41 protein-coding genes, 2 tRNA genes and 2 pseudogenes are annotated in these 49,617 nt (G+C 58.0%); 16 read left to right on the top strand and 29 right to left on the bottom strand.

The window, feature by feature from the left end:
* Positions 1-173: 173 nt before the first annotated feature.
* From ACQRAJ_RS06590 to ACQRAJ_RS06685, 20 genes are all read right to left on the bottom strand, one after another.
* Positions 174-923, bottom strand: a complete 750-nt coding sequence (locus tag ACQRAJ_RS06590; RefSeq protein ID WP_195838550.1) for a transposase — start codon at positions 921-923, stop codon at positions 174-176.
* 230 nt (positions 924-1,153) lie between these two features.
* The gene (rsfS, locus tag ACQRAJ_RS06595) at positions 1,154-1,609 is read right to left on the bottom strand and encodes a ribosome silencing factor (protein ID WP_427726898.1); all 456 of its coding nucleotides are present in this window, start codon (positions 1,607-1,609) and stop codon (positions 1,154-1,156) included.
* Positions 1,610-1,636: 27 nt separating this feature from the next.
* Positions 1,637-2,170 carry a bis(5'-nucleosyl)-tetraphosphatase (symmetrical) YqeK gene (gene yqeK, locus ACQRAJ_RS06600; RefSeq protein ID WP_427718844.1) on the bottom strand — a complete coding sequence of 178 codons (534 nt, stop codon included), beginning with the start codon at positions 2,168-2,170 and terminating at the stop codon, positions 1,637-1,639.
* Between the two features lie 87 nt (positions 2,171-2,257).
* Entirely contained in the window at positions 2,258-2,935 is a 678-nt protein-coding gene (gene nadD, locus ACQRAJ_RS06605) for a nicotinate-nucleotide adenylyltransferase (RefSeq protein ID WP_427718693.1), read from the bottom strand.
* A gap of 3 nt (positions 2,936-2,938) precedes the next feature.
* The gene (gene obgE / locus ACQRAJ_RS06610; protein WP_427748092.1) at positions 2,939-4,405 is read right to left on the bottom strand and encodes a GTPase ObgE; all 1,467 of its coding nucleotides are present in this window, start codon (positions 4,403-4,405) and stop codon (positions 2,939-2,941) included.
* A gap of 85 nt (positions 4,406-4,490) precedes the next feature.
* A complete protein-coding gene (gene rpmA / locus ACQRAJ_RS06615) occupies positions 4,491-4,748 on the bottom strand; it encodes a 50S ribosomal protein L27 (RefSeq protein WP_154516202.1) in 258 nt (85 codons plus the stop codon).
* A gap of 33 nt (positions 4,749-4,781) precedes the next feature.
* Positions 4,782-5,156 carry a 50S ribosomal protein L21 gene (gene rplU, locus ACQRAJ_RS06620; RefSeq protein ID WP_035138585.1) on the bottom strand — a complete coding sequence of 125 codons (375 nt, stop codon included), beginning with the start codon at positions 5,154-5,156 and terminating at the stop codon, positions 4,782-4,784.
* A gap of 67 nt (positions 5,157-5,223) precedes the next feature.
* Positions 5,224-6,036: a TIGR03936 family radical SAM-associated protein gene (locus ACQRAJ_RS06625; RefSeq protein ID WP_427748093.1), complete on the bottom strand. Its 813-nt coding sequence runs from the start codon at positions 6,034-6,036 to the stop codon at positions 5,224-5,226.
* Positions 6,033-7,910, bottom strand: coding sequence for a TIGR03960 family B12-binding radical SAM protein (locus ACQRAJ_RS06630; RefSeq protein ID WP_427748094.1), 1,878 nt, complete (start codon positions 7,908-7,910; stop codon positions 6,033-6,035). Before ACQRAJ_RS06630 ends, ACQRAJ_RS06625 begins: the two co-directional genes overlap by 4 nt.
* A gap of 9 nt (positions 7,911-7,919) precedes the next feature.
* Positions 7,920-8,849: a YcjF family protein gene (locus ACQRAJ_RS06635; RefSeq protein WP_154516193.1), complete on the bottom strand. Its 930-nt coding sequence runs from the start codon at positions 8,847-8,849 to the stop codon at positions 7,920-7,922.
* A gap of 18 nt (positions 8,850-8,867) precedes the next feature.
* Positions 8,868-10,094 (bottom strand): FtsW/RodA/SpoVE family cell cycle protein, encoded by a 1,227-nt coding sequence (locus ACQRAJ_RS06640; RefSeq protein WP_154516190.1) that lies wholly within the window; start codon positions 10,092-10,094, stop codon positions 8,868-8,870.
* A 9-nt stretch (positions 10,095-10,103) separates the two neighbouring features.
* On the bottom strand, positions 10,104-12,173 hold the full coding sequence (gene mrdA / locus ACQRAJ_RS06645; protein WP_427748096.1) for a penicillin-binding protein 2: 2,070 nt from the start codon (positions 12,171-12,173) through the stop codon (positions 10,104-10,106).
* Between the two features lie 13 nt (positions 12,174-12,186).
* Positions 12,187-12,753, bottom strand: a complete 567-nt coding sequence (locus tag ACQRAJ_RS06650; protein WP_427748098.1) for a hypothetical protein — start codon at positions 12,751-12,753, stop codon at positions 12,187-12,189.
* Between the two features lie 12 nt (positions 12,754-12,765).
* A complete protein-coding gene (gene mreC / locus ACQRAJ_RS06655; protein WP_427748100.1) occupies positions 12,766-13,707 on the bottom strand; it encodes a rod shape-determining protein MreC in 942 nt (313 codons plus the stop codon).
* Positions 13,708-13,785: 78 nt separating this feature from the next.
* Positions 13,786-14,817 carry a rod shape-determining protein gene (locus tag ACQRAJ_RS06660; RefSeq protein ID WP_006236061.1) on the bottom strand — a complete coding sequence of 344 codons (1,032 nt, stop codon included), beginning with the start codon at positions 14,815-14,817 and terminating at the stop codon, positions 13,786-13,788.
* Positions 14,818-14,944: 127 nt separating this feature from the next.
* Positions 14,945-16,249, bottom strand: a complete 1,305-nt coding sequence (locus ACQRAJ_RS06665) for a tetratricopeptide repeat protein (protein ID WP_427726917.1) — start codon at positions 16,247-16,249, stop codon at positions 14,945-14,947.
* Between the two features lie 12 nt (positions 16,250-16,261).
* Positions 16,262-16,804, bottom strand: a complete 543-nt coding sequence (locus ACQRAJ_RS06670; RefSeq protein ID WP_154516178.1) for a peptidylprolyl isomerase — start codon at positions 16,802-16,804, stop codon at positions 16,262-16,264.
* A gap of 105 nt (positions 16,805-16,909) precedes the next feature.
* Entirely contained in the window at positions 16,910-18,064 is a 1,155-nt protein-coding gene (locus ACQRAJ_RS06675; protein WP_154516175.1) for a zinc ribbon domain-containing protein, read from the bottom strand.
* A 215-nt stretch (positions 18,065-18,279) separates the two neighbouring features.
* The gene (locus ACQRAJ_RS06680; RefSeq protein ID WP_427748102.1) at positions 18,280-20,997 is read right to left on the bottom strand and encodes an HAD-IC family P-type ATPase; all 2,718 of its coding nucleotides are present in this window, start codon (positions 20,995-20,997) and stop codon (positions 18,280-18,282) included.
* A 75-nt stretch (positions 20,998-21,072) separates the two neighbouring features.
* Positions 21,073-21,149, bottom strand: a tRNA-Arg gene (locus ACQRAJ_RS06685).
* Positions 21,150-21,352: 203 nt separating this feature from the next.
* Here ACQRAJ_RS06685 and aroF point away from each other — a divergent pair.
* The 12 genes from aroF to ACQRAJ_RS06745 all read left to right on the top strand — a co-directional run bounded on the left by aroF (position 21,353) and on the right by ACQRAJ_RS06745 (position 34,810).
* The gene (gene aroF / locus ACQRAJ_RS06690; protein ID WP_427748103.1) at positions 21,353-22,375 is read left to right on the top strand and encodes a 3-deoxy-7-phosphoheptulonate synthase; all 1,023 of its coding nucleotides are present in this window, start codon (positions 21,353-21,355) and stop codon (positions 22,373-22,375) included.
* 3 nt (positions 22,376-22,378) lie between these two features.
* Entirely contained in the window at positions 22,379-23,293 is a 915-nt protein-coding gene (locus ACQRAJ_RS06695; protein ID WP_427748105.1) for a prephenate dehydrogenase, read from the top strand.
* A 36-nt stretch (positions 23,294-23,329) separates the two neighbouring features.
* A complete protein-coding gene (gene aroB, locus ACQRAJ_RS06700) occupies positions 23,330-24,436 on the top strand; it encodes a 3-dehydroquinate synthase (RefSeq protein WP_427748106.1) in 1,107 nt (368 codons plus the stop codon).
* Complete coding sequence (gene aroA / locus ACQRAJ_RS06705; RefSeq protein ID WP_427748108.1) at positions 24,430-25,749, top strand: 3-phosphoshikimate 1-carboxyvinyltransferase; 1,320 nt, start codon at positions 24,430-24,432, stop codon at positions 25,747-25,749. The genes aroB and aroA overlap by 7 nt, the downstream gene beginning before the upstream one ends.
* Position 25,750: 1 nt before the next feature.
* The gene (gene aroC, locus ACQRAJ_RS06710; protein WP_427748109.1) at positions 25,751-26,848 is read left to right on the top strand and encodes a chorismate synthase; all 1,098 of its coding nucleotides are present in this window, start codon (positions 25,751-25,753) and stop codon (positions 26,846-26,848) included.
* 169 nt (positions 26,849-27,017) lie between these two features.
* Complete coding sequence (pheA, locus tag ACQRAJ_RS06715) at positions 27,018-28,163, top strand: prephenate dehydratase (protein WP_427748110.1); 1,146 nt, start codon at positions 27,018-27,020, stop codon at positions 28,161-28,163.
* Complete coding sequence (locus tag ACQRAJ_RS06720; RefSeq protein ID WP_427748111.1) at positions 28,164-29,402, top strand: shikimate kinase; 1,239 nt, start codon at positions 28,164-28,166, stop codon at positions 29,400-29,402.
* A gap of 100 nt (positions 29,403-29,502) precedes the next feature.
* Positions 29,503-29,940 (top strand): type II 3-dehydroquinate dehydratase, encoded by a 438-nt coding sequence (gene aroQ / locus ACQRAJ_RS06725; RefSeq protein WP_022094776.1) that lies wholly within the window; start codon positions 29,503-29,505, stop codon positions 29,938-29,940.
* Between the two features lie 129 nt (positions 29,941-30,069).
* A complete protein-coding gene (locus ACQRAJ_RS06730) occupies positions 30,070-30,519 on the top strand; it encodes a DUF4869 domain-containing protein (RefSeq protein ID WP_427748113.1) in 450 nt (149 codons plus the stop codon).
* 119 nt (positions 30,520-30,638) lie between these two features.
* Positions 30,639-31,520 carry a hypothetical protein gene (locus tag ACQRAJ_RS06735; protein WP_427748114.1) on the top strand — a complete coding sequence of 294 codons (882 nt, stop codon included), beginning with the start codon at positions 30,639-30,641 and terminating at the stop codon, positions 31,518-31,520.
* Positions 31,521-31,673: 153 nt separating this feature from the next.
* A complete protein-coding gene (gene glf, locus ACQRAJ_RS06740; RefSeq protein ID WP_427748116.1) occupies positions 31,674-32,798 on the top strand; it encodes a UDP-galactopyranose mutase in 1,125 nt (374 codons plus the stop codon).
* 236 nt (positions 32,799-33,034) lie between these two features.
* Positions 33,035-34,810 carry a phosphotransferase gene (locus ACQRAJ_RS06745; RefSeq protein ID WP_427748118.1) on the top strand — a complete coding sequence of 592 codons (1,776 nt, stop codon included), beginning with the start codon at positions 33,035-33,037 and terminating at the stop codon, positions 34,808-34,810.
* A gap of 264 nt (positions 34,811-35,074) precedes the next feature.
* On the opposite strand, the gene ACQRAJ_RS06750 is transcribed toward ACQRAJ_RS06745, so the two are convergent.
* The 3 genes from ACQRAJ_RS06750 to ACQRAJ_RS06760 all read right to left on the bottom strand — a co-directional run bounded on the left by ACQRAJ_RS06750 (position 35,075) and on the right by ACQRAJ_RS06760 (position 36,830).
* A tRNA-Arg gene (locus ACQRAJ_RS06750) sits at positions 35,075-35,151 on the bottom strand.
* 53 nt (positions 35,152-35,204) lie between these two features.
* Complete coding sequence (locus ACQRAJ_RS06755) at positions 35,205-35,972, bottom strand: ABC transporter ATP-binding protein (protein WP_117776189.1); 768 nt, start codon at positions 35,970-35,972, stop codon at positions 35,205-35,207.
* Positions 35,973-35,984: 12 nt separating this feature from the next.
* Positions 35,985-36,830 (bottom strand): ABC transporter permease, encoded by an 846-nt coding sequence (locus tag ACQRAJ_RS06760; protein WP_427748120.1) that lies wholly within the window; start codon positions 36,828-36,830, stop codon positions 35,985-35,987.
* A 161-nt stretch (positions 36,831-36,991) separates the two neighbouring features.
* On the opposite strand from ACQRAJ_RS06760, the gene ACQRAJ_RS06765 reads away from it, so the two are divergent.
* Positions 36,992-37,927 carry a glycosyltransferase family 2 protein gene (locus ACQRAJ_RS06765; protein ID WP_427748122.1) on the top strand — a complete coding sequence of 312 codons (936 nt, stop codon included), beginning with the start codon at positions 36,992-36,994 and terminating at the stop codon, positions 37,925-37,927.
* Positions 37,928-38,100: 173 nt separating this feature from the next.
* The gene (locus tag ACQRAJ_RS06770) at positions 38,101-39,177 is read left to right on the top strand and encodes a LicD family protein (protein ID WP_427748124.1); all 1,077 of its coding nucleotides are present in this window, start codon (positions 38,101-38,103) and stop codon (positions 39,175-39,177) included.
* 157 nt (positions 39,178-39,334) lie between these two features.
* Here the strand turns inward: ACQRAJ_RS06770 and ACQRAJ_RS06775 are convergent, their stop codons facing one another.
* From ACQRAJ_RS06775 to rfbA, 6 genes are all read right to left on the bottom strand, one after another.
* Positions 39,335-41,227 (bottom strand): DUF4422 domain-containing protein, encoded by a 1,893-nt coding sequence (locus ACQRAJ_RS06775; protein WP_427748126.1) that lies wholly within the window; start codon positions 41,225-41,227, stop codon positions 39,335-39,337.
* Positions 41,228-41,238: 11 nt separating this feature from the next.
* A complete protein-coding gene (locus ACQRAJ_RS06780; RefSeq protein WP_427748127.1) occupies positions 41,239-42,249 on the bottom strand; it encodes a hypothetical protein in 1,011 nt (336 codons plus the stop codon).
* Positions 42,250-42,344: 95 nt separating this feature from the next.
* The gene (locus tag ACQRAJ_RS06785) at positions 42,345-44,312 is read right to left on the bottom strand and encodes a DUF6541 family protein (RefSeq protein WP_427748129.1); all 1,968 of its coding nucleotides are present in this window, start codon (positions 44,310-44,312) and stop codon (positions 42,345-42,347) included.
* A gap of 190 nt (positions 44,313-44,502) precedes the next feature.
* Positions 44,503-45,960, bottom strand: coding sequence for a sugar nucleotide-binding protein (locus ACQRAJ_RS06790; protein ID WP_427748130.1), 1,458 nt, complete (start codon positions 45,958-45,960; stop codon positions 44,503-44,505).
* Positions 45,961-45,973: 13 nt separating this feature from the next.
* Positions 45,974-46,993, bottom strand: coding sequence for a dTDP-glucose 4,6-dehydratase (gene rfbB, locus ACQRAJ_RS06795; protein WP_427748131.1), 1,020 nt, complete (start codon positions 46,991-46,993; stop codon positions 45,974-45,976).
* A gap of 12 nt (positions 46,994-47,005) precedes the next feature.
* Complete coding sequence (gene rfbA / locus ACQRAJ_RS06800) at positions 47,006-47,905, bottom strand: glucose-1-phosphate thymidylyltransferase RfbA (protein ID WP_427748132.1); 900 nt, start codon at positions 47,903-47,905, stop codon at positions 47,006-47,008.
* Positions 47,906-48,443: 538 nt separating this feature from the next.
* Here rfbA and ACQRAJ_RS06805 point away from each other — a divergent pair.
* Positions 48,444-48,905 (top strand): annotated as a pseudogene (locus tag ACQRAJ_RS06805) (transposase); the annotation flags it as partial.
* A 156-nt stretch (positions 48,906-49,061) separates the two neighbouring features.
* Positions 49,062-49,617 (top strand): annotated as a pseudogene (locus ACQRAJ_RS06810) (hypothetical protein); the annotation flags it as partial.

The raw sequence follows: 49,617 nt of genomic DNA on the forward strand, positions 1-49,617 counted from the left end.
GGGCAGCTAATTTGGGACGGGGCTTTTTTAGCTACCCTTCAGCTGGCAGCGAATCACCCGGGGCCGGAATAAAACTCAACCGATTTGTAGGGTTAGCTAAAATAGCCCCGTCCCAAATTAGCTACCCAATCCATACCTGACGCGGTCGCAACACAGACCTCGTCCAAAATGAGCTATTTTTTGACTTTGACCTTTTGTATGGTGCAGTGTCCAATGCCCGTAAGACGGACGATCTGTTTAATCGAAAAGCCCTCGCTCTTCAAAGTACGAATGCAGGCATCGCGCGCCCCCTTTGGCAAAGCCTTAAGGTGATGAGGCTCGTACGGCTTAAGAAGCGCCTGCGCAAACTCCAGCGCATCTGTGTCGCTCACATGAGCGCCGTCACGGAAGCAATAGCGATTGGGCTCACCCGAGGTGCTGAAGGCAAAAAATCTCTGAGAGTCACCAAGCAACCCGAGAACGCAATCCGTTTTGCAGATACCCGGATATCCCATATACTCGCGAAAGCTGCTCCATCGATACAGCGAAGCGGTCCCAATCCTCGCCTTCGCGGGATTGTCGTGAATGTATCTCACGCAGTTGAGCAGCTGATCATCATCGAGGATCGGCACACTCTTAAATCGATCCTGGAAAACAGGCCCCTTCCTGCCTGTCTTTGAGTTGAAATACATGGCATACGCCGTCGTAATCGAATGCATGCAATCGCTCAGATGAACATGCTCGTCGTCAAGCAGAAGATGAATATGGTTATCCATAAGGCACCACGCGATGACATCCACTTTAAACTTCTGGCATTTCGAAGCAATCAGCCGAATCAGATAGAGCCGATCTTCGTCATCCTCAAATATGAGTTGGTCGGCACATCCCTTTTGGACGACATGGTAAAAACCATATACAGAGATTTCTCGCGCAGTCCGAGTCATACGCATCCCCTCCTCTACAGATGACAATTAAGTTACCCGAGCCAGAGTAGAAAAAAACGTACTGGGAGCTATAAATCGCGATGTTCGGCGAACGGTAGGTAGTAGCTAAAAAAGCCCCGTCCCAAATTAGCTACTTTTGGGCAAAAAGAAAGCCGGGCGGCCGCGGAAAAACGCGACTGCCCGGCGAAATACTTGAGGGTAGCTAAAAAAGCCCCGTCCCAAATGAGCTACTAGAGGAGGTCCAGGGAGAGCTGGGGAGCGTCGCCCCAGAGCTTTTCGAGGCGGTAGAACTCACGCGCCTCGGGAGTGAAGACGTGGACGACAACCGAACCGTAATCCATGAGCATCCAGGTCTTCTGCTCGCGGCCCTCAATGGAAAACGGGTGCTCGCCGCAAGCCTCGGCGACCTTCTCCTCAATCTCGTCGACGATGGAATCAACCTGGCGGTTGTTGGTGCCGGTAGCAAGGACAAAGTAGTCGCACACATCGGAAAGCTCAGTCAGATCGAGCACCTGAACGTCCTCGCCTTTCTTGTCGTAGGCGGCCTGCGCGGCAGCGCGGGCGACATCCTCGGCGGCGACACCGCTGGCGGAGAGCGTCGCGGCAGTGCGGTCGGACGTGGCCACGAAACTCTTGTGCTCCGCACCTTCAAGAATCTGCTCGTCGGTCATGGTCTCATCGGCCATGGAATACCTCTTTCTAGACAGCCCAAGCTAGCGCAGCTGGGCGTAATGGTTGTAAATCGTAATAGCCGTGGGATAAAGATAGCGCCCGGACTGGATCACATAGACCAGACCCTGCGCAAAACAGGAGAAGAACAACTCGTCGAGCGAGGACTTCCCCACCATCTTGCGCAGCGCATGGGCATAATCGCCGTGGCGGTTGGGTTCGATGGCATCGGCCACAAAGACCACCATATCGAGTGGCGTCATGTCGCAAGCGCCCACGGTGTGACGGTCGACAGCCTGAAAGACCGCCGGCGACAGCTCGGGAAAAAGCTGCGGAAGCTCATAGGCGGCAACCGGGCCATGCAAAAGCGGCGTCGCGGCAGACGGAGAGCCGGCAATCTTAATGCCATAATGCAGAGCGCGCGTGACCAGCTCGTCGTCGGAGAGCACTTTGTCCCAGTCATGGATCAGGCCGGCGGCAGCGGCATCAAAGCGGTCGACACCGTATACCTCGGCTAGGTGCAGCGCCGTCTCGGCAACCCCGAGCGAATGCACGTAGCGCTTACGCTTATCCTTCATGCGCACATCGAGCAACTCGTGGATACGCGTCAAGAGCGCGCGCTCGTCGCCCTCAAACTGATCTTCTACCGACAACGTTTCCCCCCGTCAATCAAAATCGTCTTGCCCAAGATCGGCATACAGGCCGCGTTTACGGATATAGCCGAGCACGGACTCGCTCGTAAGATAGCGCACGCTCATGCCGCGGGCAACCCGCTTGCGAATGTTGGTCGAGCTAATCGCCAGCGCCGGAATCTGAATATAGCGCACATCGAAGGGCAGCCCCGATTCCTTAATCCTCGACCGGGCCGTATCGATGTCAAAGCCGGGGCGTGTCGCAGCGATAAAGGTTGCCAGTTCGGCAATCTCGTGAGCATTGTGCCAGGTCACAATATCAATAATCGCATCGGCACCCGTAATAAAGTAAAGCTTCACCTGTGGAGGGTAAAACTCGCGAAGGGCACGCAGCGTATCGGCTGTATAGGTGACACCGGCACGATCGATCTCGAAGCGGCTTGCCAAAAAGGCCGGGTTCGCGGCAGTCGCGAGGACCGTCATGGCATAACGGTCCTCAGCAGGCGTCACCGGTTTGTCGAGCTTAAAGGCAGGAGAGCCGGCCGGCATAAAAAGCACAGCGTCCAAGTCGAGCGACTCGCGAGCCTGCTCGGCAGTCACCAAGTGCCCGTAATGAATCGGGTCAAAGGTGCCGCCCATAATGCCAAGCCGAAACTCGTGCCCATCCTTGATAGGCAGCTCAGGCAATCCGATTCCACCGCGCAGCGACATGGCTTACTCGCCCTCCGGGGTCTCAATAATGTCGACTTCGGTAGCGCCTTCGGAGCCCTCGGCGACATGAGCCACGTCCGCACCCTCGGCCGCTACGTCAATAACCTCAACGCCAGCATCCTCGAGCTCCTCCTCGAACTCCGAGAAGTCCTCGGCGCCCTCAAAGTCAAAGGCGCGCTGGCAAATGCGAACCTCGTCGCCCGCACGGCAGCCGGCCTTCTCGAGCGCGTCGTCAACACCCATGCGGGCAAACTTATGCTGCAGGTAGATGACAGCTTCCTCGTTTTCCCAGTCGGTTTGGATAACCATGCGCTCGATCGCGCGACCAACCACGCGGAAAGCACCCGGCTCTTCCTCAACAATGCGGAAGCGCTTCTCGCGCTGCAGGCGGCGACGCTCCCACTCCTCATCGCGCAAATCGACCGGCTCATCGGAAACCGCAAGCTCCGCGCGGAGCTTAGCCACCTGCTCGCCCACGGCAAGCATCAGCGTGTTGAGGCCGGCACCCGTAACGGCTGAAACGGCAAAAAACATGTGGCCGTCGTCGAGCGCCGCGCGCTTAAGGTCGGCAATCTTGTCGGCCGTGCCCGGCGCATCGCACTTGTTGGCGACGACGATCTGCGGGCGCTCCGAGAGCTCGGCACCATACTGCTCGAGCTCACGGTTAATGATGCGATAGTCCTCAACCGGATCGCGATCCTCAAAACCGCCCGTCATATCGACAACGTGCATAATCAAAGCAGTGCGCTCAATATGGCGCAGGAACTGGTGACCCAAGCCCTTGCCTTCACTCGCACCCTCGATGAGACCGGGGACGTCGGCAACGACGTAAGAATATTCACCGGCACGCACCATGCCCAGATTGGGCACGAGCGTGGTAAACGGGTAGTCGGCGATCTTGGGACGGGCGGCGCTCATACGCGCGATGAGCGAGGACTTGCCCACCGAGGGAAAGCCCACGAGCGCGGCATCGGCCATAAGTTTCATCTCGAGCTCGATCCAGTGCTCCTCGGCAGGCTCACCCAGCTGGGCAAACGCGGGCGCGCGGCGCACCGACGTCACAAAGTGGGTATTGCCCAGACCGCCGGCCCCACCGGGCGCCACGACAACGCGCTCGCCATCGTGCACCAGGTCGGCAATCTCGAACATCGGGGTCTGCGTCTCGGGATCGAGCTCGCGGACCACGGTGCCCATGGGAACTTTCAAAATCAGGTCCTCGCCGCTCTTGCCATTGCGACGGGCGCCCTGGCCGTGCGTGCCGCGCTCGGCACGGAAGTGATGCTTAAAGCGGTAATCGATCAGCGAAGACAGCTGAGCATCGGCCTGGATGACGACATTGCCGCCACGGCCGCCGTCGCCGCCATCGGGGCCGCCCTTGGGAACAAATGCCTCGCGCCTAAACGACATGCATCCGGCTCCGCCGTCGCCGCCGCAAACGTTAATGCGGCTGATATCGGTGAACTGTGACAACAGAATCGCCTCCAACAAAAAAGAGGGAGACCCTTGAATCCTAAAACTCAAGTGCCTCCCACATATGTGCTCTATGAAGGGTGAATTACGCGTTCGCGAGCGGGCGTACGCTGACCCTGTGCTTGATACCCTTGTGGAACTCAACGGTACCGTCGACCAGCGCGAACAGCGTGTCGTCCTTGCCACGGCCAACGTTCGCACCCGGGTGGATGTGCGTGCCATGCTGACGGACGAGAATCGTGCCCGTGGTTACCGTCTGGCCGGCGAAGCGCTTCGTGCCAAGGCGCTGACCGCGGGAGTCACGGCCATTACGGGAGGAACCGAGTCCTTTTTTGTGTGCCATTGTGTATACCTACTCTTTCGTTACGAGTGTAATCTACTCGGCGACGGGAGCCTCGGCAACAGCCTCAGCCTCTGCCTTGACAGCCTTCTTGGCGCGGGAGGTAGCCTGAACCTTCACGATCTTCAGCTTGGTGAGCTGCTGACGGTGACCCTTCAGACGACGATAGCGCTTACGCTTGTGGAACTTGAAGACCAGCTGCTTCTCGCCCTTGAACTGCTCAACGATCTGAGCGGTAACCTTGGCCTTGGCCAGCTTGTCGGGATCGGTGACGATCTTCTTACCATCGTTGAGGAAGATGACCGGCAGGGTGACCTTGTCGCCCTCATTGCCCTCGATCTTCTCGACGGTGATGACATCGTCGGTGGCGACCTTGTACTGCTTGCCGCCCGTGTTAACGATTGCGTACATGTTTACTTGCCCTTCATGCATCAGTTAGTGCAACAGCCGAATATAGTAGCAGGCGATAATACCCCCGTCAACGAGTATGTGGAGCAAATCCACAAGTTCGCACAGGTATGGGGCTGACGAGTCGGCCCTCGTCGTCTTCGCATGCTTGATTCTGACGCTCGACATCGTAGGAGCAGATGGTCACGAGGTCTTGCATACCGGTGGAAACAATAGGTGCATCGACGCCCGGGGTCAAGCCCTGCAACAAAACATCAGCAGCAGAAAGCAAAATTTCCGGACGCATGGAGCCCTCGTTGTCGGCATGGGTGTCGAGTATGAGCACCAGATGGTCCGGGCGCTCCCCCGCCTTAAGCTCGTAGCCCACGAGCGTATGGTCCAAGTCCAGGCGCTTGCTCTTTTTGCCGCGCGCATAGTCGATGCCGTGGCCCGCACGCAACGTGTCGATTGCGCGACGCACCTCGTCGAAAGCGACCGGCGCCTCAGGGTCCAGATGCAGGTCGATACGGTACGACAGGCGCGTGAGCTGGGCCGTGAGCGCCGGCGTGCGCACGTCGATGTAGGCGGCCTCGATGGGCGCCAAATCGGCCGGAGATGCCGCGGCCAGGCGCCCAAAGGCCTCGTCGAGCGCGACGAACTCGGTCATAAACAGGTCATACCATTCGCAGGTCGACGACGTGCCCACGGGCAGCGCCGACGAAAAGCCCACGCGCATGTGCGGAGAGAAGCCCTGCGTCACGGCATAAGGCAGACCCGCGCGACGCACGATACGCTCAATGGTATGGATTAGTTCCAAATGGCCCAGGTACTTAAGGCGGTCGCGCTTGCCGTAGCGAACGCGAAGCCTAAAGAGCGTGGGGTTGTCGGTCAAGCGCTCACTCATGCGCGATCACCCACCAATACGTTCTTGGCGTGGAGCGTGGGGCAGATTCCGCAGCCGGTGCACGACGTGCGGGTGCAGTCGGGCGTCGTGACGCCCTCCAGCGAGCGGCGGTATTCGCGCTCGAGGAAGCCGCGCGAGCAACCGGGACTCACGTGCTCCCAGGGCAGGTGCCAGTCCAGCTCATAGGGCAGGTGCACGAGCTCGTTGAGGTCGATGCCGTTTTTGGCCGCGGCCTCTTTCCAGTTATCGAGCGAGAAATGCTCCACCCAGGCGTCAAAACGCGAACCGGCACGCCAGGCATCGATGATGACAGGCGTCATGTCGCGGCCTGCACGAGACAGCGCCGCCTCGATAAGCGAGGTCTCGGCATCGTGGTAGTGCACGCGGACCGCACGGTTGCGAACGCTCGTAATGAGGAGCTTCTGGCGGCGTTTGACGTCGTCGTAATCGAGCTGCGGGCACCATTGGAAAGGCGTGGCGGCCTTGGGAATAAACACCGACACCGAGATGGACACCGAGATGGAGCCGCGGCGCGCCTTGGGTACCACGGAGCGGCCGAGCTCCAGCACGTGATCGGCCAGGTTGGCGATGGCCACGATATCCTCATCGCGCTCACCGGGAAGACCCATCATAAAGTAGAGCTTCATGCGGTTCCAGCCGGCCTCGAAGGCCGCCTTGGCCGCGCGGTCCACGTCCTCCTCGGTCACATTCTTGTTGATGATGTCGCGCATGCGCTGGCTACCGGCCTCGGGGGCAAACGTCAGGCCGCCCTTCTTTTCTCCGGCGACCGACTCGGCCATATCCACGCCAAACGAATCCAGGCGCTGCGAGGGAATGGACACGCGAATGCCCGTATCTTCCAGGCGGCGGTTAAGGCGACCGAGCACATCGCGGATGCAGGAGTGGTCGGTGGTCGAAAGCGACGTGAGCGACACCTCGTCATAGCCGGTCTTTTCCAGGCCCTGGATCACCGAGGACACAATCTGGTCGGCCGAGCGCTCGCGCACCGGGCGATACGTCATGCCGGCCTGGCAAAAACGGCAACCGCGAGCGCAGCCGCGCAGGATCTCGATAGACAGGCGATCGTGAACGAGCTGCGCATAGGGCACGCACGACTGCGACAATGGATTGGTAGCGCCAAAGTCCTCGACGACGCGCTTGTAGACCACCGGCGGGACGTCTTTGCCCTCACGCGGCACGGTATAGCCGTGCGGTGAGCAGGGTTCGTCATAGCGCACCTCGTACAGCGACGGCACGTAGGTACCGGAGACGGTCGCGAGCCGCTCGACAATCTGGGCGCGCGGGACGCCCTCGTCACGCAGGCGGCGATGCAACTGGCAGATCTCGAGCAGCGACTCCTCACCCTCGCCAATCAGGATGGCATCGAAGAAGGCCGCATACGGCTCGGGGTTATAAACCGAAGGTCCGCCGGCGACGACGATGGGATCGTCCTCGGTGCGGTCAGCAGCCAGCAGCGGAATGCCGGCGAGGTCGAGCGCCTCGAGAAAGTTTGTCACGGCCATCTCGTGCGGCACATGCATACCGACGATATCAAACGAGGCCACGGGCGCTGCGCCCTCGAGCGACAGCAGCGGGATACCGGCCTCGCGCATGGCATCGCCCATATCGGGCCACGGCACATAACCGCGCTCGCAGGAGATGCCCTCGGCCTGGTTAAGGATGTTGTACAGGATGGCGATACCCTGGTTGGGCAGGCCGACCTCGTACACGTCCGGGTAAATCATGCAGCAACGATAGTCGGCATCGGCCTTGGAGAGCGTACCCCACTCGTGGTCGATATAGCGACTCGGCTTTTCGACCTTCGCGAGCAGCGGCTCGATCAAATGAAAACAGTCTTGGTATGGAACGCGCAAAAGAAACCCCTAAGCAGCGAGATCGGATGCATCCTCAAAAGGATTCATGGGACGGGTAGCGCCGGCAACCGTGGTCACCAGGTCGCGGACGCGCGAGAACGTGGCGGCAACCACCTCGTTGGCACGGCTGTAGTCGATATCGCGCTCGTAGAGAGACACGAGCGCACGACCCATGCCATAGGTGCCCGCGGCAGCGGAGAGTGCCTTGACGGCAAAGCCGATATGCGGCGTCTGCTTCACCAGGGCACGAGTGACAGCGCGCATTACCAAGCCGCCGGCAAGCACGCCCGCGACCTCGTAGCCGCGCTCGGGCTTAATGCCGCGTCCAAAGATGGCCGCAAGCTCAAAGAGCATGCCAACCTGCGCCAGCGCCATAACGGGATAATCGGCCCCCGGCAAAAACACCAGGGCGCCCGTCGCCATATTGGTAAGCGCGCACGAGGTGATGATGCGGTTGGCGGCGGCAATGCGCATAAAGGCAAAGTTCGCCGCAAAGGCCGTCTCCTTTTCCGTACGGTCCAGGATCCAGCGGGCGAGTGTCTCGAGCAGATACGTCTTATCGGTGGCCGCCACCACGCCGAGCATGGGCGTGGACTCCTGGATAAAAGGCACCTCGACAGCGGACTCGGCCAGCACGCACACGGGCGCGCCGGCAATGACGAGCTCCTGTACAGCACTCTCAAGGCGCTCAGATCCGCACGAAAGCACCAGCACCACGTCGGTATCGGTCTTGGGGACGATACGCTCCTCCCCCAGACGCTCAACGCGGACAATGCCCGAGGTCGTCTGCGGCACAAAGGCATCGCGCACCGTCTCGACCAAAAAACGCGAGGCAGTCGAATCCAGGTAGACCGAAACGCGCACCGGCGTATCGGAATCCCTCTTGGTGGTCGCGCCCATTTTAAAAGCGCGGGTCAGCTTTTCCACGGGAATCTTCATGGCAAATCCCTCCAGCGGTTACGCGGCGCCCGAACGATGCCGCCATATGGATTGTACGATACCCACCGTCAACAACTGGATCATCATCGAGGACGAACCAAAGCTAATGAACGGCAGCGGAATACCGGTAATCGGCATCATGCCAATGCACATGCCGATGTTCTCGAACGTCTGAAATGCCCACATGCCGACAATACCCACGCATGACAAGCGTAGAAACAGAGACTCGCACTTAAAGGCGACGCGAATCGTCGAGAAGATGAGCAGTACGTACAGGCACAGCAACAAAAAGGAACCGCAGAAGCCGAACGTCTCTGACAAAAAGGCAAAGACGAAGTCGGTATGGAACTCGGGCAGAAAGCCGCCGGCCGACTGCGTCGCATGCCCCAGGCCCTTACCAAAGAAACCGCCCGAGCCGACCGCGATCAACGACTGCTGCAGGTTGTACGCATCGTCCGAATCGGCGTTGTCGGGGTCGATAAAGACCGTCAGACGATTCATCTGGTACTGCTTAATGAGCACATCATGACCGAGCAGCGAATCGAAGACCGAATCGAGCGCCAGGACGAGCGCCACCAAACCCACGAGCAGAGCCAAAGTCGACAGCACCCATTCGCGGCGCGCACCGCTCATGCAGATGACGATGGCGCCCGACACCAGCACGACCAGACCCGAGCCCAAATCGCCCATGGCGACGACGGCCAAAAACGGAACGGACAGCATGCCGCAGAGCTTAATGTAGTCGCGAGCGGTATCGATGCGCCCGTTGTACTGCGAGCCAAGCGTGGCCATAAAGAAGATGGTGATGAGCTTGGCAAGCTCAACGGGCTGGAATGTTAAACCGATACCGGGAATCTTGATCCAACCCGTCATTCCCAAGCCGCCCGTGTAGGACAGGCCCGGAATCTTAGGCGAGAAGATCACGATGAGGTCGATGACGAGCAGGGCCGTCGAAAAATTGGAAATGCCGCGCAGGTCGGTGCGCCAGACGAGCACCGCCAGCACCGCGCCAATACCGATACCCAGCAGGTGACGCGAGAACGAGGCGTCGGCTTTAAACTGCGAGGCGGACCAGATAATAATGGCGCCATAGGTGACGAGCGCCACAGTCGCCAACAGCACGCCGACGTGCACCTTTTGGCGAAACGTTCCGCGCGATGCGGAAATCTGCTTGTTGACGCGGTCCAGGCTGCTGCGAGAGCCGGTTTTGGTTGAGCGGAACAGGTCCGCCGGCGAAAAGTCCATCGCAACCTCCTATCGAACCGAGGAATCGCCCGTGGCCGTCGACGTGTCGGGCTCGTCATAAATCGCACCGAGGACATCGCGCACAACGTGCAGCGCGGTATCGGAGCCGCCACCGCCCTGTTCCAAGACAGTGGCAATCACGTACTTGGGGTCATCGGCCGGCGCGTAGGCGCAAAACCACGCGTAATCATCCTCGCCGCTCTTCTCGCCCGTGCCGGACTTGCCGAAGACCGTAGGAGTCAGGGAGTTAAAGTGCGCGGCGGTCGAAGTCGACGCCGAGTAAATCACATCGTGCATGCCGTTGCGGACCAGCGCAAGATCGGCATCGTTGTTAATTTGGGCCTCAAGGCGCTTCTTTTTGCCCTTGCCGTTGTACTTGTAGGCATCGCCGTCGCCATCACGCGAGACAGCAGACAAGAACACATGCGGCACATACTGTTTGCCGCCGTTGGCAATACCCATGTAGGCGCAGGCCATCTGCAGCGGTGTCACCAGAATGTCGCCCTGACCGATGGCGATGTTGGTCATATCGCCGGCATTCCACTTGCGGTCCTCGGCCGAGGCGTCGGTAAAGTACGACTCTTTCCACTCGGCATCGGGAATGCGGCCCGCACCCTCACTCGGCAGGTCGATGCCGCAGGTCTTGCCCAGGCCCCAACGGCGAAAGACCTCTTGCAGGCCTTCGGGATGCTGGTCGTTGTAGAAAAAGGCCTTGCCCATATCGTAGAACACGGGGTCGCAGGAGTTAGCGATACCGGACTGCAGCGTCATCGTGCCGTGGCCGGAGTGCAGCCAGCAGTACTTTCCCCAAGATTTGCCCAAGCCGGTCCAATATCCCGTGCAGTTGGTCGTTTGACTCGAAGTGTACGTGCCAAATTCGAGGCCAGCCAACGCCGAGAGGGGTTTGATGGTCGAGGCAGACATGTACTGGCCGCTAATGGCGCGGTTGAGCAGCGGATGCGAGCCCTCGTCATCGTTAAGCTCGGTCCACACGTCATTGGAAACGCCGCCGATAAAGACAGAAGGATCAAACTTGGGTTCGCTTGCCATGCCCAAGATCTCGCCGTTGTTGGGGTCAAGGCACACCACGGCTCCGTTGCCGGCATTGCTATGGCCCGTAGTCTTGGCAAGCTCAATGGCATTCGCCAGAGCCGTCTCGCAGGCCTGTTGAATCTTAAGATCGAGCGTAAGCTTAATGTCAGAACCGGCCTTGGCGGGAACGGCGCCGGCTTGACCGGTAACGTTACCCGAGGCGTCAACTTTCACGGTCTGCTCACCGCGAATGCCCTGCAGCAGATTTTCGTAGTAAATCTCTACGCCCGCCTGACCCACAATATCGCCCGATTGATACGAGATCTGGCCAGCCGCGCTTTCGTTGCCGTCCGACGACTTCTTGTTCTGCGCCTCGAGCTGCTCGGAGGTAATGGTGCCGGTATAGCCCAAAATATGGCAGGCGGTCTCGCCATACGGGTACTGGCGCTCGGTGCGCTCGGCGATCTTCACGCCGGGAAACTCACCGGCGTGCTCCTGAATGTAGGCGACGGTAGAGCGGCGCACGTCAGTCGCGATCGTATGCAGGCTCTGCGCGCCCTCGGAATTGTCCTGGATGTTGCGCAGCACCGCGACATACGGCATGCCGAGCACGTTGGCAAGATGACGCACCAGCACCTTGTCGTCGGCAAGATCGCGATAGGCGACGACGGCGAGCGAGGGGCGGTTTTGCACCAGCGCGACGCCGTTGCGGTCCAAGATGCGGCCACGCACGGCAGGCGTGGTAACGGTTCGGGTCTGATTGCTCTTGGCCTGCTTGTCGTAGTAGTCCGACGAGACCATCTGCATGCCCCACAGCTTAACGGCAAGCGCGGCAAACATGGCACCCACGCCCGTGGTGAGGATAGAGAAGCGGCCCTTGAAGGCCGTGGCGGCCGTATTGCCCTCGCCCTCGGTGGCGCGCGGTGCCGTTCCGTGCTGTGTGTCGTAGGTAAAGCGGGAGTCGCCGCGGCGCATGATGACCAGCGCGACCACAATGGCCACGACCAGCGCGATACCGGCGACAACAACCGTCAACTGGGAAGACATCTATAGGCCTCCCCTATTTGAGCTTACGGGTCTTGGGCTTAAAGCGCATACCCGTCTGACGCCCACCGCGCGCGGAGAACCCATAGCCAGACTGCGGAGCGGCACCGGACATCAAAAACGGAATGGCAATCAAGCCCGTCAGGATCGAGGACGGCAGAGCGTGCCCAAAGATGGCCACCACAAAGCTCGTCTCCAGACCCATAAACAGCAAGATGATGCTGTAGACCACGTTGATGGCAAGCGCAAAGGCGCCCACGGTAATGCCGCGCGCGCTCGGCGAGCCGCCCGTCTGACCAGCCGCGCTGTGCACCAAAGCAAAACTGCCCACGGTCAGCAGCAGTGACATAACGCCCACCGGCACGGCGGCGGAAAGGTCGTAAAACAGACCGCTGCAAAAGCCGCACACGACGGCACGCATAGGGTCGCCCGAAAACACGCTCAGGCACACCAAGATGATCATAAAGTTGACGCGACCGCCCGCGATGGAGATTTGCGGTGCCAGTCCCGCCTGCAGCAGCACGCAGACGATAGCGGCGATTGCAAAGGCACGGGAGCCAGTCCCCTGCTCGTGTAGATCCATGGACATGCCTCCCTATTCGCTCGATCCAGAATCGGACGCTTCGGCCGTGCCGGAATCATCATCCGATTTCTCGTCCTTAGACTGAGTCGCAGCATCGCGCGACGAGCCCTGCGGGGCACTATTGGCCGAGCTCACATCATCATCCGAAGCCGACTGCTCGTCGGTGAGCGAGGTGATGACGAGCACTTCCTCGTTATTTTCGGCCGTGGTCTGCGCACGTACCACAATGGTGTAGTACACGTCGTTAGCCGACTTCTCGACCGAAGACACGGTGCCGAGCGGCAGTCCCTTGGGGAACACGCCACCGATGCCCGAGGTCACGATGATATCGCCCACCTTAACATCGGAGTCGACGCTCACGTACTCAAGACGCAGCGTGCCATCGGGCTGACCCTGTAGCATGCCTTGTGCGCGCGTGTCCTGCACCATGGCGGACACACCAGAGTTCTCGTCGCCAATCAGGCGCACGGTCGATGTCTTGGCCGAAACCTCGATAATCTGGCCGATGACGCCGGCCGAGCTCGTCACGGGCATGTTGATGGTAAGCCCGTCGGCAGAACCCTTATCGATGGTGACGGTCGACGTCCAGGCGTCACCCGAGGCTCCGACAATACGAGCCGCAGTGGACTTGAGGTTATAGGTCGACTGCAGGCCCACCAGACCCTCAAGGCGCTCAGCGGTCTTTTGGGCCTCGGAAAGCTCCGCGACCTTGGAAGTGAGAACCTCGTTTTGCTTCTTAAGGTCGTCGAGCGACTCCTGCGAAGCGGTGAGGTTGGAGAAAACGTTGCCGATGGCATTGAATGGCGCCGCCACCGCCGAGCCAACAAAACGCACCGGAGAGGTGATTGTCGTGACGCCCGAACGCACGGCATGTATCGGCCCGGCCTCGCCCTCTCGAATGTAAAACGTGAGCAGCAACACAGAAATCAGGCTGAAAACAATCAACGGGCGCATACCCGTTGATTGTCGTTTGGTATTCAGATTTGAAGAGAAACCCGAAGATCGTGCCAAATGGAATCCACCTTTTGGAAATTAAGCATTGGTCTGGACGAAACCGCCATCAAACGCGTTGGCCTCGAGCACGCGAGCGCAACCGTTTACGACGTTGTCGAGCGCCGTGGGGCTCACGTTGACCGAAACGCCCGTCTCGTCGCGCAGGCGCACGTCGAGGCCGCGCAGCAGCGCTCCGCCGCCGGTCAACAGAATGCCGTAGTACATAAGATCCGAGGCAAGATCGGGCGGCGTGGCGTCGAGTGCGTCCTTAACGGCCTTGGCCATCTCGTCGAGCGGCTTATTGAGCGCACGACGAATCTCCTCGCTCTCGATGCGCACGGTCTTGGGCAGGCCCGTGATCACGTCGCGGCCATTGACCTCGACGTCGAGCTCGTCCTTGAGCGGCACGGCAGAGCCGACCTTAATCTTAATGTCCTCGGCCGTACGCTCGCCGATGGCCAAATTGTAGGCATCGCGAACATGCGTGAGGATAGCCTGATCGAACTCGTCGCCGGCAATGCGGATGGACTGCGACACGACGATACCGCCCATGGCGATAACGGCGACCTCGGTGGTGCCGCCGCCGATGTCAATGACCATGGAGCCGGTCGGCTCCTCGACAGGCAAGTCAGCACCGATAGCCGCGGCCATAGGCTCCTCGATCAGATAGGCCTGGCGAGCGCCAGCCTGAATCGTAGCCTCGAACACGGCGCGCTTCTCGACCGACGTGACACCGGAGGGAACGCATACGACGACGCGCGGACGAGGGGTCCACGGATAGCGCTTCTCGGAAGCCTTATCAATGAAGTAGCGAAGCATGGCCTCGGTGACATCGAAGTCGGCGATAACGCCATCCTTGAGAGGACGCACGGCCACAATGTTGCCGGGCGTACGGCCAAGCATACGCTTGGCCTCGATACCGACTGCAAGAATGCGCTCATCGTTTTTGTCGATGGCGACGACGGAAGGCTCGCGAATGACGATGCCCTTGCCGCGCACAGAGACAAGCGTATTGGCGGTGCCGAGGTCGATGGCTAGATCGCCCGCATAGCTACCGAAGAACATGTCCATCAAAGAAAACAACGCAACTCCTGATGTGTTGGATGATTGCTGGAAAACTACTAGCCCATCATACTAGCGCAAGCCCGGCACCTCACTTGCGGTGAAGCACCGGGCAGCGCCAAATCTCATAAGGTCACTACTGGTTGTCAGCGGCCGAGAAATCGATGTCGAGCGAAGATACCGCCCAGCCGATATGGTTATCGGAGCGCACGAATTTGACGGTATATTCCTGCTCGCCGCCCTTGGACAGCGAAGCCTTCACCTTCGCGGTGGTCTCGGTCATGGACTGATCCATGCCCTCGATGGAGACGGTGGCGCCCTGCGGGATCGAGGAGATAATCATCGCCTTGGCGTCCTCGGACAGGCTGGAGGCCAGGCAGGACTCGGCCTTAGCGGTATCACCGTCGCCGGCAGCCTGGAACAGATCGGTGATGACGGACTCCTGCGAGGGGATACCCATGCCGCGCGTGTAGGCAAAGCCCAAACCGCCCGCGGCAAGAACAATCAGCAGAAGCAAAACCAAGAAGACCTTGAGGCCCGTATGGCGATGGCGACGACGGACCTTGGCCTGCTTGCGGTCCTGACGATCCTGCTGGACCATCTCGGACTCGGACAGCGTAAAGAAGCCCGTGTCGGACGGATCGGGCATAAACTGGCCAGTGGCACCCGTGGGATCGAGCGAATCGACAGCAGTCGTATCCATGGCGGGCGCCGGGGCCGTGGCCATGGCGGTCTGGGCCGAAAGCGCGGCAAGTGAATCGTGCACGCGGGCAAGCTCATCGGCCTGCTCGGGTGTGAGCTGATAGATGCCGTCGGCGGTGGCGGCATTAAAGGCATCGAGCGCCTCGGAAGGACGACCCGCGGCAGAAAGCGCCTCGCCCATACCCGCGTTAAGCGCACGCGTGTCATCGCGCGGACCGGCAAAGTCGATAGCGGTGCGGTAGGTCTCCACGGCGTCCGCCGGTCGGCCAAGTTTGATGAAGCAGCGGCCGAGCTCGCCAAGGGCGGCCGCGGGGGCTGGATTGGCGCCATCGATGGCGGCCTGGCGGAAGGCAGTGCCTGCATTGGCGAAATCGCCCGACTGGAACAGCGCGTTGCCAAGACCCAGATAGGCCTTAAACGGCGTGGCATAGGAAGCATCCTGCGTTGCGGCGGAGAACGCCTGGGCTGCGGTCACATAGTCACCCACGGCAGCGAGCGCCTTGCCGCGGTTGGTGAGCAGCGCGCCGCGCTTTCCATAGGTGCCGTCGTTGAGGGCAGCCGCGTACGCCTCGGCAGCCTCGGCATACATACCCAGGTGCATCAGAGCGTTGCCACGCAGATGGTCGGCCTCGCCCATGATCTCGCTGGGGGTCTTTGCCGCACCGAGCATCTGAGCGGCTGCAGAAAAGTCGCCCGCACGATAAGCGGCTCGACCCTGTTGAATCAGCTGGCTATTCAAGGAAGTCCCCTTTTACTCGTGAACGATCTCGACATGGACGATCTCGTCGCCGGCACGCAGCTGCGAAATCACGTCGAGGCCCTCGACCGTGGTGCCAAAGACGGTGTAACCGGAATCCAGATTGTGCTGGGCTCCCAGGCAGAAGTAGAACTGGGAGCCCGCGGAATCGGGATCCATGGAACGCGCCATGGCAAGCGCACCGTCCACATGGCTGTTGCGCGGGTTGGTGGCAAACTCTCCCTTGATGCAGTAGCCGGGGCCACCGGTGCCGGGCATACCGTCGGGGCCCTCAAGGCCGGCGGCGACGTCAGCGCCGGACATATCGCGGGTATTGGGGTCGCCGCCCTGGATCACAAAGCCGGGCACATAGCGGTGAAACTTAAGGCCGTCATAAAAGCCCATGGTGGAAAGCTCGCAGAAGTTCGCCACATGGATGGGAGCGCCCTCGCCGTCAAATTTGACCTTGATCGTACCCTTCGACGTCTCGATGATCGCACACTCATCACCAGCGAGCTGGTACTCGGGCGTATAAAGCTCTTTCTTAAAACCAAACATGTGGTTCCTTCCTCGTGCGTTTAAAGCATATTTGTACGAATTGTAGCAATAAGCACGGGCTTCCATCAATTGCGCACGCAGGTTATGCCGTCGGAGGGCAACAAATTACGAACGCGGCTGCGGCTTCCAGGCGCTCACATTGGCATCGTACTGGTTAAGGGCGCTGTTGCCGCCCTGTGCGATGGGCGCCAAGATTTCACTCTGGCGGGCGCTCAGCGACTCGCCATCGGGAATGGACAGCGAGATATCCCAGCTCTGGCAGATCATGTCGACGCGCTCGTACATCCACTCGGCAAGCTGCTTGAGGTGCTCGATATCCTCCGCGTAGACGGTATCATCTTGCACCTTAAGGTTGTTGAGCTCGTCTTGGGTCTTTTTGATCTGGTCGCGCAGGGCATAAGCGCTCTGCGACAGCTCCTGACGCGTGGAGAGCGGCGTGCGCAGGTACCCGCTGTTAAACGAGTCGACAACCTCGCCGATCTGATCATCGTCGCCATACGACACGATGGTCCGATACAGACCGTCGAGCTTGGTATAGAGCTGGTCGTCGGAAAGGACGGTCTCCTCCTGGACCACCTCGGCGGTATCGTCGGACTTGGTCTCTTCCTCGGTAGCCTCGCCCTTCTGGCGCGAGGGGAACGTCGTCTTGGCGGCCTGGCCAAACTGGTCGTAAAAGCCCGGCATAACGCCCATGGGGTCCGACGTCACAAACCAATAGGCACTGCCGCACACGGCAGCGAGCAACGCGATGACGATGAGCGGCTTGGGAATACGGCGCTTGTGCTTGTGGTAGGCATCCTCGTCAGGATGCACCTTGCGCTTGGGTTTTTGATTTTTGGACTGAGCGTCGTCACGAAGGGACACCGGCAGCGGGATATCGACCTTGGGAATGCCAAAATCCCTGTCGAAAGCCGGCAGCACGCAGGTCTCATTGGGATCGGCGGCATCGGAAAGTACCGCGGCGGCAGAGGCCGGCGCATGGGGCACCTCGGTATCGATCTGCTCCTGCGTCAGGCGGGGAAAACCAGCCGTGCGCCCAGCAGCCAGGTCGGATGCTGCCGCATCCTCGGAGAGAATGCCCGGGGCAGGGCGCCCGCACTTGGAACAGGTACGGTCATGCGGCGACAGACGGGCACCGCAGCCTTCGCAGAACACAAACTCGGTGTGCTCGGGGCCATCGCCCGGGCCAACATAGGTATTGCAATAGGGGCAGAACGAGGAGCCGTCCTCTATGGTCTTGAGACAATGCGGGCAAATCACGGCATCCTCTTTTCGGAATCATTCGAACAATCGAGGTTAGAGCATAACATCGCTACGCCCCTAAAGGCACAGGGCACCAATTCAACATCGCAGGGTAGCTAATTTGGGACGGGGCTTTTTTAGCTGCCCTGGCCGCCAATCGGCCAAATAGATCGCGTCATCAGCCGGGTAGCTAAAAAAGCCCCGTCCCAAATTAGCTACCCTGTGAGGTGCGGTTACTTCTTCTTTTTGCTCGGCATCGAGACCTTAATGCCCTGGGCGGACTTGGTCACACGCGAGCGCTTGGCGCCCGCACCCTTCTTTTTCTTGGGCTGGGTCTTTTCCACGCCCTCGAGCGCGCGGGCTTCGGCCTCACGGGTCGTACGCTCCTCGCGGCGCTGCGCCATGTCGGCGGCGACGCGCTTGGCAAAACGCTCGGCCGTCGAGCCCGTCGAGCTCACCTTGCCGCCACCGCGGCCCAAGCGAACGCGCACGCCGCGGCCAAAGCCAGTGGCGGCATGACGGCGACGCGGCTTAAGCGAATCCATCATCGTGGCGAGTTTAAAGAACACGCTGCAAGTAAAGACCACAATCACCAGAAGGATAATTGCCTCGCCCATCGACAAGTTGGCGATAGACAGCAGCTCGGGGAATCCGATAACGCCCGCCAAGATGCCGACGACGACAAATGCAAAGAGCGCCACGCGCAAGGGTGTGAGCGGCTGCGAGATACGCCAGATCAGGCTCACGCTTGCTGCGCACGACGTGAGAAGGCACATCGTCGACAGCGTGAGCTGGCTAAAGCCAAACACGCGCGCCACAAAGATATCGAGCGCCGCGGCCAAAATGACTGCAACCGATGCCGGCAGCGCACGCTTGAGTACGTTGGTTAAGAACGACCCCTTCACGCGGGCATTGTTGGGCTCAAGGCCCAGCACAAAGCCCGGCGCGCCGATGCAGAAGAAGTTGATGAGCGTCATCTGGATAGGCTCAAAGGGATACGGCGGCAGCGCGATGCACAGCGCCGCCAGGCCCATCGAGAACAGCGTCTTGGTCAGGAACAGCGCGGCCGAACGCTGCAGGTTGTTGATGGAGCGACGGCCCTCGGCCACCACGGCGGGCATCGAGGCAAAGTCGTTATCGACCAGCACGATCTCGGCCACGTTGCGTGCGGCGTCGGAACCGGCGGCCATGGCCACGGAGCAGTCCGCCTCCTTGAGTGCCAGCACATCGTTGACGCCGTCGCCCGTCATGGCAACGGTATGGCCGCGACGCTTGAGCGCCTGTACGAGCTCGCGCTTCTGCTGCGGGGTCACGCGGCCAAAGACATGGTAGCGGTCCACCGCCGCATCAATCTTGGACGGCGTATCGAGCGTCGTGGCGTCCACATAAGCGTCCGCCCCCGGCACGCCCACCACGCGTGCGATCGACGACACCGTGCGCGGGTCGTCGCCACTGATCACGTTAAGGGTCACACCCTGCTCGTTAAAGTAGCCGATGGTCTCGGCGGCCGAAGTGCGAATCTCATCGCGAATGGTCACAAAGCCCACGGGCTCGGCCTCGCCCACCATATCGCCATCGGGCGTAAAGCCGTCCACACGGGCCACCACGAGCACGCGGCAGGTGTCGGCAAGCTCGGCCACACGATTCTCGACCTGCGCAAAGATACGCTCCGAAAGCACAAATTGCGCCGCGCCCATCACATAAGAGCCCTGTGCAAACGAGGCGCCGCTCCACTTTTTGGAGGACGAAAACGGAATGACCGACAGCGGCTCGGACACCTCGACCGGGCGGTCGGCGTAATAGTTGAGCAGCGCCTGACAGGTCTCATTGGCATCGGCCGAGGTCGCGCGCGCGACATTGGCAAGCGCAAAATCGAGCACGGTAGTATCGACGGGGACAGGTGCCTCGTCCGGGGCCAAGCCCACACCCTCAACGGGCAACGGATAGGTGCCCTCGACCTCCATGCGACCCGACGTGATAGTGCCCGTCTTGTCCAGGCACAGCACGTCGACGCGCGCGAGCGTCTCGATGCAGTAGAGCTGCTGGGCGAGTACCTTGCGGCGCGCCAGGCGCACCGTGGCGATGGCAAGCACCGACGAGGTCAGCAGCACCAGGCCCTGCGGAATCATGCCCAAAAGAGCGCCCACCGTGGACAGCAGCGCCGACGAAGGCACGCGACCGGCCAGCAGCTCGGAAAAGCACCACGAAAGCGCGCTATCGCCCGGGGTACCGGCGGCGTCCCACAACCCACTTACACTCGAGGCGAACAGAGCCAGACCGAGCGGAATCATGATGACGCTTGCAAAACGCACGATGGCGTTGAGCGCGTTCATGATCTCGGAATTGACCTTTTTGACGTACTTGGCCTCGTTGTTGATCTTGGCCACATAGTTATCCGCACCAACATGGACCACGCGGGCACGCAACAGGCCCGAGTCTATAAAGCTGCCGCTCATGAGCTCGGAACCGGGCTGTTTCTTAATAAGGTCGCTCTCGCCCGTCAGCAGACTTTCGTTAACGAGCGCCTCGCCCGATACCACCACGGCGTCGGCAGGTATCTGGTCCCCGCGCCCCAGACGAATGATGTCGTCGAGCACGATCTGGTCCAAGTCGAGCTCCACCTCGGCACCATCGCGCACCGCGATGGCCTTCTTAGAAGTGAGGAGCGTGAGCTTGTCGACCATCTTCTTGGAGCGCATGGACTGGATGACGCCAATGGCGGTATTAAGGAACACCACGAACAGGAACGTCAGGTTCTTAAACGATCCGGTCATAATGACCAAAATCGCTAAAACCACGTTGATCAGATTGAACAGCGTGCAGAGATTTTCGATGATAAGCTCACGAACCGATTTGGTCTTGAGCTCCATGTTGCGGTTGATCTTGCCGGCGGCAATGCGCTCCTCGACCTCGGCGGTCGAAAGTCCGCGCTCGATATCCGTCGTTGCCATACCACGTCCTATCACGTCGCGTCGGTATAAGAAAACCGCCCGGACCATACGAGGTTCGGACGGCCTTGCTCTCTATGGTGCCCCATGTTGGATTCGAACCAACGGCCTTCTGCTCCGGAGGCAGACGCTCTAATCCCCTGAGCTAATAGGGCCAACGGTTGGCATTATACCCAAGTGCGCCATGAGCTAACAACATAACAGAAAAAGCTCTGCAATTACGTGGGAGACGAAGCGCAGCGGCTCACTTTAGGACGCAAAAGTGAAATAATTAGTATAAACTCTCATGCACCATATGATACGGCTCGCACTGCGGGCCGTTTTTGCAAGGGTTATCCATCGAGGTGAGAGGCACACCATGATTGCAATTTTAAAGCAGAGCGCCAGCGATGAGGCCATCGGCCACATCGTCAGCTGGATTGAGAAGAAGGGTCTCAAAACCGACGTGTCGCGGGGCGAGAACGAGACCATCATCGGCCTGGTGGGCGATACGACCAAGATCGACCCGTTCCTGCTCGAGTCCATGGACGTCGTCGAGCGTGTGCAGCGCGTCTCCGAGCCGTTCAAGCGTGCCAACCGCAAGTTTCACCCCGAGGACTCCGTCATCGACTGCGGCCACGGCATCAAGATCGGCGGCGACCAGTTCCAGGTCATCGCCGGACCCTGCTCCGTCGAGGGCGAAAACCTCATTCGCATCGCACGCCGCGTAAAGGCCGCCGGCGCCACCATGCTGCGAGGCGGTGCCTACAAGCCCCGCACCTCCCCTTACGCCTACCAGGGCATGGGCCCCGCCGGCCTGGACCTGCTATGCGAGGCCTCGGCCGAGCTCGACATGCCGATCGTCACCGAGATCATGGACCCGCGCGACGTGCAGGTCTTCTTGGATAAGAAGATTGACGTCATGCAGATTGGCGCCCGCAACGCGCAGAACTTCCCCCTGCTCAAGGAGGTCGGCAAGACCCAGACCCCGATTCTGCTCAAGCGCGGCATGTCCGGCACCGTCGACGAGCTGCTCATGGCTGCCGAGTACATCATGAGCGAGGGCAACGACAACGTCATCCTGTGCGAGCGCGGCATTCGCACCTTCGAGACCCGTACCCGCAACACCTTCGACCTCAACGCCGTGCCGGTGCTGCACCACCTGTCGCACCTGCCCGTCGTGGCCGACCCCAGCCATGCCACCGGCTACACCCGCTACGTTGAACCCATGGCGCTCGCCGCGACCGCCTGCGGCGCCAACGGTCTGGAGATCGAGGTCCACGACGAGCCCAGCCGTGCATGGTCCGACGGCGCCCAGGCCCTCACCCCCGACCAGTTCGACGACACCATGCGCCGTATCCGCGCCATCCGCGAGGTTGTCTGCCAAGAGACCATGGAGTAGCCCATGGGTACGGTAAGAAACGCACGCGTTAACCAGGGCGGCCCCAAATGCGCCGGCGTTGTGGGCCTGGGTCTGATCGGCGGCAGCTTTGCCCGCGGCTATGCGCAGGCGGGCGTCCGCGTGCTGGCCTGGGACCCCGACGATGACGTCATGACGGCCGCCAGCATGGGCACCGTCGCCGGCGAGCTCAACGACGAGACGCTCGGCGAGTGCGACATCATCGTGCTTGCCTGTTACCCCGAGGCCTGCATCGAATGGCTCGAGGCGCACGCCCAGGCACTCGCCGACGCCACCAATACCGAGGCCATCATGGGGCCCGTGGTGATTGACACCGTGGGCGTGAAGGGCATCGTGTGCGAGCGTGCCTTTGAGCTTGCCCACGAGTACGGGTTTTACTTTGTGGGCGCGCACCCCATGGCGGGCACCCAGTACTCGGGCTACGCGCACTCCCGTGCCGACCTGTTCCAGGGCGCGCCACTCGTGCTCGTGCCGCCCGCGGTGGACGATGCGCTCAAGCTGGAGCTTTTAGGCCAGGTGCGAGAGATGGTGCGCCCCTTAGGGTTTGGCAAGTTCAGCGTGACCACCGCCGCCGAACACGACCGCGTGATCGCCTTTACGAGCCAGCTCGCGCACGTCGTCTCAAACGCCTACGTCAAAAGCCCGACCGCCCAGGTTCACCACGGTTTTTCGGCCGGTAGCTACCGCGACCTTACCCGCGTGGCGCACCTCAACCCGCAAATGTGGTCCGAGCTCATGATCGACGACGCCGACGCGCTCGCCTTCGAGATCGACCACCTGATCGACTCGCTCGGCGCCTACAGCCGTGCGCTCAAGGACCGCGACCAGCGTTATCTTGAGAATCTCCTTGCCGAGGGCGACCGCATCAAGCGCGCGCTCGACGACGAGGCCACCCACTAGACCACCTATCACGCCAGGTCGAAAGGACCAAAGCTTATGGCGATTACCATCGATATCGACACCGCACGCCCCTACCAGGTGCACGTCGGCACGTTTTTGCTGGAGCAGGCGGGCCCGCTCGTCCGCGCCACCGCCGGCGGATCGCGCGCCGTCATTGTGACAGACACCAATGTGGGTCCGCTCTACCAGATGCCCGTTAAGCAGAGCCTGGAGGCTGCGGGCTATACGGTGAGTGTCTGCACCTTCGAGGCCGGCGAGGCCCACAAACGCGCCGAGACCTACATCAACATCTTGGAGTTTGTGGCCGAGCACGAGCTCTCGCGCTCCGACGTGATCGTGGCACTCGGCGGCGGCGTTGTAGGCGACGTGGCCGGCTTTGTGGCCGCCACCTACATGCGCGGCTGCAAGTTTGTGCAGATTCCCACGAGCCTGCTCGCTATGGTTGATTCATCGGTGGGCGGCAAGACGGCCATCGACCTAGCTGCCGGCAAAAACCTGGCCGGCGCCTTTTGGCAGCCGAGTGTTGTTATTGCCGACGTGGGGTGTCTCGCCACCCTCACGCCCGAGCAGTTCGCCGACGGCTGCGGAGAGGTCGTCAAACACGCCGTGATCGCCGACCCCGAGCTTTTCACCGAGTTGGAGAAGACCCCGCTCACGCTGGAGCTCCTCAACCGGGACGTAGCCCGCGTGGCGCTCATCATCGCCCGCAATATCGACATTAAACGCGCCGTGGTTGTCGCCGATGAGCGCGAGACCAACCAGCGCAAGCTCCTCAACTTTGGGCACAGTGCCGGACACGCTGTCGAGGCCTGCGAGCACTTTGAGCTGGGACATGGCAACTGCGTGTCGATCGGCATGGGCATCATCACGCGCGCCGCAGCGCTTCATGGCATCTGCGACGCCGCGCTGCCCGCACGTATTGAGGAGCTCTGCGCACGCCACGGTCTCAAAACCCGCTGCGAGCTTTCGGCCGACGCCATCTTTGCCGAGGCACTGCACGACAAAAAACGCGCCGGTGACACCATCGATCTGGTAATTCCGCACGACATTGGCCGCTGCAGCATCGACCGCACGCCGCTTTCCGCCTTTCATGATTTAATTGCCGAGGGCCTCGGCCAGAAGGGAGACGCCTCCGCATGCTAGCCTGCATCACTCCGTCCCCACTCAAGGGCACCGTCCCCGCCATCGCGTCCAAGTCGATGGCGCACCGCCTGATCATCTGCGCCGCCCTTGCCAACGGAGAGACGCATGTGACCTGCAACACCACCTGCGCCGATATCGAGGCCACGGTGCGCTGCCTCACGGCACTCGGCGCCCGCATCGAGACCGTCGAGGATGGCTTCCAAGTCCATCCCACTATGAAGAGTATTGAGTTCGGCCTGCTCAAAGCACTTGCCGGCGGCACGCTCGACTGCGGCGAGAGCGGCTCCACGCTCCGCTTTATGCTGCCCGTCGCCTGCGCGCTGGGAGCAGAGGCCACGTTTGTGGGCCAGGGCCGTCTGGGCGCCCGCCCGCTCTCCCCGCTCTCCGACGAGATCATCGCCGCCGGCTGCGACCTGCAGGGCCTGGGCGGCTTTCCGCTCAAGACGAGCGGCCGCATGCGCCCGGGCACATTTATCCTGCCGGGCAACGTGAGCTCGCAGTACATTTCCGGCTTGCTGCTGGCGGCCCCGCTGCTGGCCCAGCCCTCCTGCGTGCAGGTGACCGGGCTCATCGAGAGTCGCCCCTATATCAACCTGACCATCCAGGCCATGAAGGCCTTCGGCGTCGAGGTCAACGTCGAGCGCATCCCCGCCAAGAATGGCAAGCCCGAGGTCACAAACTTCCGCGTAAGCAGCGGCTCGTACCGCACGCCCGGCAGCGTGGCTGTCGAGGGCGACTGGTCCAACGCCGCCTTTTGGCTGTGCGCCGGCGCCATCGGCTCCGACCCCATCACCGTCGAGGGTGTGTCACTGAGCTCGGCCCAGGGTGATCGCAACGTGCTTGCCGCGCTCTCGCGCTTTGGTGCCCGCATCGTGCGCTCAACCAACGCCGCCACCGTGCAGTCCGACAAGCTCGCCGGCTTTGAGATGAGCGCGCACGACATCCCCGACCTGGTGCCCGTTATCTCTGCCGTGGCCTCGCTGGCACAAGGCCGCACGTTCATCCGCGATTGTGCCCGCCTACGCATCAAAGAATCCGATCGCTTGGCTACCACCACCCGCGAGCTCACCGCACTGGGCGCGCAGGTGCGCATTGCCGGCGACGATCTCATCATCAAGGGTGTCGATGCCTTTACCGGCGGCGAGGTCGATTCGCACAACGACCATCGTATCGCCATGATGGCCGCTATCGCCGCGAGCCGTGCTACCGGCGAAGTTGTGATCCACGGCGCCGAGGCCGTCAATAAGTCCTATCCCGATTTCTTTGACCACTACCGCCTGCTGGGCGGCAAGGTCACGCTCGAGGAGGAATAGCATGTCCTCGACCTTTGGCAACGTTTTGCACTTAAGCATCTTCGGCCAGTCGCACTCCCCTGCCATCGGCTGCTCGCTCGACGGCATTCCCGCCGGTATCGCCGTTGACCAGGAACAGCTGCAGGCCTTTTTGGACCGCCGCGCCCCCGGTCGCGACGAGACCGCGACCAAGCGCCGCGAGGCCGACGCCGCGCACATCATTGCCGGCGTGGTCGATGGGCACACCACCGGCGCGCCCATAGCCGCGATTATCGAGAACACCAACACGCGCTCCAAGGACTACTCCGAGTTGCGCCGCAAGCCCCGTCCGGGCCATGCGGACTACCCCGCGCGCGTGAAGTACCACAACATGCACGATGTCGCCGGCGGCGGACATTTCTCCGGCCGCCTGACGGCACCCTTGTGCATCGCCGGCGGCATTGCGCTGCAGGCGCTCGAGGCCCGCGGCATTCAGGTGATGGCGCACGTGGCGCAGATCGGCGGCATATCCGACCTGCCCATGGACGACATGGTCTATCGCGAGGCCGACCGCAAGGCGATCCTTTCGAACGACCTACCGTGCATCGACGCGGCAGCTGCCGGCCGCATGCGCGAGGAAATTCTCGCCGCACGCGATGAGCTCGATAGCATCGGCGGCATCGTGGAGTGCGGCATCTATGGGCTCCCCGCGGGCATCGGCGACCCCATGTTCGACGGTATCGAGAACCGCATCGCGCAGATCGCGTTTGGCATTCCCGCCGTAAAGGGCGTGGAGTTTGGTATGGGCTTTGCCGTGGCCGCCATGCGCGGCAGCGAGAACAACGATCCGTATCGCGTTGATGCCGAGACCGGCGAGATTGCGGTCGAGTCCAACAACGCCGGCGGCATCCTGGGCGGCATTTCCACCGGCGCGCCCGTCATGTGGCGGATGGCCGTAAAGCCGACGCCCTCCATCGGCCGCGAACAGCAGACCGTGGACATGGACGTCATGGAAAATGCGGAGCTCTCGGTCCACGGCCGCCACGACCCCTGCATCGTCCCGCGCGCCGTCCCCGTAGCCGAGGCGGCCGCAGCGCTGGCCATCTGGGACGCCCTCCTAGAAGACGCCGCCCAGCTTTAGCCCACCCACCCCGAGGGTAGTTAATTTGGGACGGGGCATTTTTAGCTACCCCCATATGCCAGTCGATATTTGCCCCGGCACCCATCGATTCGCCACCAGTCAAAGGGTAGCTAAAAAAGCCCCGTCCCAAATTAACTACCCCAGGCAACGATTCACGAAAGGGGTCTCCATGGACCTTGCCGATATTCGCCAGGCCATCGACGGCATCGATACCGCCTTGCTCAACAGCTTTGTCGAGCGCATGGACATTGCCACCGAGGTCGCCAAATCAAAGATCGAGATGGGCAAGGCCGTCTTTGACCCCGCCCGCGAGCGCTCCAAACTCAACAACCTTGCCAGCCGAGCACCCGAGCGCTACGAGGCCCAGACCATTACCCTGTTCCGCCTTCTCATGAGCATGAGCAAGGCCGAGCAGCAGCGCTACATCAACGAGCTCAAGGGCATCACGGTGTCGCAAAAAGCCCACGCCACGGCCGTAGCCTTCGATACGCCCTTCCCTCAAACGGCCTCCGTCGCCTGCCAGGGCGTGGAAGGCGCCTACAGCCAAATCGCCGCGTGCAAGCTCTTCGACGTGCCCGACATTGCGTTCTTTGAGACCTTTGAGGGTGTCATGCACGCCGTGCGCGACGGCTTTTGCGAGTTTGGCGTGCTGCCCATCGAAAACTCAACCGCGGGCTCGGTCAACGCCGTCTACGATCTTCTCGCACAGTTCGACTTCTATATCGTGCGCTCGCTGCGCCTCAAGATCGATCACAACCTGCTCGTCAAGCCCGGCACCAAGCTCGCCGACGTGCGCGAGGTCTACAGCCATGGCCAGGCCATCGCCCAGTGCGCCGGCTTTATCGAAGCCCACGGCCTGCACGCCACCAAGTACCCCAACACTGCTATGTCGGCCGAGATGGTCGCCAACTCCGATCGCACCGACGTCGCCGCCATCGCCTCGCGCAGCTGCGCCGCGCTGTATGGCCTCGAGGTGCTGGAGCCCAACATTCAAGACTCGGACAACAACTACACGCGCTTTGTCGTCATCAGCCGCGAGCCGCGCGTCTATCCCGGCGCCAACCGTACCTCGCTCATGATCACTACGGCAAACGAGCCGGGCGCCCTCTACCGCGTACTCGAGCGCTTCTACGCGCTTAACATCAACCTCATCAAGCTCGAGAGCCGCCCCATCCCCGGGCACGACTTTGAGTTTATGTTCTACTTTGACCTGGACTGCCCCTTTGGCAGCAAGGCCCTCGATGACTTGCTCGATTCCATCGACGATGTGTGCGAGAGTTTCACCTATTTTGGCAGCTACACGGAGGTGCTCTAGATGACCGAAACCGCTGCAACCCGCCCCTACGGCGTGCTGGGGCGCGTGCTGGGGCACAGCTACACCCCGACCATCTACAAGGAGCTCGCGGGGCTGGAATACGTGCGCTTTGAGCGCGAGCCTGAGGACCTCGCGGCCTTTATGACGGGCGACGAGTGGGAGGGCACCAACGTGACCATCCCCTACAAGCGCGCCGTCATGGAATACCTGGACGAGCTGAGTCCCCTGGCCGAGCGCATGGGCAACGTCAACACCATCACGCGCCTGCCCGACGGCCGCCTGCGCGGCGACAACACCGACTACTTTGGCTTCCAATGTCTGGTCGAGGAGCTGGGCGTTGAGGTTGCCGGAAAGAAGGTCCTCGTGCTCGGCGCCACCGGTGGTGCCGGCACCACGGCCAGCATGGTGCTCGGTGACCTGGGCGCCGTCGTTGTACCTGTCGGCCGCACGAGCGAATTCAACTACGACAACATCGCACAGCAGTCCGACGCGACGCTGCTCGTCAACTGCACGCCTGCTGGCATGTTTCCCCACTGCCCCGACGCTCCCTGCACGCTCGAAGGGCTCGATGCGCTCAAGGGCGTCATCGACATTGTCTACAATCCCGCCCGCACGGGACTCATGCTCGAGGCCGAGCGCCGTGGCATCCCCTGCATCGGCGGCCTGCTGATGCTCGTGGCCCAAGCGGCACAGGCTGTTGAGCGCTACACCGGCCAGATTACACCGCGCGAGCGCATCCTGGATGTGACGGAGCGCCTGTCCCGCCGCGAGCAGAACATCGCGCTCATTGGCATGCCGGGCTCGGGCAAGACCCGCGTGGGCGAGCAGATCGCCCAGCTCACGGGCCGCGAGCACATCGACTTGGATAGCGCGCTCGAGGAGCGCCTGGGCATGCCCTGCGCCGACTTTATCGTCGAGCGCGGCGAGGCAGCCTTCCGCGAGCAGGAGACGGCGGCGCTGGCCGACATCTCCAAGCGCAGTGGCCTGGTGCTCTCCACCGGCGGCGGCGTGGTCACACGCGACGAGAACTACCCGCTGCTGCACCAAAACAGCCAGATCGTGATGCTCAACCGCAAGCTCGACGAGCTGGCCCACAAGGGTCGCCCCATCACCGCCCGCGACGGCATCGATAAACTCGCAGAACAGCGCATGCCGCGTTATCGCGCCTGGGCCGACTACATCATCGACTCACGCGACTGCGCCGCCAACACCGCACGCGCCCTCCTCGACACCCTCTAAAACCTGCCAAAAAGGGACAGGTTTATTTTGGCAGGTTTTATCTGGGCAAACGCCGCAGGCAGCAAGCCCCGCCACCAACCAGACCGCAAAGGAAGCAACCATGAAAGCACTCGTCATCAACGGTCCCAACCTCAACATGCTCGGCATTCGCGAGCCGGGCATCTACGGCAGCGACAACTACGACCGCCTGGTCCAGATCTGCCAGGAGGCGGGAGCCGCACAGGGTTTTGACGAGGTCGAGGTCTTCCAGTCCAACCACGAGGGCAGCATCGTCGACAAGATCCAGGAGGCCTACGGCAAGGTCGACGGCATCGTCATCAACCCGGCGGCCTACACGCATACGAGCGTGGCGATTCTCGACGCCCTCAAAGCCGTCGCCATCCCCGCCGTTGAGGTCCACATTAGCGCCGTCGAGACCCGCGAAGACTTCCGCCAGGTGAGCTATGCACGCCTGGCTTGCTTTGCCACCATCACCGGCGAGGGCCTGCAGGGGTATGCCCACGCGCTGGAGCTGCTGAAGGAGCATCTCGAAAAGTAGCATCGCGAGCAAATCCATCAACACGACTACGCGCTAATAAAGCCAGCGCCGGCAGTAGCGACCTCGCTGCTGCCGGCATTTTATTACTGGCATATAATCGTTGCAGTCACACTACGTCTGGAGACCCACATGCTGAGCATTCACCTGGGGGATTACCCCGGTTCCATCTACGATACCGAAACCTATTTTAGGAACTCATACTTGGACTCATGGTTCGAAGACCCCATGGCCGCACAGATTATTAAACGCGTGGACGGATCAGAGCTCATCGGTCCCCACAACATCGTAAGCAAGCAGCTGGGCTCAATCACTCCACTCGAACTGTCCGGCGGCGTTAAGACGCTGCTGCTGGTGCGCAATCTCCCAAATATGGTGTTTAACGCATCCACCTGCGGAGACAACTGTGCCCGCTGGCTACTCAAGATCGGCAAAGAACAGGATGTGCTGGTGACCCTTTACCACATCATGAAATTCCCCTGGAAGAACTTTGAAATCCGCATTGAAAACGATGGCCGCATCGTCAGGAACATGCAGGAGTTTGTCGGTGCCACGAATGACTTTTTGGATGTTGATGAGTAATGAGGGGAACGCACACCGTTGTCGTAGAGCGTGCAAAGGTCAAATACACGCTCACGTTTAAACGAAATATTTCCTTCATACGCGGCAACAGCGGCACGGGCAAAACGACGCTCATCTCGATGATTCGCGACTACAACGACCGAGGACCGGAAAGCGGCGTTGCACTCAGCTGCGACGTACCTTGCGAAACGCTTTCTGGCAGACGCTGGGAGCGCGAGCTGTCGATCATCGAAGATTCAATCGTCTTTCTAGATGAGGGTAACGAGTTTATCTACTCAAAGGACTTCGCCAAAGCCGTCAACGGCTCGTCCAACTATTTTGTTCTGATATCTCGTCGCGACGCCAACGAGCTCCCCTACAGCGTCGACGAGATCCTAAAACTGGTCAACACCACAAGCAAGACGATCAATGGCCGCAAGAGCGACAGGCGCTTCTACTCGGTGACCAAGCCGCTATATGACCACACGGCAAGTATGCTGTATCAGGACCTTAACGTAGGTTTCGACAATCCCGATGCCGTAATTGTCGAGGATAGCAAGTCTGGTTATCAATTCTACAGCGCCCTTTGCAACCGACTGGGAATCCCCTGCTACACCGCTACCGGCGTAGCAAACCTAAAACGAACGATTCACGAATGCCCCGAGCAAAACGTTCTTGCCATTGGAGACGGCGCAGCGTTTGGCCCCTACATCGAAAAGGTGCTCGGACAGCGCGTTTACAAAAACGTTCGCTTGTTCCTCCCTGAATCATTTGAATGGGCGCTTTTGCGATCTGGCCTCATCCCCAACAACGACATTCCAAAAATCCTCAAGGATCCTTCGAGCTATATCGAAAGCCGCAAGTACCTAAGTTGGGAGCGATTCTTCACCGACGTATTGATCAAATACTCGGCAGACACTCGCTATGCCTACAAAAAGGCAAAGCTCAATGAGCAGTACCTGAGGCCGCAGGCAATGGATGCAGTCGGGAGCGTCTTACCCGAGTGCCTACGGGCAGAATAGCGAGTCCTTAAGTTCATTTGGAAACCTGGCAACGCTCACGCGCTGGAGCTGCTGAGGGAGCGTCTGCTACACTAACCCCAGGGACGAACACATCAGGTACGTTTGTCCCCAAACAAAAGTAACCGTCCAATTGACATACAAAGGAGCATATCCATGTCCCAGTACGATTACCTTGTCGTCGGTGCCGGCCTTTCGGGTGCCGTCTTTGCCAATGCCGCCAAGCGCGCCGGCAAGTCGGTCCTGGTCATCGACCGCCGCGACCACATCGCCGGCAACATCTACACCGAGGACGTCGAGGGCATCCAGGTCCACCGCTACGGCGCGCATATCTTCCACACCTCCATGAAGGACGTCTGGGACTACGTCAACCGCTTCGCCGAGTTCAACAACTACGTCAACTCGCCGGTCGCCAACTTCCACGGCAACATGTACAACATGCCCTTTAACATGAACACCTTCGCCAAGATGTGGCCGGGCGTCGTCACGCCGGCAGACGCCAAGGCCAAGATCGCCGAGCAGGTGGCCGCCGAGAACATCGGCGAGCCGCAGAACCTCGAGGAGCAGGCGCTGTCGCTCGTCGGCCGCGACATCTTCGAGACGCTCGTGAAGGGTTACACCGAGAAGCAGTGGGGCCGTGATTGCCGCGACCTGCCCGCGAGCATCATCAAGCGCCTCCCCTGCCGCTTCACCTACGACAACAACTACTTCAACGACCGCTACCAGGGCATCCCCATGGGCGGCTATACCAAGATGGTCGCCAGCATGCTCGAGGGGATCGAGGTCCGCTGCGGCGTGGAGTACAAAGAGCTGATCGCCGCCGAGCCCGATATCGCCGCCAAGACGATCTACTGCGGCCCCATCGACGCATTCTACGACTTTAAGCTGGGCACGCTCGAGTACCGCAGCCTGCGCTTTGAGACCGAGACGCTCGACGAGCAGGACCACCAGGGCGTGGCCGTGGTCAACTACACCGAGCGCGAGATCCCCTACACCCGCATCATCGAGCACAAGCACTTTGAGTTCGGCACGCAGGACAAGACCGTCATCACGCGCGAGTACCCGGCAGATTGGAAGCCCGGCGACGAGCCCTACTACCCCATCAACGACGCCAAGAACGAGGCCCTCTACAAGCAGTACGAGGAGCTGGCGGCGCAGGAGGGCGACGTGATCTTCGCCGGTCGCCTGGGCGGCTACAAGTACTACGACATGGACAAGGCCATCGCCGCCGCCTTCGAGCTCGTCCGCAACGAGCTGGGCGTGGAGCCCACGGAGGCGTAGGGTTAAGCATTAATCATCGCCGGCCACCCTGAATGCTAGACGACATTTGGTTTAAGAGTTGCACGTAACAGTCCATAACGCCTTTTTGATAAAAGTCTCCCCCACTCACGTATTGGAGGGTTCGAACAAATGACATTTGCTCGAACCCTCCAATGGATAGTAAAACGGAAAGTAATGCCTTCGGCTGTTCAGGTTTGCGATAGCATTTGACAAAACCGAACGCAAAGGAACCATTAATGCAGCTTACGCATAAACAGTTTAACGTCCTCTATGCCCTGAGCAGACGCCCCGGCATTACGCAACAACAACTTGCGGGCGAGTGCGAGATTGGGCTTACAGCGGCAAATGCCGCCGTAATAGACCTCTCAGAAGCCGGCCTCATCAAGGAAGCCCGCCTCACGCCTAAGGGCATGACCGCACTAAAACCCTACGCCGTGGACAATGCCGTTATCCTTGCGGCAGGCCTCTCCAGTCGCTTCGCCCCCATCTCCTACGAGCGCCCCAAGGGGCTTCTTAAAGTTCGTGGCGAAGTCCTGATCGAGCGCCAAATTGAACAGCTACACGAAGCCGGGATTTTCGACATCGTCGTCGTTGTGGGATACAAGAAGGAGTCCTTCTACTACCTCGAGGACAAATATGGCGTTAAAATCATCGTGAATTGCGCCTACGCTGAGCGCAATAACAATTCCTCGATTATGCTCGTGCGTGAGATGTTGGGCAATACGTACATCTGCTCCTCGGATAACTATTTCGAGAAGAACCCTTTCACAGACCATGCCTGGAAGGCCTACTACTCAGCCGAGTTCAACCAGGGCCAGACACCTGAATGGTGTCTGGAAACCGACACCCACGACCGCATCACCAAAGTTAGGGTCGGCGGGTCCGATGCATGGTACATGATTGGCCACGCTTATTTCGATCGAGAGTTCTCAACTCGTTTTCGAGAAATTCTTGAGGAAGAATACGACCTCCCCCAAACCCGCAACAAGCTCTGGGAAGATCTCTATGCCGATCATATCGACGAGCTTGACATGCAAATCCGCAGGTACGATCCGCCCACCATCCACGAGTTCGACTCACTCGACGAGCTGCGCAACTTCGACCCTCTTTTCCTCGAAAACCTTGATTCCGAGATTTTCGACAACATCGTTGCCGTCTTGGGATGCGATAAATCAGAAATTCGTGACGTCTATCCGCTCAAACAGGGACTTACGAACCTCAGCTGCCACTTTACGACCGATGACGGCGAGTGGGTCTACCGCCACCCCGGCGTAGGAACCGAGCTCCTTGTAGACCGCAAAGCCGAAAAAACCGCACTCGAAACCGCATGCACGCTCGGCCTTGACTCCACCTTTGTTTTTGCGAATCCCCGCCGCGGCTGGAAGGTGTCACGATTTGTGACGAATTGCAGAAACCTCGACGTTCACGACGACGCCCAATTGGCCCAAGCCATGCAAATGGCCCGCAGGCTTCACGAGAGCGGTGCAAAAGTTAATCGCTATTTTAGCTTCTATGAAGAAGGAAGGGGCTACGAACGTGCCATTCTAAAACACGGGCCCATCGATGTGCCGGATTTGTCCGAGATGGATACGCAGGCAGCCGAACTGAACAGGATGCTCATTGCCGACGGCGGCGATCCGGTCCTCTGCCACAATGATTTCTTTAGTCTCAACTTCCTCGTAAGCGGCGACGGCCATGTCGATCTCATTGACTGGGAATACGCCGGTATGAGCGACTATGCTAACGATTTTGGAACATTCTGTGTTTGTGAACAGTTAACCGAGAAGAAAATGCGCAGGGCACTAGAGCATTACTTCAGCCGCAAGCCAACCGATGCGGAATGGCGTCACAACCTGGGCCAGGTGGGCATGGCGGGCTGGTGCTGGTACACATGGGCACTGCTTAAAGAGGCAGAAGGCGATAACGTTGGCGAGTGGTCCCATATCTACTACCGTTATGCCAAAACTTACCTTAAGAAGGCGCTCGAGCTCTACAAGGAGTGCAGCGGGTAAGCAGCGGATTGTCTCCCCATCACATGTTTAAGAGGAGCAAAATCAAGGCGGCATCATCAGCGGCGACGACCGCCATAGCAAGGGGTACCGAAAAGGAAGCGAACACACTTATTATCGTATAAGCCCCATAACCAAGCATGCAACCATTATCGAAATAAGGCTGCAAGTCATCCCCATGCCTTACAGTCCGCGTTAAACGATGTCACGGCTGAACGCTTATAAAGCAAAGACCCGGCATGATAACCGGGTCTTCAAAAACTCTTTTGGTGCTCCATGGCGGATTCGAACCGTCGACCTTGGGATTAGAAGTCCCCTGCTCTATCCAACTGAGCTAATGGAGCATAAAGTCGCGTATCCAAGCGAGTGCAAGTTCACGCGGCTAATAAATTATAGCCTACTTGAACTGGTCGTGGTACGCCTTGCAAACCTCATCCACGGGGCCATCCATGCGTAGATCGCCCTTCTCGATCCATACGGCACGCTGGCAAATGCGCTCAACCTGCTCCATGGAGTGAGAAACGAACAGAACCGTGACGTCGCCGCTCTCAATAAAGTGCTGAATGCGGCGCTCGCACTTCTGCTGGAAAAAGACATCGCCAACAGAAAGCGTCTCATCGACGATAAGGATATCGGGCTCGGTAATCGTGGCGATAGCAAAGGCGATACGCGCGACCATACCCGAAGAGAAGTTCTTCAGCGGCATGTCAACGAAGTCTTTGAGCTCAGCGAACTCGATAATCTCGTCAAAGCTAGCGTCGATAAACTCCTTGGTATAGCCGAGCAGCGCACCGTTCAGATAGATATTCTCACGCGCGGTAAGCTCCGGGTCAAAGCCAGCACCAAGCTCAATCAGTGGCGCGATATTGCCGTGGACCTTGACCTCACCCTCGCTGGGCTCCAAAACGCCAGCGATAATCTTGAGCATCGTAGACTTACCGGAGCCGTTAGTACCAACAAGGCCAACAACCTCGCCGCGATGCACATCAAACGAAATGTGCTTAAGCGCCCGGAACTCCTCAAAGAACAGCTCGTGCTTAGCGAGTTTAATGAAGTACTCCTTGAGATTCGTAAGCGACTCAGACGCCATGTTAAAGATCATGGTGACGTCTTTAACCTCGACAGCAAGGGGCTGCTTGCTGTAATCAATAGCAGATTCAGTCATGAACAGCACTCCTTAGATGTAGAGAATAAACTTGTGCTCGGTCTTGTGGAACACGGTATAGCCAATGGCAAGAGTAAAAACAGCCCAAGCAACGCAAAGACCAAACGTAAGCGCAGAAGGCATGGTATTAAACAGGAAGATATCGCGCATAAACTGCAGATAGTTGTACATGGGATTCACAACCACCAGAACCTGAATCCAGTGAGCCATCTTGCCAATGAAGTCAGTCGTCCAGAAAATCGGCGTCAGATACATCCAGGCAGTAATGACAACACTCCACAGATGCATAACATCGCGGAAGAAGACTGCCAACGCCGAAAGCATCAAACCCAAACCCATGCAGAAACACATGAGCAAAAGGAGACAAACCGGCAACAGGATTAAATGCCAAGTAGGAACTACATGGAACCAGAGCATGACCAAGGCGACGGCGACCAGAGAGAAAGCGAAGTTAACAAGCGAAAACAATACCTTCTGCACCGGGAATACCCAGCGATGCACCTTGACCTTCTTTAGCAGTGAGGAAGCCCAAATGATGGACATAAGCGCTTGGTTCGTCGACTCGGACATGACGGAAAACGTCACGTTACCAACGATCAAATAAAGCGGATACATCTCAGGCGTGATGGAGCCATTACGACCTTGAGCAAAGATAGTCGAAAACACGATCGACATGACAATCATCATCAACAAAGGATTAAGAACGGACCAAGCTACGCCCAAAACGCTGCGACGATACTTAATCTTAAAATCCTTGGTAACCAACTGCCTGAGGATAAATTTGTCCTTCTCATAATCATTTTTAGCGTGAGAGGCCGGTTTAGCCACCGCTTTCTGACTCTCAAGATTGTCAGCCACGGACCATCTCCTTGTCTCGCAAAACATAACAGTGGAAAGTATAGCCCTCCCGCGCAGACGATAACTCACCGCAACAAATCTGGAGAACTAACCCATATCTAATCAAAGGGATAGTTGATGGTTATACTTTCGACCAGTTGAGTCATTAAAGGAGGTCCTATATGGACTATTCGAATATCGCCGTCATTATCCCTTGCTACAACGAAGCATTAACGATCGGCAAAGTTGTCGATGACTTTCACCGCGAATTGCCAGACGCAACAGTATACGTTTACGACAACAATTCTGCCGACAATACGGCACAGATAGCCAAGCAGCACGGGGCTACAGTGCGACATGAACCAAGACAGGGCAAAGGCAACGTCTGCCGCCAAATGTTTCGCGATATCGACGCCGAGTGCTACTTGATGGTTGATGGAGACGACACGTACCCCGCCGAAGCCGCCAAATCGCTCTGTGAGCCCATCCTTAATGGCGAGGCAGACATGACCGTCGGAGACCGTCTCTCTAATGGCACCTATGCAGAAGAGAACAAAAGAGCATTTCACGGGTTCGGAAACAATCTTGTTCGCGCTATGATCAAGTGGATTTACGGCTACAGCTTTGACGACGTGATGACCGGCTACCGAGCCATGAGCAAACCCTTCGTCAAGACCTTCCCCGTTTTGAGCGAGGGCTTCCAAATTGAAACCGAGCTCTCCATCCATGCCGTCGATCACCGCTGGCGCATTCAAGACGTACCAGTAGAGTATCGAGATAGGCCCGCAGGCTCCGAGTCCAAGCTCAACACAGTAGGTGACGGTATTAAAGTTATCGCAATGATTGGAACGCTTTTTAAGGATTACCGGCCACTCAAGTTCTTTAGTCTTATTGCATTCATCTTTGCCGTCATAGGTCTCACTCTCGGAATCCCAATTGTTGCGGAGTACTTCCAAACCGGCTTAGTCCCCCGCTTCCCCACAGCCATGCTCGCGGCCTCATTCATGTTTCTGTGCGGGCTGAGCCTGGCAACCGGCCTCATCCTCGACTCCGTAGCAAAAGTTGAGAAAAAACAATGGGAACTGCAGGTGTATAGCAAAACAGAATGCAGTCACTAGCGATGCCACAAATTAAAGGGCGGTATACAAATTTTATTTAGCATTTAATCATGCTATCCACCGCTTAATGGGAGCCGGGCTCCACTCATCCAGATTTAATCAGTCGTCGCAAAACCATCGAACTACGTAGGCTATATTAAACAGAACTCAATTCTCAACACGAAGGATACAGAATGGGCATCCTGTCACGCATCGTCGACCATCTTCCCGCATCAAAGCGAGCAATTAGAGATCTTCGCTCAGATGTCTATGAACTCTATGAACTCAACCGATCCATCAATGCGAGGATCGAGCAGGCCGACAACGGTATTAACGACAACCTGAATTTTAGGGCCGAATGGCTTAAAAGTGATAACGACGGCGTTTCGATGAGAATCGAAACGATGCTTTGGCAGCTTTACCGAAACGACAACGAAGATCTACAAGACACAAAGAAGCGTTTTTTCGCATCGCTTCCAAAAGCCAATGGCGGGCTCAGGGCAATGCAACTCGGATGTGCAAAGCTGCTTGGAGAGTTTGACTCATTATGTAAAGACAACGGTCTTCAATACTGGATTGCATTCGGAACGCTTCTTGGAGCAATCCGACACCAGGGCTTTATTCCTTGGGATGACGATAGCGATCTCGGCATGATGCGATCGGAGATTGACAGACTTATCGATATTGTCAGCGATGACGAACGGTATCGAATCTCAATCGTTTACGATGTCTGGAACTTCTGTAAGCAAGTTCGTTTTATGTACGCAGACATTAATAATCCCTGCTTTTTAGACTTGTTCATATTTGAAGAGAGCGGCAACGCCGATAAAAAGACGTTTGAAAAACAGCTAGAACTAAGAATGAAAATGATAGCTGAGATGAAAGACGCCCCCTACTACAGCGAATGGAAAGAAAAGGAATTCATTCCAGCATCCGATCCACTAACAACCCAAATAGAAGAAACGTTTGCAAAATACCGCTCGATCGAAATGAGCCAGGGAATAATTGATGGCCAAATAACTAATGGCATGCTTTGGGGCATTGAAAACATCTACTATTTATCTGATTACAAATGGGCTTGTCAAAAGCGAGAAGTGTTTCCGACGCAGACAATTTCATTTGAACGGATTTCTTGCCAGGCGCCAAAAAATCTAAGAAAGTTTACCGAAGATGTATATGGAGACATCTATCGTGTTCCAATGGACATAACTACACACTGCGAACATGTCAGCAAAGAGCAACTCCGCGCATTAGAGAACCAAGAGTTATAGGGCGCTGCCATCAATGGATTGGCGTTCGACTCGAAACACCAATCCATTAAATGTGTTTAAACTTCATTATGACGACCGTGTAATTGTCCCTGCAATAGCACGGTCGAATCTACTATGACGGCCACTCTGTGACGATAGCTTGAATAGACTATTTTAGCTATCGAAAACGCCTAATCAGAGAAACCATCTTAAACATAACCCTATGTCGCCTTGTCCCAACTGGAAACAACGTCCGTTTTAATCCAAGCGGTCGGTATTCCGCAAGCATAACTAAAAGTGACTCATACGCATCCATACACCTGGCCAAACGCCAATAATCACGACAAAGTGCATTCGCCGGTTCAGAGAATGGAGTCGTATCCGATGAATAGAGCAACAATCCACTCTCATCGGAGGCCTTATACTCCTTTGCCGTGCACTCGTTGGCCCACATGCCAACTTCTTCAAAGGACACCACGGGCATACTGCTCGAATTCGGGATAAGGCTGAAATTTAGCTTGCGCATCATAAGGCTTCGAACCGCAAATACACTTAGCGGGAAGCAGAAAGCATCTTTAGCGCTGCCCGGTTTCTTTTTATGCGACTGATACTTTTGAAACTCTTTAGCCAACTCGCCTCTTGGATCGATGCCCAGCTCAGATGCACAGGCACAGTACAACTCATATGGCTCAGGACAGACAGTAGAAAGCTGAGACAAATCAACAATAAGAGCGGACGCCTCGCTCATCTCCCAACCACCTGAAGCGGCAAGATATGAGTCACGCAAACGAGACGAAGCTGGCTTATTAAGCTCTTTCTCGAGGAAAACGCTCTTTACGGCAGCGAGTGAATCTTGTACGCCATTAATAATCTCGGCTGGGTCTTTTTTAAAGAAAGCACACCCCTCAACCCAAAGAACTCGATGGCGACCAGTCAAATCGACATTCATCATGCGAGGGAGCATAAAAGGCAGAACAATATGCGCTTCGGCAGCATCCATAGAACCAAAGAGGTCGCTGGGTCCAACTACCGGGAAAGTTGCTTGTCTGATTTCCAGATTCTCCGGAATAGCCTCGATTATATTAAGGCAATTGGAAAAGTTAAACTGACAATTATGAATTAGAAGCAAACGATACTTTCTTCTCGCGTCAAGCTGACGAATTAAGCTCTCAAGCGCGACGGCAAATTTAATAGGCGCCAATTCCACATAGCGCCATACGATATCAACCGTTTGGTTATCGACGGCAGCAGCATTAAGCGGTGCAGGCGTCTCTTCAAAGAATACAAGCGGGCGCTCCGAGATTTTAATCCCCTTCTTAGAGATATGAGAAACGAATACGCTGTATAGGATCTCGCCCAAATAGCCACAAATACGTTTGTGAGTAGTCGTTTTGTTCTCATAGTCATATTCAGAGTCAAACTGCTGAAGAATCGAAAACTCAAATGCACAGAGTTCGTCGAAGAGGGCCTTCTTCATCACGAAGCAGTTGTAGCCCAGATACTTGGAACCGTTAAGATATGCGACAAGCTCGTCTACATAATCAGGCTGAACAATCTTGCAAATATCAACCATATGGTCTAGCTCGGCTTGAGTAACAAGGCCATAAGCACACATATGGTCCCTTATAGTTTTTTTAGGGCCGCAAGGAGTGGGAACTCCCCTCACGTCCCAATAAGGAGCGCGTACAAGGTCGACCTTCTCGACACAGTCCCTAATCAAAGCCTCGTTTGCTAGCTGATACTTTTTAATTGACAGTGGAGACAAACATTCATCCTCAATCTGAGCATGATCGTTCGACTCATATTTCTTCTCATCAAAATTGAAAAAACGGCGGTAATGGCATTGGCCAACATAATCTGCCTCTAAGTTTTTCCAGGCCCAATACTGACCGCTCATTTCACAAAAAGTGAAATTCCGATCGGAGATATTCTCACCGCAATCATCGCGCTGGCATCCAGGAATAGTCTCCTTGCCCAAAGAACCGACATGAACAGGTAGATACAGGTCGGAGCAAGGAATGCAGACGGGCTTATGACACGAAACTAGAATCTTGATGTTGGGTTTAGACATATATCCCCCGGCTACGCCTTAAGCTTAAATTGATCACGATGATTGGCGTGAAACTCAACCATCGTCTTTGTTTGCGCGCCACCGTAACCAAGATGGCCCACAACAATGTTTTCATTTACAACCATCACTCGCCCAGTAAAGCATGCATAGTTGCAAATATGCTCCTCGTCGTCTCCAAGGCCATATGGACCTCCGACAAAGGTCAACGGGAAATGCCCAAACTCATTCCATGCATCGCGTGTGAACAGAATGGCACCGATGCTATAGCGAATCGGGCAAATTGAATACTGGAAACCTTCATTTTCAATTGAGAAGCGCTCCGTAAGCGCATCGATATCGCGCAAAACAGGCTGAGACTCGCCCCACATATAGCGAGCGACCTTAGGTTCGGAAATGACCTGTCGATTGTGATGCAAACCATCCGAATATTTCATATCCGTGAGACCGGTATTCCTGAAATCATCCAAGAGATTCAACTTATCTAGCAAGCGAAGATGCCCATAGCAACTGACATTAATTAGAGGAGAGACAAACGCAGGCTTATACAGGGTGTTAGACTCAAGTTCCTCATAGGTATCAAGCATCGCCTCAAAGAAGCCCTTGGTCAAAAACATATCCTCATCGAGCTTATAAATCCACTTAGCCCTGGGATGGCATTCAATCGCAATATTCTGAACAACAGATAGATGATTAACAGAAGTCGAAAGATAGGACCAACCATGCTCAGCGGCAATTTGCTTAAGCTCTTCGTTCACAAGCCCGCTGGTCATTACGCACACATCAACATCGGAAGGCACATATGCCGAAATACGGCCAAAAACGTCTTCCCATAATGTCGGTTTGTATCCAGCAAGAATAATGCAGAGCTTGTCGCTGCCCTTGCTACGGTCGATAAAGTCATGAGTTCCAGACTGAATGGCTTGAACGGCCTCATCACCACGAAGATCGCGACGAGCCTTTAGGAATGCCTTGCCAAGCTTATTCGAGTTAATGGCATCATAAACAGTGTTTTTAAGAGACATGCACTACTCCTACAAATCAGTAACAGGAAAAATGATAAGCCACCCGCTGCCCAACGGGTGGCTTATTGCGAAGCTCTAAAAATGAATAGAAGTTATTAATCGACTATTTTATATAGTCGCATGTCACCATCAGATATTATGAGCTCAAAACCCGGTGTAGTTTCATCAATAGTCAATACTCCGCTCCATTTCTTGGGGTTATAGAATGCCTCATAGAATGTTGCTTCAGAATCATCAGATTGATCTAGCTGCAAGACATATTGAGCCCCAGTAGCCTTAACAGCGTTTCTTACAGCACGGCTCCAGGAGAACTCGCTTAAATGCCTATCTATTATCAAGTTATCACCAGAATCTGAAGCAAAAAACTGGCGTCTTGCAATATTCAAATCAGCCGTAACGTAAGCAAAGGCTGATCCATCGTATGGATTATTGATTACCAGCGATTCGCCAACAACATCTTTGCATCGATGCAAAAAAGAAATCTCATCGTCGGTTAAACTGACAGCAGTGGTGGATAGCTCGTATAAACGACTGGCTCTTGAGCCAAAGGCGGTATTCACCCATCCGTTACCTGCATCAATATGGCTGGGGGCAAAAATGATAGCGAGGCAGGAAATTAACGCAACGCCATAAGAGACCATCAATGTACGCGTATCACGCTTGGCAATTGCCTTACAAAGTAAATCAAGAAGGAAACAGAAGCCGAGCGTCGCTAAGGGAATTAAAACAAAAACACAGTTTGCCGCGATTCTATCAACATCGTTGTACCAAAACCCGGTCAAAAAATCAGTGAACGTGTTGGCAGGAACCGAGGAGGAAAGGACGTATCCAACTCCAAAGTAAACCAAGCTAGGAATTAGCCATATGTGCTGATTCGAAAGCAAAGCAGCAATAACGCCAAAAGAAACTAGAACCGTCAGCGGCCACTGAGAAACCGAATTTCGATACCCAAAATTAATAAAATCAATAACAGCCTGCGAGGTACTTGCATAGCTGCTGTGCGGGTAGTGAACAACATCACTAAAAGAACTGCTATTAAATACGGCCACCAGCAGGAATAGAACAACTAATGAAAAAAGGACTACTCGTAGAATACTCCCACGTCTTACAGTGCCGTCGATGTCGTCAGTGATAAATGGGCGAATAAAAACATAGGGCAAAAGAATGAAGATAGCAGTGAATATAGAATTCGGCTGCGACAGAGCAAGTGCGATGGATGCGATCACAAATGCAACCGCCCAACGAGCACGGTCATTTGATTTGTTGCATTCAATCATTTTAATAAACAGCGCTAAAATGCAGGGCAAAAGCGAAAAAGATGCGAAATTCGAATACAGAGGGCCGGCGACCAAAAAACCCCATGGAAAAGACGCAAACGCGAACATGAAAAATGAAGCAGTTAATTTCAAGCGAAACGAGTCATGAAATATTACCGTCGTAAAAGTATAGATAGATGAAGGGAGCACAAACAGGAGGAACGCAGCGGTGCCGACATTCTCGGCCATTGCAGCAGGCAATCCTAGAATCGTCCCGACCAGAGCACAGACTACGTGCCATGCGGCGGGATAAAAGGAGAGATCCGACAGCAAAGCAAAACTGGACGGAAATACAGTAGCTTGGAAGATTGAAAAACGCTCGGTCTTCATATAAGCATGAATCAAGTTCAGATGAAAAGCGTTGTCAAACTCCTGCACAAAAGACAGCGGGCCATCTAAGTTCCATACGAAATACCAAACACCCAGAAAGACTCCGACACACATATACGCCAGCAAGAGAATCCAGTCGGATTGATTGGGACAAAACAGTCGACACCTATTCTTCCCGAAGACGAGGCCCGCCAAGACGGTAATCAACAAAAAAAGAGCTATTAGGCCCCGCCAACCTACCCTAAGCCCCAATAAGCCCAATCCGGCGCCAATCAAAGACAGCTCGCATACGGCGATAGCCGGAGACAGTGATATTCCGAAGGGCCCATTGAAACCAAAAAAATGAAGTTGAATAGCGGTAGGCACATATAGAAGCAGAATACACAAACATAATCCGACAGCGTATGTAGCCCACATCGTCAAGTTCTCCCTTTCTAATAGTTAATTAAACACAGCAGTCATATATAAGCGCGCTAGCCCAAGTTAAAATCGAATATATATAGACGGACATAGTCAGGCATATCTACAACCGCAATTAATGCATAGCGCAGTCAAATTGAAGCAAATCAACGAGACTTGAAAGCTATTCTTATGCAAGCGCTAATTTCTAATCAAGTGCCTTAAGGTACTCACCCAGCTCCTCCTCCCAGTCGGGCATGTGGAAGCCCACGGCCTCGAGCCTGGACAGGTCGAGCGCGGAGTAGACCGGGCGCGGCGCGACGGGGCCCTCGGCGCCGGCGTAGTAGTCGGCGGTCGAAACCGGCACGACCCTGTCACCGTTGCCGTTGGCGGCCTCGAAGACGGCGAGGGCGATGTCGGCCCAGGACTTGACCGCGCCGGAGCCGGTGCAGTCATAGGTGCCGTAGGGGGCGTGCGTCCCCAGCACGTGGAAGATGGCCTCGGCCATGTCGCGAGTGAAGGTCAATCGGCCCAGCTGGTCGTCCACGACCGTGACCTGAGTGAGCTTGTCCTCGGGGTCGGCGACGCGGTCGGAGAGGCCCTTCATCGTCTTGACGAAGTTGTGTCCCTCGCCGATGACCCAGGAGCTGCGCATGATGTAGTGGTGCGGGCACCCCGCCACGGCGATGTCGCCCGCGGCCTTGGTCTGGCCGTAGACGGACAGCGGGCTGAGGGGCTCCCCCTCGGTGTGGACCTCGGCGGCGCCGTCGAAGACGTAGTCGGAGGAAACGTGGACGAGCGTGACCCCGTGCTCGGCGCAGGTGCGGGCGAGAAGGGCCGGCCCCGTCGCGTTCGCCTTCCAGGCGGTCACGCGGCCCTCGGGAGTCTCGGCCCTGTCGACCGCCGTGTAGGCGCCGCAGTTGATCACGGTGCCGTAGAGCGACCAGTCGTATTGTGAATAGGCGTCCGGGTCGGACATATCGAAGGTGTCGATGTCGCAGAAGTCGAAGTCCTTGGCGATGCCGCGCTCCTCGGCGAGCGCGCGCACCGCATGGCCCAGCTGGCCGTTGCAGCCGGTGACGAGCGTGCGCTTGGGCGCCATGGGAACGACGTCCTTCAGCATCGGGTGGTTGAGGTCGGCCTCGGAGACGGTGGCCTGGTCCAGCGGAATCGGCCACTCGATGGCGAGCTCGGGGTCGGCGAGGTTCACGAACGTGTAGGTCCTCTTGAGCTCCAGCGACCAGTGGGCGTCCACCAGGTAGGTGTAGGCGGTGCCGTCCTCGAGCGCCTGGAAGGAGTTGCCCACGCCGCGCGGGACGTAGATGGCCCTGGACGGGTCGAGCGTACAGGTGAAAACCTTGCCGTAGGTGGCGCTGCCCTCGCGCAGGTCCACCCAGGCGCCGAAGACCGAGCCGCGGGCCACGGAGATGAACTTGTCCCAGGGCTCCGCGTGGATGCCGCGAGTGACGCCCCTCTTCTCGTTGTAGGAGATGTTGTTCTGGACGAAGCGGAGGTCGGGGATGCCCAGAGCGGTCATCTTGGCGCGCTGCCAGTTCTCCTTGAACCAGCCGCGCGAGTCGCCGTGGACGGCCAGGTCGACGACCTTGAGGCCCTCGATGCCGGTCTCGGCGACCTTCAGGTCCTTCTCGAATGCGATATCCGCCATGTCTCTCCCCTCCTTACTGCCCCTGGGCGCGGTAGCGGGCCTCGGTGGCCTCCTTGGCGGGGCGCCACCAGGCCTCGTTGGCGACGTACCAGTCGATGGTGGCCTTGAGGCCCTCGGCGAAGTCGGTGTGGGCCGGCCTCCAGCCGAGCTCGCGCTGGAGCTTGGTCGAGTCGATGGCGTAGCGGCGGTCGTGGCCGGGGCGGTCGGCGACCCAGTCGAAGTCCTCGGGGTCGCGGCCCATCGCCTCCAGGATCATGCGCAGGACCGTGATGTTGTTCTTCTCGCCATTTGCGCCGATGAGGTAGGTCTCCCCCATGCGGCCGCGGGTCAGGATGTCCCAGACGGCCGAGGAGTGGTCCTCGGTGTGGATCCAGTCGCGGACATTCTCGCCGCGGCCGTAGAGCTTGGGGCGCACGCCGTCGACGATGTTCGTGATCTGCCTGGGGATGAACTTCTCCACGTGCTGGTAGGGGCCGTAGTTGTTGGAGCAGTTGGAGATCGTGGTGCGCAGGCCGTAGGTGCGGGTCCAGGCGCGCACGAGCATGTCGGAGCTGGCCTTGGTGCTCGAGTACGGGGAGCTCGGCCTGTACGGCGTCTCCTCGGTGAACTTGGCCGGGTCGTCGAGCGCCAGGTCGCCGTAGACCTCGTCGGTGGAGACGTGGTGGTAGCGGACGCCGTATTTTCGGACGGCCTCCAGCAGGCGGAAGGTGCCCTCCACGTTGGTGCGGAGGAACGGCTCCGGGTCGGCGATGGAGTTGTCGTTGTGGCTCTCGGCGGCGTAGTGCACGATCGCGTCGTGGCCCGGCACCAAGTCATCGAGCAGCTCCGCGTCGCAGATGTCGCCCACGACGAGCTCCACGCGGTCGGAGGGCAGCCCGGCGATGTTCTCGGGGTTGCCGGCGTAGGTCAGCTTGTCCAGGACGGTCACGTGGACGCCCGGGTGGTTGTTCACGACGTAGTGGACGAAGTTGCTGCCGATGAAGCCGCAGCCGCCCGTGACGATGATGTTCTTGGGTTCGAAGATCTCAGACATGAGGGTTATCTCCTAGTACTCGCGCGGGCTGTTGACGATCTCGCCGGCGGCGACCTTCTTCAGGTGCTGACCGTAGACCGACTTGCCGTAGGCCTTCGCGGCCTCCTCCAGCTCGGCGGTCGTGATCCAGCCGTTCTCCCAGGCGATCTCCTCAGGGACGGACACGGGCAGGTCCTGGGAGTGCTCCACGGCGCGGACGAACTCCGCGGCCTCGTGCAGGCTCTCCATGGTGCCGGTGTCCAGCCACGCGTATCCGCGGCCGAGGGTGACGACGGAGAGCGTCCCCTCCTCCAGGTACATCTGGTTGAGCGTGGTGATCTCCAGCTCCCCGCGGGCGGAAGGCTGAACCTCGTGGGCCTTGGCGGCGACGTCGCCCGGGTAGAAGTACAGGCCGGTGACGGCGTAGGAGCTCTTGGGCTCCGCGGGCTTCTCCTCGATGGAGACGGCCCTCCCCTGCGCATCGAACTCGACGACGCCGAAGCGCTCGGGGTCGTCCACGTGGTAGCCGAAGACCGTGGCGCGGCCCGATTCTGCGTTCTGGACGGCGCGCGTCAGGTGGCGCGACAGGCCGTTGCCGTAGAAGATGTTGTCGCCGAGCACGAGGGCGCACGGCTCGCCGGCGATGAAGTCCTCGCCGATGGTGAAGGCCTGGGCCAGGCCGTCGGGGCTCGGCTGCTCGGCGTAGGAGAGGTTGACGCCGTAGCGCGAGCCGTCCCCGAGCAGGCGCTCGAAGTTGGGGAGGTCCGTCGGCGTGGAGATGACCAGGATGTCCCGGATGCCCGCCAGCATGAGGGTGCTAAGCGGGTAGTAGATCATGGGCTTGTCGTAGACCGGCAGCAGTTGCTTGGAGGTCACGAGCGTGAGCGGGTACAGGCGCGTGCCGGACCCGCCGGCGAGGATGATGCCTTTCATAAACAAAACCTAACGGAGAATAGATAATCAATAAACGCTAAGATAAAATATTACACACATTCTTGTTGTAAAAGAACTGAAGCAACGATGCGTCCTCATTAAATATGAACTAAGCATATAGTTGAGAATTAGAAGTATTTACTATTTACTAGTAAAAAAGAATCATACAATCAGATAGGCAACCTAATGATGAGCGATAAGACCCGATCAAACTAAGTTTTTGGCACACTTTACAAAACCTATTAATTCAAATTCCAAAAATACAGGACTAGAAGTTCTAACAAATATTCTCAAAGAAAAAAGACTGCGCACGAGCAAGATGCCATGGACAAATACGGATGCAATTTGCTTCACAGAATGCCCTTGGAGCAGCATGCCCGACCATGCGGCCAAATACAGCCCGTATGGAATTGGATTGATCGCGTCGAAAAAGTTGGTGTAAGGGTAGCACCCTAACGTCCTTTTAACGAAGAACGGCCTTCGTCCTACAATCTGAAATCACCGCAACAACAGGTTCCAGGAAAGGACGAAGACCGCTATGGAAATCTTATCAGACCCGACGCCGAACATGCTCGCCATGCCCCGGTTCGACGACGGCGCCATCGACATGCAGGAGCTGCTCAGGCGCCTCGACGAGCAGGTCGTGAACGCCGTGATGGACGCCGAGGCCGACCAGCTCTGCGGTGGCGGGGCGAACAGCCGAAACGGGTACCGGGAGAGGTCGCTCGCCACCTGCGTCGGCACGCTGACGCTGCGCATCCCAAAGCTGCGCTCCGGCAGCTTCTTCCCGGACGACGTGATCGAGCGCCACCGGCGCGTGGACCGCGTGCCCGTTGCCGCCGTCGCCGAGATGTACGCCATCGGCACGAGCGCCCGCAAGGTGCAGAGGGTGGCCGAGAAAATGGGCGTCTCCAGGCTCTCCAAGGACCAGGTGAGCGCCATCGCTTCGAGCCTGGACGCCGGCATCGAGGAGCTCTGCGCAAGGCCCCTCGACGGCTTGTGTTTGGTAGCGTCTTATTTGCGGGTTTGAGCGTCGGAAAGTTTCGGGTCTGAGCACGAAAAAATTACTGGTTCGTGCATGGGCACGCCGACCATCCCGCGATTGGCCAAACATGTCGTTGCTTCGGTTTACGACGTGAGGAGGGCCAGAGGGGAAATGATCGGCGTGGACAAGATAGAGGATATACGCAGGAGGGCGCGGCGTGGCGAGCCGATTGCGGCGATCGCGAGGGCGGTCGGCGTGTCGGAGCCCACTGCGAGGAAGTACGCCAGGATGGACGACCTGTCGCCCGAACCCCCGAGGAGGAGGAAGCCCGAGAGCGAGGTGCTCGCCTCCTACGAGGGGACGATAGACTCCTGGCTCGACGACGACTGCAAGAACTGGCGCAAGCAGCGCCACACGGCCGTGAGGGTGTATGTGAGGTTTCGGGACGAGCTGGGCTACGACGGCTCCTACTCAACCGCGCAGCGCTACGTCAGGCGCCGCCGCGAGGAGATGGCCAGGGAGCGCGACCACAGGGACACCGAGGGCTTCCTTACGCTGAGCTGGCCGCCCGGCGAGGTGTTAGCGTCAATCTATTTTTCACCAGTTTCGCTAATCAGGCGCGCCGTTCGCGCAAAGGCGGTTTCACCGGTTGCGCTAACGTATTTTCACCGATTCCGGTCACTGCTTGACGGGGCCGTCCCTCGGCAGGTCCTTCAGCCTGTAGGAC

This window comes from Collinsella sp. SGI.184 (assembly GCF_050313415.1).
Lineage (GTDB): Bacteria > Actinomycetota > Coriobacteriia > Coriobacteriales > Coriobacteriaceae > Collinsella.

Bases quoted from the DNA above. Each gene is read 5' to 3' on its own strand.
- pheA (WP_427748110.1), top strand. From the start codon at position 27,018: ATGGACCTTGCCGATATTCGCCAGGCCATCGACGGCATCGATACCGCC.
- rplU (WP_035138585.1), bottom strand. From the start codon at position 5,156: ATGTACGCAATCGTTAACACGGGCGGCAAGCAGTACAAGGTCGCCACC.
- ACQRAJ_RS06785 (WP_427748129.1), bottom strand. From the start codon at position 44,312: ATGTGGGCTACATACGCTGTCGGATTATGTTTGTGTATTCTGCTTCTA.
- ACQRAJ_RS06775 (WP_427748126.1), bottom strand. From the start codon at position 41,227: ATGTCTAAACCCAACATCAAGATTCTAGTTTCGTGTCATAAGCCCGTC.
- ACQRAJ_RS06770 (WP_427748124.1), top strand. From the start codon at position 38,101: ATGGGCATCCTGTCACGCATCGTCGACCATCTTCCCGCATCAAAGCGA.
- ACQRAJ_RS06660 (WP_006236061.1), bottom strand. From the start codon at position 14,817: ATGGACATGTTCTTCGGTAGCTATGCGGGCGATCTAGCCATCGACCTC.
- ACQRAJ_RS06650 (WP_427748098.1), bottom strand. From the start codon at position 12,753: ATGGATCTACACGAGCAGGGGACTGGCTCCCGTGCCTTTGCAATCGCC.
- ACQRAJ_RS06780 (WP_427748127.1), bottom strand. From the start codon at position 42,249: ATGTCTCTTAAAAACACTGTTTATGATGCCATTAACTCGAATAAGCTT.
- yqeK (WP_427718844.1), bottom strand. From the start codon at position 2,170: ATGAAGGATAAGCGTAAGCGCTACGTGCATTCGCTCGGGGTTGCCGAG.
- ACQRAJ_RS06790 (WP_427748130.1), bottom strand. From the start codon at position 45,960: ATGGCGGATATCGCATTCGAGAAGGACCTGAAGGTCGCCGAGACCGGC.
- ACQRAJ_RS06590 (WP_195838550.1), bottom strand. From the start codon at position 923: ATGACTCGGACTGCGCGAGAAATCTCTGTATATGGTTTTTACCATGTC.
- rfbB (WP_427748131.1), bottom strand. From the start codon at position 46,993: ATGTCTGAGATCTTCGAACCCAAGAACATCATCGTCACGGGCGGCTGC.
- ACQRAJ_RS06765 (WP_427748122.1), top strand. From the start codon at position 36,992: ATGGACTATTCGAATATCGCCGTCATTATCCCTTGCTACAACGAAGCA.
- aroF (WP_427748103.1), top strand. From the start codon at position 21,353: ATGATTGCAATTTTAAAGCAGAGCGCCAGCGATGAGGCCATCGGCCAC.
- rsfS (WP_427726898.1), bottom strand. From the start codon at position 1,609: ATGGCCGATGAGACCATGACCGACGAGCAGATTCTTGAAGGTGCGGAG.
- ACQRAJ_RS06625 (WP_427748093.1), bottom strand. From the start codon at position 6,036: ATGAGTGAGCGCTTGACCGACAACCCCACGCTCTTTAGGCTTCGCGTT.
- aroC (WP_427748109.1), top strand. From the start codon at position 25,751: ATGTCCTCGACCTTTGGCAACGTTTTGCACTTAAGCATCTTCGGCCAG.
- rfbA (WP_427748132.1), bottom strand. From the start codon at position 47,905: ATGAAAGGCATCATCCTCGCCGGCGGGTCCGGCACGCGCCTGTACCCG.
- aroA (WP_427748108.1), top strand. From the start codon at position 24,430: ATGCTAGCCTGCATCACTCCGTCCCCACTCAAGGGCACCGTCCCCGCC.
- ACQRAJ_RS06695 (WP_427748105.1), top strand. From the start codon at position 22,379: ATGGGTACGGTAAGAAACGCACGCGTTAACCAGGGCGGCCCCAAATGC.
- ACQRAJ_RS06680 (WP_427748102.1), bottom strand. From the start codon at position 20,997: ATGGCAACGACGGATATCGAGCGCGGACTTTCGACCGCCGAGGTCGAG.
- mrdA (WP_427748096.1), bottom strand. From the start codon at position 12,173: ATGTCTTCCCAGTTGACGGTTGTTGTCGCCGGTATCGCGCTGGTCGTG.
- ACQRAJ_RS06755 (WP_117776189.1), bottom strand. From the start codon at position 35,972: ATGACTGAATCTGCTATTGATTACAGCAAGCAGCCCCTTGCTGTCGAG.
- ACQRAJ_RS06640 (WP_154516190.1), bottom strand. From the start codon at position 10,094: ATGGACTTTTCGCCGGCGGACCTGTTCCGCTCAACCAAAACCGGCTCT.
- aroB (WP_427748106.1), top strand. From the start codon at position 23,330: ATGGCGATTACCATCGATATCGACACCGCACGCCCCTACCAGGTGCAC.
- ACQRAJ_RS06635 (WP_154516193.1), bottom strand. From the start codon at position 8,849: ATGAAGATTCCCGTGGAAAAGCTGACCCGCGCTTTTAAAATGGGCGCG.
- ACQRAJ_RS06720 (WP_427748111.1), top strand. From the start codon at position 28,164: ATGACCGAAACCGCTGCAACCCGCCCCTACGGCGTGCTGGGGCGCGTG.
- glf (WP_427748116.1), top strand. From the start codon at position 31,674: ATGTCCCAGTACGATTACCTTGTCGTCGGTGCCGGCCTTTCGGGTGCC.
- mreC (WP_427748100.1), bottom strand. From the start codon at position 13,707: ATGCGCCCGTTGATTGTTTTCAGCCTGATTTCTGTGTTGCTGCTCACG.
- aroQ (WP_022094776.1), top strand. From the start codon at position 29,503: ATGAAAGCACTCGTCATCAACGGTCCCAACCTCAACATGCTCGGCATT.
- ACQRAJ_RS06745 (WP_427748118.1), top strand. From the start codon at position 33,035: ATGCAGCTTACGCATAAACAGTTTAACGTCCTCTATGCCCTGAGCAGA.
- ACQRAJ_RS06670 (WP_154516178.1), bottom strand. From the start codon at position 16,804: ATGTTTGGTTTTAAGAAAGAGCTTTATACGCCCGAGTACCAGCTCGCT.
- ACQRAJ_RS06735 (WP_427748114.1), top strand. From the start codon at position 30,639: ATGATTCGCGACTACAACGACCGAGGACCGGAAAGCGGCGTTGCACTC.
- nadD (WP_427718693.1), bottom strand. From the start codon at position 2,935: ATGTCGCTGCGCGGTGGAATCGGATTGCCTGAGCTGCCTATCAAGGAT.
- rpmA (WP_154516202.1), bottom strand. From the start codon at position 4,748: ATGGCACACAAAAAAGGACTCGGTTCCTCCCGTAATGGCCGTGACTCC.
- ACQRAJ_RS06730 (WP_427748113.1), top strand. From the start codon at position 30,070: ATGCTGAGCATTCACCTGGGGGATTACCCCGGTTCCATCTACGATACC.